Origin of the sequence: Streptomyces sp. NPDC050856 (assembly GCF_040653855.1) — a bacterium.
GTDB lineage: Bacteria > Actinomycetota > Actinomycetes > Streptomycetales > Streptomycetaceae > Streptomyces.
Genome location: NZ_JBFAGV010000036.1, coordinates 1 through 57,293, shown reverse-complemented (window position 1 = coordinate 57,293; position 57,293 = coordinate 1). Strand labels below are relative to the sequence as shown.

At 75.1% G+C, this 57,293-nt stretch carries 48 protein-coding genes and 2 pseudogenes (1 of these 50 running past the window's edge); 23 read left to right on the top strand and 27 right to left on the bottom strand.

Going from position 1 to position 57,293, the window contains the following annotated elements:
• The 4 genes from AB0H53_RS25570 to AB0H53_RS25555 all read left to right on the top strand — a co-directional run.
• Positions 1-1,042, top strand: the 3' portion of a protein-coding gene (locus AB0H53_RS25570) for a SpoIIE family protein phosphatase (RefSeq protein WP_362117787.1). Its footprint begins 1,727 nt before the window's first position; the window shows 1,042 of its 2,769 coding nt (coding positions 1,728-2,769); its start codon lies beyond the left edge, outside the window; the stop codon is at positions 1,040-1,042.
• Between the two features lie 41 nt (positions 1,043-1,083).
• Positions 1,084-1,830 carry a class I SAM-dependent methyltransferase gene (locus AB0H53_RS25565; protein ID WP_362117784.1) on the top strand — a complete coding sequence of 249 codons (747 nt, stop codon included), beginning with the start codon at positions 1,084-1,086 and terminating at the stop codon, positions 1,828-1,830.
• 61 nt (positions 1,831-1,891) lie between these two features.
• Positions 1,892-2,752 (top strand): hypothetical protein, encoded by an 861-nt coding sequence (locus AB0H53_RS25560; protein WP_362117781.1) that lies wholly within the window; start codon positions 1,892-1,894, stop codon positions 2,750-2,752.
• Between the two features lie 144 nt (positions 2,753-2,896).
• Positions 2,897-4,408, top strand: a complete 1,512-nt coding sequence (locus tag AB0H53_RS25555; protein ID WP_362117778.1) for a DUF6056 family protein — start codon at positions 2,897-2,899, stop codon at positions 4,406-4,408.
• Here the strand turns inward: AB0H53_RS25555 and AB0H53_RS25550 are convergent.
• The 3 genes from AB0H53_RS25550 to AB0H53_RS25540 all read right to left on the bottom strand — a co-directional run bounded on the left by AB0H53_RS25550 (position 4,383) and on the right by AB0H53_RS25540 (position 6,340).
• On the bottom strand, positions 4,383-4,820 hold the full coding sequence (locus AB0H53_RS25550; RefSeq protein WP_362117775.1) for a GtrA family protein: 438 nt from the start codon (positions 4,818-4,820) through the stop codon (positions 4,383-4,385). The genes AB0H53_RS25555 and AB0H53_RS25550 overlap by 26 nt on opposite strands.
• Positions 4,817-5,797: a glycosyltransferase family 2 protein gene (locus tag AB0H53_RS25545; RefSeq protein WP_362117772.1), complete on the bottom strand. Its 981-nt coding sequence runs from the start codon at positions 5,795-5,797 to the stop codon at positions 4,817-4,819. The genes AB0H53_RS25550 and AB0H53_RS25545 overlap by 4 nt, the downstream gene beginning before the upstream one ends.
• Before the next feature lie 354 nt (positions 5,798-6,151).
• Complete coding sequence (locus AB0H53_RS25540) at positions 6,152-6,340, bottom strand: DUF2795 domain-containing protein (RefSeq protein WP_362117769.1); 189 nt, start codon at positions 6,338-6,340, stop codon at positions 6,152-6,154.
• A 244-nt stretch (positions 6,341-6,584) separates the two neighbouring features.
• On the opposite strand from AB0H53_RS25540, the gene AB0H53_RS25535 reads away from it, so the two are divergent.
• Entirely contained in the window at positions 6,585-6,875 is a 291-nt protein-coding gene (locus AB0H53_RS25535; RefSeq protein ID WP_362117767.1) for a DUF5133 domain-containing protein, read from the top strand.
• A gap of 263 nt (positions 6,876-7,138) precedes the next feature.
• On the opposite strand, the gene AB0H53_RS25530 is transcribed toward AB0H53_RS25535, so the two are convergent.
• Positions 7,139-8,071, bottom strand: coding sequence for a MurR/RpiR family transcriptional regulator (locus tag AB0H53_RS25530; RefSeq protein WP_362117764.1), 933 nt, complete (start codon positions 8,069-8,071; stop codon positions 7,139-7,141).
• Positions 8,072-8,254: 183 nt separating this feature from the next.
• Here AB0H53_RS25530 and AB0H53_RS25525 point away from each other — a divergent pair, with 183 nt between their 5' ends.
• From AB0H53_RS25525 to AB0H53_RS25495, 7 genes are all read left to right on the top strand, one after another.
• Entirely contained in the window at positions 8,255-11,227 is a 2,973-nt protein-coding gene (locus tag AB0H53_RS25525; RefSeq protein ID WP_362117761.1) for a SpoIIE family protein phosphatase, read from the top strand.
• Positions 11,228-11,290: 63 nt separating this feature from the next.
• Positions 11,291-11,632, top strand: coding sequence for a hypothetical protein (locus AB0H53_RS25520; RefSeq protein WP_362117758.1), 342 nt, complete (start codon positions 11,291-11,293; stop codon positions 11,630-11,632).
• A 55-nt stretch (positions 11,633-11,687) separates the two neighbouring features.
• The gene (locus AB0H53_RS25515; RefSeq protein WP_362117755.1) at positions 11,688-14,360 is read left to right on the top strand and encodes a vWA domain-containing protein; all 2,673 of its coding nucleotides are present in this window, start codon (positions 11,688-11,690) and stop codon (positions 14,358-14,360) included.
• Positions 14,357-15,751: an extracellular solute-binding protein gene (locus AB0H53_RS25510; RefSeq protein ID WP_362117752.1), complete on the top strand. Its 1,395-nt coding sequence runs from the start codon at positions 14,357-14,359 to the stop codon at positions 15,749-15,751. Before AB0H53_RS25515 ends, AB0H53_RS25510 begins: the two co-directional genes overlap by 4 nt.
• A 75-nt stretch (positions 15,752-15,826) precedes the next feature.
• Positions 15,827-18,274 (top strand): SpoIIE family protein phosphatase, encoded by a 2,448-nt coding sequence (locus AB0H53_RS25505; protein WP_362117749.1) that lies wholly within the window; start codon positions 15,827-15,829, stop codon positions 18,272-18,274.
• Positions 18,275-18,336: 62 nt separating this feature from the next.
• Positions 18,337-18,675, top strand: a complete 339-nt coding sequence (locus AB0H53_RS25500) for a DUF3140 domain-containing protein (protein ID WP_362117746.1) — start codon at positions 18,337-18,339, stop codon at positions 18,673-18,675.
• A gap of 58 nt (positions 18,676-18,733) precedes the next feature.
• Positions 18,734-19,771 (top strand): DNA topoisomerase IB, encoded by a 1,038-nt coding sequence (locus AB0H53_RS25495; RefSeq protein WP_362117743.1) that lies wholly within the window; start codon positions 18,734-18,736, stop codon positions 19,769-19,771.
• Between the two features lie 127 nt (positions 19,772-19,898).
• On the opposite strand, the gene AB0H53_RS25490 is transcribed toward AB0H53_RS25495, so the two are convergent.
• The 17 genes from AB0H53_RS25490 to AB0H53_RS25410 form a co-directional block, all read right to left on the bottom strand.
• Positions 19,899-20,648 carry an SDR family oxidoreductase gene (locus AB0H53_RS25490; protein WP_362117740.1) on the bottom strand — a complete coding sequence of 250 codons (750 nt, stop codon included), beginning with the start codon at positions 20,646-20,648 and terminating at the stop codon, positions 19,899-19,901.
• A 427-nt stretch (positions 20,649-21,075) separates the two neighbouring features.
• A complete protein-coding gene (gene rfaE2 / locus AB0H53_RS25485) occupies positions 21,076-22,476 on the bottom strand; it encodes a D-glycero-beta-D-manno-heptose 1-phosphate adenylyltransferase (RefSeq protein ID WP_362117737.1) in 1,401 nt (466 codons plus the stop codon).
• Complete coding sequence (locus AB0H53_RS25480; protein WP_362117734.1) at positions 22,473-23,126, bottom strand: SIS domain-containing protein; 654 nt, start codon at positions 23,124-23,126, stop codon at positions 22,473-22,475. The genes rfaE2 and AB0H53_RS25480 overlap by 4 nt, the downstream gene beginning before the upstream one ends.
• A gap of 94 nt (positions 23,127-23,220) precedes the next feature.
• On the bottom strand, positions 23,221-24,504 hold the full coding sequence (locus tag AB0H53_RS25475) for a glycosyltransferase (RefSeq protein ID WP_362117731.1): 1,284 nt from the start codon (positions 24,502-24,504) through the stop codon (positions 23,221-23,223).
• Complete coding sequence (locus tag AB0H53_RS25470) at positions 24,501-25,466, bottom strand: glycosyltransferase (protein WP_362117728.1); 966 nt, start codon at positions 25,464-25,466, stop codon at positions 24,501-24,503. The genes AB0H53_RS25475 and AB0H53_RS25470 overlap by 4 nt, the downstream gene beginning before the upstream one ends.
• Positions 25,467-25,482: 16 nt before the next feature.
• Entirely contained in the window at positions 25,483-27,150 is a 1,668-nt protein-coding gene (locus AB0H53_RS25465) for a carbamoyltransferase C-terminal domain-containing protein (RefSeq protein WP_362117725.1), read from the bottom strand.
• A gap of 76 nt (positions 27,151-27,226) precedes the next feature.
• Positions 27,227-28,195 (bottom strand): UDP-glucuronic acid decarboxylase family protein, encoded by a 969-nt coding sequence (locus AB0H53_RS25460; protein WP_362117723.1) that lies wholly within the window; start codon positions 28,193-28,195, stop codon positions 27,227-27,229.
• A 537-nt stretch (positions 28,196-28,732) separates the two neighbouring features.
• The gene (locus tag AB0H53_RS25455) at positions 28,733-29,827 is read right to left on the bottom strand and encodes a glutamate--cysteine ligase (protein ID WP_362117720.1); all 1,095 of its coding nucleotides are present in this window, start codon (positions 29,825-29,827) and stop codon (positions 28,733-28,735) included.
• A gap of 110 nt (positions 29,828-29,937) precedes the next feature.
• Positions 29,938-30,834 (bottom strand): glycosyltransferase, encoded by an 897-nt coding sequence (locus tag AB0H53_RS25450; RefSeq protein WP_362117717.1) that lies wholly within the window; start codon positions 30,832-30,834, stop codon positions 29,938-29,940.
• A complete protein-coding gene (locus AB0H53_RS25445; protein ID WP_362117714.1) occupies positions 30,831-31,703 on the bottom strand; it encodes a glycosyltransferase in 873 nt (290 codons plus the stop codon). Before AB0H53_RS25445 ends, AB0H53_RS25450 begins: the two co-directional genes overlap by 4 nt.
• Positions 31,700-32,716: a glycosyltransferase family 9 protein gene (locus AB0H53_RS25440; RefSeq protein ID WP_362117711.1), complete on the bottom strand. Its 1,017-nt coding sequence runs from the start codon at positions 32,714-32,716 to the stop codon at positions 31,700-31,702. The genes AB0H53_RS25445 and AB0H53_RS25440 overlap by 4 nt, the downstream gene beginning before the upstream one ends.
• A complete protein-coding gene (locus tag AB0H53_RS25435) occupies positions 32,713-33,720 on the bottom strand; it encodes a glycosyltransferase family 9 protein (RefSeq protein ID WP_362117708.1) in 1,008 nt (335 codons plus the stop codon). The genes AB0H53_RS25440 and AB0H53_RS25435 overlap by 4 nt, the downstream gene beginning before the upstream one ends.
• Positions 33,717-34,256: an HAD family hydrolase gene (locus tag AB0H53_RS25430; RefSeq protein ID WP_362117705.1), complete on the bottom strand. Its 540-nt coding sequence runs from the start codon at positions 34,254-34,256 to the stop codon at positions 33,717-33,719. Before AB0H53_RS25430 ends, AB0H53_RS25435 begins: the two co-directional genes overlap by 4 nt.
• Positions 34,253-35,257: a glycosyltransferase gene (locus AB0H53_RS25425; protein ID WP_362117702.1), complete on the bottom strand. Its 1,005-nt coding sequence runs from the start codon at positions 35,255-35,257 to the stop codon at positions 34,253-34,255. Before AB0H53_RS25425 ends, AB0H53_RS25430 begins: the two co-directional genes overlap by 4 nt.
• A 94-nt stretch (positions 35,258-35,351) precedes the next feature.
• Complete coding sequence (locus tag AB0H53_RS25420; RefSeq protein WP_362117699.1) at positions 35,352-37,364, bottom strand: prolyl oligopeptidase family serine peptidase; 2,013 nt, start codon at positions 37,362-37,364, stop codon at positions 35,352-35,354.
• A 101-nt stretch (positions 37,365-37,465) separates the two neighbouring features.
• A complete protein-coding gene (locus AB0H53_RS25415) occupies positions 37,466-39,250 on the bottom strand; it encodes an N-acetylglutaminylglutamine amidotransferase (RefSeq protein WP_362117696.1) in 1,785 nt (594 codons plus the stop codon).
• A 621-nt stretch (positions 39,251-39,871) separates the two neighbouring features.
• Positions 39,872-40,459, bottom strand: coding sequence for a peptidoglycan recognition family protein (locus AB0H53_RS25410; RefSeq protein ID WP_362117693.1), 588 nt, complete (start codon positions 40,457-40,459; stop codon positions 39,872-39,874).
• 232 nt (positions 40,460-40,691) lie between these two features.
• On the opposite strand from AB0H53_RS25410, the gene AB0H53_RS25405 reads away from it, so the two are divergent.
• Positions 40,692-41,870, top strand: coding sequence for an alpha/beta fold hydrolase (locus AB0H53_RS25405; protein WP_362117690.1), 1,179 nt, complete (start codon positions 40,692-40,694; stop codon positions 41,868-41,870).
• Between the two features lie 193 nt (positions 41,871-42,063).
• Positions 42,064-42,192, top strand: a pseudogene (locus AB0H53_RS25400) (IS481 family transposase); the annotation flags it as partial.
• Here the strand turns inward: AB0H53_RS25400 and AB0H53_RS25395 are convergent.
• The 3 genes from AB0H53_RS25395 to AB0H53_RS25385 form a co-directional block, all read right to left on the bottom strand.
• Complete coding sequence (locus tag AB0H53_RS25395; RefSeq protein ID WP_362117687.1) at positions 42,189-42,890, bottom strand: DUF2071 domain-containing protein; 702 nt, start codon at positions 42,888-42,890, stop codon at positions 42,189-42,191. The pseudogene AB0H53_RS25400 and the gene AB0H53_RS25395 sit on opposite strands and share 4 nt — an antisense overlap.
• Positions 42,891-42,893: 3 nt before the next feature.
• Positions 42,894-43,061, bottom strand: a complete 168-nt coding sequence (locus tag AB0H53_RS25390) for a hypothetical protein (protein WP_362117684.1) — start codon at positions 43,059-43,061, stop codon at positions 42,894-42,896.
• Between the two features lie 79 nt (positions 43,062-43,140).
• A complete protein-coding gene (locus AB0H53_RS25385) occupies positions 43,141-44,409 on the bottom strand; it encodes an MFS transporter (protein ID WP_362117681.1) in 1,269 nt (422 codons plus the stop codon).
• Positions 44,410-45,006: 597 nt separating this feature from the next.
• Between AB0H53_RS25385 and AB0H53_RS25380 the strand changes: the two genes are divergently transcribed.
• Genes AB0H53_RS25380 through AB0H53_RS25365 form a run of 4 tightly spaced genes read left to right on the top strand, consistent with a single transcriptional unit; the run spans position 45,007 to position 49,675 of the window.
• Positions 45,007-46,518 carry an FGGY-family carbohydrate kinase gene (locus tag AB0H53_RS25380; RefSeq protein WP_362117678.1) on the top strand — a complete coding sequence of 504 codons (1,512 nt, stop codon included), beginning with the start codon at positions 45,007-45,009 and terminating at the stop codon, positions 46,516-46,518.
• Complete coding sequence (locus tag AB0H53_RS25375; protein ID WP_362117675.1) at positions 46,511-47,992, top strand: FGGY family carbohydrate kinase; 1,482 nt, start codon at positions 46,511-46,513, stop codon at positions 47,990-47,992. Before AB0H53_RS25380 ends, AB0H53_RS25375 begins: the two co-directional genes overlap by 8 nt.
• Positions 47,989-48,600, top strand: coding sequence for a histidine phosphatase family protein (locus tag AB0H53_RS25370; protein WP_362117672.1), 612 nt, complete (start codon positions 47,989-47,991; stop codon positions 48,598-48,600). The genes AB0H53_RS25375 and AB0H53_RS25370 overlap by 4 nt, the downstream gene beginning before the upstream one ends.
• 34 nt (positions 48,601-48,634) lie before the next feature.
• Positions 48,635-49,675, top strand: coding sequence for a 2-hydroxyacid dehydrogenase (locus AB0H53_RS25365; RefSeq protein WP_362117669.1), 1,041 nt, complete (start codon positions 48,635-48,637; stop codon positions 49,673-49,675).
• A 54-nt stretch (positions 49,676-49,729) separates the two neighbouring features.
• Here AB0H53_RS25365 and AB0H53_RS25360 read toward each other — a convergent pair whose 3' ends face one another.
• Complete coding sequence (locus AB0H53_RS25360) at positions 49,730-50,539, bottom strand: SDR family NAD(P)-dependent oxidoreductase (RefSeq protein WP_362117666.1); 810 nt, start codon at positions 50,537-50,539, stop codon at positions 49,730-49,732.
• Positions 50,540-50,635: 96 nt separating this feature from the next.
• Between AB0H53_RS25360 and AB0H53_RS25355 the strand changes: the two genes are divergently transcribed.
• From AB0H53_RS25355 to AB0H53_RS25340, 4 genes and pseudogenes are all read left to right on the top strand, one after another.
• Entirely contained in the window at positions 50,636-52,141 is a 1,506-nt protein-coding gene (locus AB0H53_RS25355) for an MFS transporter (RefSeq protein WP_362117663.1), read from the top strand.
• A gap of 256 nt (positions 52,142-52,397) precedes the next feature.
• Positions 52,398-52,811: an SRPBCC family protein gene (locus tag AB0H53_RS25350; protein ID WP_362117660.1), complete on the top strand. Its 414-nt coding sequence runs from the start codon at positions 52,398-52,400 to the stop codon at positions 52,809-52,811.
• A gap of 12 nt (positions 52,812-52,823) precedes the next feature.
• Complete coding sequence (locus AB0H53_RS25345; RefSeq protein WP_362117657.1) at positions 52,824-53,132, top strand: hypothetical protein; 309 nt, start codon at positions 52,824-52,826, stop codon at positions 53,130-53,132.
• Positions 53,133-53,171: 39 nt separating this feature from the next.
• A pseudogene (locus tag AB0H53_RS25340) lies at positions 53,172-53,483 on the top strand (ornithine decarboxylase); the annotation flags it as partial.
• 241 nt (positions 53,484-53,724) lie between these two features.
• Here AB0H53_RS25340 and AB0H53_RS25335 read toward each other — a convergent pair.
• The gene (locus tag AB0H53_RS25335; protein ID WP_362117654.1) at positions 53,725-54,927 is read right to left on the bottom strand and encodes a spore photoproduct lyase family protein; all 1,203 of its coding nucleotides are present in this window, start codon (positions 54,925-54,927) and stop codon (positions 53,725-53,727) included.
• A gap of 75 nt (positions 54,928-55,002) precedes the next feature.
• Positions 55,003-56,238: an aromatic acid exporter family protein gene (locus AB0H53_RS25330; protein ID WP_362117651.1), complete on the bottom strand. Its 1,236-nt coding sequence runs from the start codon at positions 56,236-56,238 to the stop codon at positions 55,003-55,005.
• A 125-nt stretch (positions 56,239-56,363) separates the two neighbouring features.
• Here AB0H53_RS25330 and AB0H53_RS25325 point away from each other — a divergent pair, with 125 nt between their 5' ends.
• Entirely contained in the window at positions 56,364-57,194 is an 831-nt protein-coding gene (locus tag AB0H53_RS25325) for an SDR family oxidoreductase (RefSeq protein WP_362117648.1), read from the top strand.
• The last annotated feature ends 99 nt before the right edge of the window (positions 57,195-57,293 follow it).

Genomic DNA, 57,293 nt, shown 5'->3' with positions numbered 1-57,293 from the left:
GGTCGGCGACGTGGTCGGCCACGGCCTGCACGCCGCCGCCACCATGGGCCGGCTGCGCACCGCGGTGCACAACTTCTCCACCCTCGACCTGCCCCCCGACGAGATCCTCGGCCGTCTCGACGACCTGGTCGGCCGCATCGACCAGGACGAGGGCGACCGCGACGAGGGTCCCGAGGACCCCGGCGGCATGGCCGCGGGCGCCGGGATGACCGGCGCCACCTGCCTGTACGCGGTCTACGACCCGGTCTCCCGCCGCTGCGTCATGGCCCGCGCCGGGCACCCGCTGCCCGCCCTGGTCCACCCCGGCGGCACGGTGGAGTTCCCCGACCTGCCGGCCGGACCGCCGCTCGGACTCGGCGGCATACCGTTCGAGACCGCCGAGATCGAGGTGGCCGAGGGCAGCCAGCTCGTCTTCTACACCGACGGCCTGATCGAGGACCGCACCCGTGACATCGACGTCGGCCTGGAGCTGCTGCGCGACGCCCTCTCCCATGCCGACCGCACCCCGGAGGACAGCTGCAAGGCGGTCCTGGAAGCGCTGCTGCCCGCCCACCCCAAGGACGACGTGGCGCTTCTGATCGCCCGCACCCGGGCCCTGGGCCGCGACCGGGTGGCCGACTGGGACGTGCCGTTCCACCCCGGCGCCGTCGCAGGCGTCCGCGCAGCCGCCGCCCGGAAACTGGAGGAATGGGGCCTGGGCGACCTGGCGTTCACCACCGAACTGATCCTCAGCGAACTCATCACCAACGCCATCCGCTACGGCGCGGCTCCCGTGCACGTACGCCTCCTCCACGACCGCGGCCTGACCTGCGAGGTCGCCGACAACAGCAGCACCTCGCCGCACCTGCGGTACGCGGCCACCACCGACGAGGGAGGCCGCGGGCTGTTCCTGGTCGCCCAGCTCTCCGAGCGCTGGGGCACCCGCTACACCGCCCACGGCAAGGTGATCTGGGCCGAGCAGCCGCTGCCCGGCGCGGCGGGACACCCCCGGGGCGCCGGTGAGGCGGTGCTCTTCGACGTCCTGGACGTCGAACCCATCTGATGCCGCCCCGGCGCCGGCCCCCGCCGATACGCTGGGACGCGATGTTCACACCCAACGGCCCGACCCCGCGCGAACTCGCCGTCCAGGCGCTGTCCTCCACCCGGCACGGGTACGACCTGCTCGCCCCGAAGTTCGACCGGACACCGTTCCGGACCCCGGACCGGGTCCTGGAAGCGGTGGCCGGCGCCGTCGCGCCGCTCGGTCCCTTCCGCGCCGGCCTGGACCTCTGCTGCGGCACCGGCGCCGCCACCGGCGTCCTGAGCCGGCTGTGCCGGGAGCGGGTGACCGGCGTCGACTTCAGCGAGGGCATGCTCGCCGTGGCCCGGGCGGCCCACTCCACCCCCGCCCCGGGGAGGGGCGCCGGCACCGGCCCGGACGTCCGGTTCGTCCAGGCCGACGCCCTCGCCCTGCCGTTCCGGGAGGCGTTCGACCTGGCGGTGAGCTTCGGCGCGTCCGGCCACTTCCTGCCCCGGGAGCGCCCCGCCCTGTTCGCCCAGGTGCGCGACGCCCTGCGCCCCGGTGGCCTGTTCGCCCTCCCCGTCGGCGCGCCGGCCCGCGTGGGCTCGGCGGCCTACTGGCGGCTGTGGGGCTTCGACGCGGTGATGCGGGTGCGCAACCTGCTGTGGCGGCCGCCCTTCGTCATGTACTACCGCACCTTCCGGCTCGGGGACGTGCTGGACGACCTGACCCGCACCGGCTTCACCGTCCGGCTGACGCCGCTGACCGCGCTGGGCACCGGGCCCGACGGCTCGCCCCGCTGCCGCCTGGTCCTGGCCCGCCGCGCCTGAGCGCCGGCCCGGCGGGTAGTTTCGGGCGCACCGCCGACACCCTCCGGTCACCAGGAGAGACGTGACTCCCACCGCGCCCGACCCGTCCCGCCCCCGGCCCCGCCTGCTGTACGTCACCGACCTCGCGTACCAGGCCGGCGGGCGCCGCTACTGCGACGAGGACATCCACCTGTCCGCGCGGCTGCGCGAGCACTTCGACATCGCCCTGTGCCACCCGGTGGACGCCGCCGCCCTGATGGACGCCTTCGACGCCGTCGTCGTCCGCAACAGCGGACCGGTGCTGCACTACCGGGCGGCCTACGAGGCCTTCCGCGCCCGCGCCCTGCGCGACGGCGTGCCCGTCTTCAACGAGCTGACCGGCAAGGCCGACATGGCGGGCAAGCAGTACCTCGTCGACCTCGCCGCCGCCGGGTACCCGGTCATCCCCACCGCCGGCCGCGCCGAGGACCTGCACCGCCTGCCGGACGCGCCCGAGTACGTGATCAAACCCAGGCTGGGCGCCGACTCCATCGGCATGGAGTTCGTCTCCCGCGCGGAGCTGGCCGGCCGCGCCCTGGGCGACGTCCTCGTCCAGCCCCGGGTCGACTTCCGCTACGAGGTGTCCTTCTACTTCGTCGACCGCGCCTTCCAGTACGCCCTGTACGCGCCCCGCACCGACCGGCGCTGGGAGCTGGAGCGCTACCGGCCGACCGCGGCCGATCTCGCCTTCGCCCAGCGCTTCGTCGACTGGAACGGCGTCGACCACGGCATCCAGCGGGTGGACGCCTGCCGCGCCCCCGACGGCGGCCTGCTCCTGGTCGAACTGGAGGACCTCAACCCGTACCTCTCCCTCGACCTGCTGGACGACGGCGACCGCGACTCCTTCGTCGCGGCTGTGACGGCGTCCCTGCACCGCCTTCTCGGCGCAAGCCGGCCCGCCTGAAGTTGCGGGCCGCCGGTCCGGCGCGTCGAGTGGGAGGGAAGCCCGCCGATGCGCCGAAGTCCCGCGGCGCGGCGCGAAACGGCACCGGACGAAAACACCTCTTCGGTGTCGGACCTGTAGTTTCCCGAGAGGCAGTGAAGAGATATGGCCGTCGGCTCATCGAGCGCCACCATGCCGCGCGACCCGGAGGAGGGACCGGACGAGGGAGGTCCGGCCGGCGCCGGCGCGTCCGGCTGGTCGTGGACGACCGTCTGGACCACGGCCCTGGCCCTGCTGCCGCTCGGTCTGCTGGCCGCCGCGTCCTACCTGGGCAGGTACGTCCGGCCCAGCGCCGACGAGTGGTGCTTCCTGCCGGTGGTCCGCGACAGCGGCGTCCCCGGGCTGATCGGCAAGTTCTACGTCACCGACAACGGGCGCCTGGGCAACGGCGTCCTCGTCGGGCTGTACGCGCAGTTCCCGGTGGCCGGCCACCAGTGGTACGCCCCGGTCTCCGCCCTGCTCATGCTGGGCCTGCTGTGGGCGCTGGTGGCGCACCTGCTGCGCGCGGCCGGCCGGAGCGTGCCGCGCGGAGTGCCGCTGCTGGTGGCGGCCATGGTCACGGTGCTGTTCCTCCTCGCCACCACCAACACGTACAAGACGTTCTTCTGGCCCGCCGCCTCCGTCTCGCACACCCTCGCCCCGGTGCTGGCGGCCGCGGCGGCCCTGCCCCTGCTGCGGGCCCGGGGCCGGCGGGGCCGGATCACCGCGCTGGCCGTCGTGCTGGTGGCCGGGGCCTTCATGGGCACGCTCTCCGAGGAGGCCTCGGTGGTCGCGCTGGTCGTGCTGGCCGCCGCGGTCCTGCTCGCCCGCCGGGTGTTCACCGAGCGGGTGCGGCGCTTCGCCCTGGTCTGGTCGCTGACCGGCATGGCCGGTGTCGCCATCGGCACGATCGTGCTGGTCACCTCACCCGGTTCGCGCAACCGCCGGGAGCGGTTCGGCGCCGAGACCACCTCCATGATCGCCCCCGAGTCGCTGATCGCCTCGTTCCGCGCCTACCTGCGCATCATGGAGACCGTCGTGACCACCTGGGAGTACGTCGGCGCGGTCGCCGCCGGCGTGCTGCTGGGCCTGCTGGCGCGGCGCCGGCCCGGGGGCACGGAGCCGGCCCTGCTGCCGTGCCGGCCGCTGCTGCTGACCGCCTCCGGTGCGCTCGCCCTCCTCGTCTCCGGCTACCTGTGCACCGTCATCACCTACCCCGTCTTCCAGGAACGGGTGGTGACCGCCGGCCGGACGTGGAACGACTACCTCCTGCTGTACGTCCTGCTGCTGGTCGCCGCCGGGGCCTTCCTGGGCCGTGCGGTCCGCCTGCGCGACCGGCGCACCGGCCCGCTCGGGGCGCTGGCCGGCGCGGTGTGCGCGGTGACCGTCCTGGGCCTGGTCGCGCCGCTGTACGACCTGGGGCACGACATGCGGGTACGGGCGCAGCGGTGGGACCGTCAGGACCAGTGGCTGCGCGAGCGGGCCGCCGGAGGGGCGAGGGTGCTGCCGTACACGCCGGTGTCGGTGAGCGGGATGCTGGAGCCCTTCAGCGACGGCGGGCGCCGGATCTGGCCCGCCCAGTGCGTGGCCGACTACTACCACCTGGACCGGGTCACTCCCGGGACGCGCCTTCCCTGACCGGCCCCTCGGGCGGCCGCCGCCGCTCGGTGGCGGCCGCACCGGAGACGATGGCCCACCGGGCCAGCAGGAACGAGACCGGTGTGACGAGGATCCCGGCGGCGAGCGCCGCGAGGTTCTCGTCCATGCCCAGCCGGCTCACCGCCAGGTGCAGCAGGATCCCGCTGCCCACGACGTTCACCGCGCCCGACAGCGGGTAGCGGGCGTAGGCCCGCCAGGTCGGCCGGGTGCGCAGCGTGAGGCGGGAGTTGAGCAGGAAGGACCCGGTGACGCTGACCGCGTAGCCGATGACGTGCGCGGCCAGGTAGGGCAGCCAGATGTTCAGCGAGGCGTACACCGCGTAGTAGACGGCCGTGTTGGCCAGGCCGATCAGGGCGAAGGACGCGAACTGCCGCAGAACGGCGGCCCTCATCGCTCCCGCCGCGCGGGACCGGCGGACTCCAGTGGCGCCCGGGGGGCGCCGGCCGCGCCGCGGTCGGTCTCCCGGACCACGTAGTGCGGCCGCCGCTTGGACTCGTGGTAGATGCGTCCGACGTACTCCCCGATGATGCCGAGCGTGGCCAGTTGCACGCCGCTGAGCGCGACGACGGCCGTGATCAGCGTCGCGTATCCGGGCGTCTCGACCCCGTTCAGCACGGCGTTGGCGACGATCCAGAGGGCGTAGCCGAGCGCCGACAGGAAGAGCCACAGGCCGGTGTGGATCGCCAGGCGCAGCGGGCGGCTGTTGAAGGAGAGCAGTCCGTCGATGCCGTAGTTGAGCAGCCGTCTGCCGCCCCACTTGGACTGCCCGGCGGCCCGCTGGACGTTCTCGTAGGTGAAGCTCACCGTGTCGAACCCGATCCAGGAGAACAGTCCCTTGGAGAAGCGGTTGCTCTCCGGCAACGACAGGACGGAGTCGACCGCCCGCCGTGACAGGAGCCGGAAGTCGCCCGCTCCGTCGACTATCTCCACGTCCATGAAGTGGCGTACGAGCCGGTAGTACGCCTGGCTGAACGCCCGGCGCACCATCCCCTCGCCGGAGCGGTCCCGCCGGGCGACGACCTGGTCGTAGCCGTGCCGGTGCAGCTCCAACATGCGCGGCACCAGCTCGGGGGGATGCTGGAGGTCGGCGTCCATCAGCACGACCACCGCGCCCCTGGCCATGCGCATGCCTGCCAGCAGCGCGGACTCCTTGCCGAAGTTGCGGCTGAAGGAGGTGTAACGCACCCGCGCGTCGGACGCCGCGAACTGCCTGAGCCGGTCCACGGTCAGGTCGTCGCTGCCGTCGTCGACGTAGCAGATCTCGAAGCTCTCGCCCGTCGCACCGAGGACGCCGACCAGCGCGCGGTGGAAGGCGTCGATCACCGCACTCTCGTTGAAACACGGGACCACGATCGACATATGGACCATTGGCGACTCACTCCATGCACGGCACGCGGGCGACGGACCCCCCGTTCCCGGCCCGCCGCTGGGAGAAGAGGGCCACGGGGCCCGCGGGGTTGCCTGCACCGGGAAAGGGCTGCCTCCTGACCCCAGTGGAGCCCGGCGGCGGACCCGCGACAGCCCCAGGCCGTCCAGACGGGTGAACCGGCGCCCCAGGAGCGGGGCCCCGCGCACCGCGCCCGCGGCCCGGGCCTGAGGCGTACCTCGCCCCACGGCCCGCGCCGCCGTACGCGCCCGCGCCGCCACGCGTGACGGCGCCGGCCGCGGTCCGCGCGGCCGGCGCCGGTCGCCGGAGCCCGGTGGTGGCCGGTGCGGCCCCGGTTACTCCTTGCCGACCTCCTTGCTCACGGCGGCCGGCGTGTCGTAGTCCTTCTCGGGCAGGGCGTTCAGCGCCTCCATGATCTCGTCGTCGGCGCCGTTCCCCTGGGCGTGGTCGACGATGTCCTGCTTGGAGGCGGGGTAGTTGACGCCGCCGAGGGCCTTCTGCATGGCGATGGGGTTCACAGTCATGCGCCGACCGGTACCCGGCCGCCGGATCCGGCTACCGGGTCGCCCGGGGACGTCACGGCAATGGAGCAACCGCCCGCCGTGTCCACGCTGAGCGGATCCATCACGGTTGCACCACAATGTCGGGTGAGGGGCCGGGAGCGCGAGCACATCCCTGTGCGGGGCGTCCCGGCCGCCGGCGCCGGCCGGCCCCGGGGAAGTCCGCTCCGGCTCCCGGCGCGCGCACACCGTCTCTTCGCTTCGTGGCGTGGGAAAGGCAGGTACGTCGATGCTGTTGGCGCATCCCGCGGTGCTTCGTGAACTGGTGACCCGGTACGAGTCCCTCAGCGCCGCCCAGGGGCCGGCCGCCGGTCCCGAGCTGCAACGCCGGCTCGACGACGTCTCGTACACGCTGTGCGTGACCACCGGAACGCGTCAGGTGGAACATGCGCTCGCCGCGGCGCGCGCCAGGCTGGCGGTCGCCGCTCCGGCCCCCGTCCCCGCCACGGCCGCCTTCAGGACCGCCCCCACCGCCGCGGTCTTCGCCGCCGGAGCCTGAACGTCCGGCGGAAGGCTTTTTGGCGGCCCCGGCCCAGGGGTTGACCGGGGCCGCCACGGACACGTCCGAAGGGGTGCGGAAGTGCCCGGTCGGAACACCACGGGGCGGCGCGAGGAGGAGTGCGTCGTCACTGAGTGTTCGGCGGACGGGCGCCGTGACGCCCGGATGCCAGCAGTAAATATATTTACTGCTGAGTAAGCAAGGGAATGAAAATTTTCATGCGTCCCGGGGGCCGGAAACCGCCCCTGTGCGCGGGGTGGGGGTCAGTCCTCCAGGAAGAAGTCGTGCTGCTCGGCGGCCTGCTCGTACCCCTCCAGGCGCATCTGGGTGCGCTCGGGGTTGGCGTCCGCCATGGCCTGGAGCACCGAGGCGGAGAGCACCCCGGGCGCCGCGTACGAGTCGAACACCAGCCGCGAACCGGTGCCGGCGGTGAGCGTCACATCGGCCTCCTCCACCAGCGGGCCGAAGGTGAGGTCCGTGATCAGCGCCACGCGCAGCCCCGTCCGGCGGGCCGCCCGCAGCGCGGCCAGGGTCTCGTTGGCGTGCCGTGGCATCGCGAACGCCAGCACCCACGTACCGCCCGCCTCGCGCGACTGCAGCAGCGCGTCGTAGGCGACGCTGCCGCCGCGCGTCACCAGCCGTACGTCGGGGTGGATCCGCCGGGCCGCGTACGCGAAGTACTCGGCCAGCGACACCGAGATGCGCAGTCCCAGCACTGTCAAGGGCACAGATCCGGCCAGCTCCCGGCCGATGTCCAGGACCTGGCCCGGGTCGGCCAGCAGCCGACGGAGCTGCTCCAGATTCTCGATCTCCGCGTCGATCGCCGCCTGGAGCTCGTTGCGGCGGATCTCCTCACGCGTCTCCGGCGTGCCGGCGACCGCGCTGAGCGCGATGGGCTGCAGAGCCTCCCGCAGCGCCGGGAACCCGCTGTACCCCAGGGACGTCGCGAAACGGGTCACCGAGGGCTGACTCACCCCGACGCGCTCGGCCAGCTCCGTGATGGACAGGAACGCCGCCTCGGTGAGGTGGTCGATGACGTACTGCGCGATGCGGCGCTGCGCGGGGGACAGACGGTGGCCGCCGAAGAGGGCGAGCACCCTGTCGACCGGGACCGGGGCGGTGGCCTCCGCGTCCCCGGACCGCCGTCCCGGCGTGATCGCGGCCGCCTGCGCGCGTGCCTGCTGCCCTGATGGCACCGGCGTGCCTCCTTCTCGTCCCGCTCCCCGCTCAACATAGCCCACCGGCCACGGTGGACCGGCGGCTCCACCGATGTGCGCGACCCCGCCGCCGGGGAGCATCCTGGCTGTGTGCCCCGGCGCCCCGCCCGCCGTGCGCCGCACACCGCGCCGGGCGCATCCGCCGACCGAGGCTGGAACGTGATGCCGGACAGACCGCACCCCGACGGCCGCCCCCCGGACCGCCTGACCCTGGTGCTCGCCCAGGCCGCGGTGAGCGCGATCGAGGCCACCGGCGGGTACGCCGGCGGCGTCTACCTGCGCTCCCGGACGCCCGGGCTGCTCCGGCTGGGCGTGCTCGCCGGGCTGCCCGTCCGGCTCTTCCGGCCCTGGTGGCGCATGCACATCAACCGCCCCTTCCCGGTGGCCGAGGCGTACCGCTCCGGCCGGGCGGTCCACCTGGCCGACCCGGAGGAGGCCATGCGGCGCTTCCCGCAGCTCATGGCGGGCCTGCCGTTCCCCTTCGGGTCCCTGTACGCGCCGGTCACCGCCGGGCGGGAGAGGTTCGGCGTGCTGGTGGTGCTGCGTGCGGCCACCGCCGGCGGTGCCGTCGCCACGGACGACCGCCGCCGCCTGGCGGACGCCGCCCACCGGCTCGGCGCGGCCCTGGCGGAGCTCGCCGCGGGCGGCACCCGCGTGGAGTGGGAGCGCGAACCGGCCCCCGTCCAACTGCCCGCCGCCGGCGCCCCGCCGCTCCGGGTCGGCCACTTCGGCTGGGACGTCGACACCGGCGTCGTCACCACCGACGAACAGTTCCGGGCCATCCTCGGCCCCGCCCCGGCACCCCGCCTCGCCGACCCGGCACGCCCGGGGCGGGGCACGGCGCCCGAGCGCCCGAGCGCCGAGCCGGGCGCGCCGTCCGGGCGGGCGGCCCCGGACCCGCCCGACCGGCCGGAGGGACCCCGTGGGCCGGCCGGCCCCGGCGCACCCGAGGGCCCCGGCGGCTCCTCCCCACCCGCGACGCCGGCCGGACCGGGCGGGCCGGGCGGGCCGGGGGCGCCGCACGAGCCGGAGGTGCCGGATGTGCCGAGTGGGCTGGATGTGCCGAGTGGGCTGGATGTGCCGCAGGCGCCGCAGGAGCCGGGCGGGCCGGATCTGCTCGCCGGGCCCGGTAGACCGCACGAGTCGGGCGGGCCGGAGCCGCCGCGCCGGCCGGACAGGCCGGGGGCGCCGCACGGCCTCGGCGGGCGGGACGCGCCGGACCAGCCGGCCCGGCCGGGCGGGCCCGGCGCGGGCGCGTCCCCCGCCGCGCCGGACGGGGAGTCCGCGACGACCACCATGGACGACCTCATGTCGCTGCTGTCCCCGGCGGACGCCCACGGGTTGTGGACGGTGGCCCGCCAGGTGGCCCGCGCCGAGCGGCCGGTGACCCGGGCGATCTGGCTGCGCGGCCGGGACGGGTGGCCCTGCCTCCTCGAACTGTCCGGGCACCGTCGCGGCCCGCCGGACGACGGCGCGCCCCATCACCTGACCGGTGTCGTCGCCGATCCCGGTACCGGCCCGGTGGCCGCGGCCGCGGCCGACCGGCTCCCGCACGGGCTGTTCTCGATCGACCGGCTCGGGCGGATCACCTTCGTCAGCCACGGCGCCGAGGCCCTGCTGGGCCACGCCCGCTCCCGTCTCGTCGGCCGCGTCCTGTGGGAGGCCCTGCCCTGGTTCGGGCACCCCGCCCACGAGGACCAGTTCCGGGCCGGGATGCTCTCCGACGAGCCGGTGCGCTTCATGGCGCACCGCCCGCCCGGCACATGGCTGTCGGTCTCCCTCCACCCGGGGCACGACGGGCTGACGGTCGAGCTGTCCGAGGCGGAACAGCCCGCGTACGCGCCCGAGTCCCTGGTCGCGCCCGGTGCCGGGCTGGGCTCCCCGGCCGACCGGGCGGCCGTCCTCTACCGCCCGGTCGCCCTGGCCATCGCGCTCACCGAGGCGGTCACCGCGCGCCAGGTCTCCGCCGTGGTGACGGACGAGCTGCTGCCCGCCTTCGGCGGCCGGCAACTGGCCATCTACCTGCTCAGTGAGCGGCATCTCCACCTGGCCTGGGAGACCGGCTTCCCGCAGGGCTTCCTGGACCGTTTCGACGGCGTCGGCCTCGACGCCCGGCTGCCCGGCGTGGAGACCCTCACCTCCGGCCGCCCCATCTTCTTCGAGTCGATGCAGCGGCTGGCCGCCGCCTACCCCGGCATTCCGCTCGACACCCATGTCGGCGCACGGGCCTTCCTGCCGCTGATCGCCTCCGGCCGGCCGGTCGGCTCCTGCATCCTCGGCTTCGACCAGCCGCGCGGCTTCAGCCCCGAGGAGCGCACGGTCCTCACCGCCCTCGCCGGACTCATCGCCCAGGCCCTGGAGCGGGCCCAGCGCTACGACTCCGAGGCCGCCCTCGCCCGCGGCCTCCAGGACGCGCTGCTCCCGCACCGGCTGCCCCGGCTGCGGCACGTCGACACCGTCGGCCGCTACCTGCCGGGCACCCTCGGCATGGAGGTCGGCGGCGACTGGTACGACGTCGTGGAGACGCCGCGCGGCCTGGCCCTGGTCATCGGCGACGTACAGGGACACGGGGTCGCCGCCGCCGCGACCATGGGCCAACTGCGCAGCGCCGTGCGCGCGTTCGCGCTCGCCGGACTGGAGCCGCAGGAGGTGATGAGCGGCACCAACCGGCTGCTCATCGACCTCGACCCCGGCCAGTTCGCCAGCTGCTGCTACATCGTGCTCGATCCGGTCTCCGGCACCACCCGGGCCGTACGGGCCGGGCACCCCCAGCCCCTGCTGCGCCACCCCGGCGGCCGGACCGAGGTGCTGGACCTGGCGGGCGGCGTCGTGCTGGGGGTCGACCCGCAGGCCGGCTATCCCGTCACCGCGCTGCGCCTTGAACCCGGCGGCATCCTGGCCCTGTTCACCGACGGGCTGGTCGAACAGCCCGGCACCGACATCGACCTGGGCATCGAGCGGCTGCGCGGCACCCTCGCCGAGGTCGGCACGGTCTCCCTCGCCGAAACGGCCGACCGGCTGATCCGGGAGGCCGGCCAGGCCGCCGACCGGCCCGACGACATCGCCCTCCTGCTCGCCGCCCGCTGGGCGGGCGACCGCCAACCGGAAGGGCCCCCGTACGGAACCCGATCGTGACGACAGCGGACCATTCGGCCAAGGTCCGTGCCATGATGGGGAGTTATGGCAGTTGGGGAGGGTGTGACCAGACAGGAGATCCGCGTCACGCCGGTCCGGGAGACGTCACGAGGCGACATCGACGCTCTGCAGACCTGGCTCACGCGTGAGCGGATCGTACGCGACGGACTCGGCACGGGGGAGTTGCGGGTCGAACAGCGGCCCAAGCCCGACACGGGCGGCAGCCCCATGGGGCTGGGCAACGAGATCGTGCTCGTGCTCCTGGAGGGCGCCGCGGGGTACGCCATCGGCGAGCTCATCGAGCAGACCAGGAGCGCGGTACGGGAGTGGCAGGAGAACCGCCGGTCGCTGGGGGAGGACCGGCCACCGGACTTCGACGTCACCTCGGACGACGACGCGAGGTAGCCCGGTGGCGCGCTTCGACCCTCGGGGGAAGGTCAATCACGCTCTCCTCGTCACCGTGCCGGAGTACACCTCCGGCCAGCCGCCGGACCCCTCCGGCGTACTGGGCGACATCGCGGCGGTCCGGCACAACAGCGCGGAGCTGGCGCAGGCGCTCGGCGCCGGTGGGGTGTTCGGCCCCGGCGACATCAGCACCACCAGCCCGTCCGGCTCGGAGGCGTTCTTCCGCGACCTCATGCGGGCCCGCGACCGCGCCGAAGGACTGCTGCTGTTCTACTTCGCCGGCCACGGCCTGGTCTCCAGCTTCAACGAACCGGACGAACTGTGGCTGGCCATGCCCGGTACGACCATCCTGCCGGGCAGCCCGCCGGCGTTCCTGGGGGCCGTCCGGTGGAGCGACATGCTGCCCGTCCTGTGCCGGGCCAAGGCGCGGCAGGTCGTGGTCGTCCTCGACTGCTGCTACGCCGGGAACGCCTCGGCGGCGTGGAACCGGCTGCCCGCCGCCGACCGGCAGCGCCTCTCGCTGCTCGCCTGCGTCCAGGCCAACGACCGGATCGACGCGGGGGACGGGGAGACCCCGACCCCCTTCACCGCCCAGTTGGTGCGCCTGCTGGAGGAGGGCGTGGACGAGGACGGCGGCGAGGTCCGCTTCTCCACCCTCGCGGACGCCCTGCGCGTCCGCATGTCCCGGCACACCACGCTGCGCCAGGAACCGAACACCTGGGTGCCGCACAGCTGCCCGGCCGACGGCGCCGATGTCGTCCTGGCCGTGGCGCCCCGGCCCGGCGCCGCGCCGGGGGCCGCCGCCCCGGGACCCGGTTCGGACGTCACCCCCGAGGACCCGCCGGCCGGTCGGGGGGCCACGGCCGATCCGGGCCGGGCCGCCGGTCCCGGCCCGTCCGGCGCTCCCGGCCGGGCCGACGATCCGGGACCGACCGCTGATCCGGAGCGGGCCGACGATCCGGACCGGGCCGCTGATCCAGGCCGGGCCGCCGGTCCGGTACCGCTTCCCGGGGGTCCGCGGCGCCTGGCCGGGGCCGTGGCGCTGGCGCTGATCCTGGCCGTGCTGGTCTGGGCCGGGTGGCGGGAGCTGGCCGGCCCCGCCGACCTCGCGGTGTGCGCGCCGCCGCTGGAGCTGCGGCTGCTGACCGATCCGGACGCCGAGCCCACCGTGCGCAGGGCCGCCGACGCCTACCTGGCCTCCGGCGCCAACCGGACGCGCGGCTGCCGGCACACCGGGATCACCGTCCACAGCGCCAAGGCCACCGACACCGTGGCCGCCTTCCGGCACGCCTCCCGGTTCTGGCAGGACCCCGACTCGGGCACCAATCCGCAGCGCGACGTGGGCCCCCAACCGGACATCTGGATCCCCGGCTCGACCGCCACCGTCGAGCGCGCCCTGTCCTACGACGGTGGCGGCTCGGCGGCACGGCTGCGCTCCCACCCGGCGTTCGTCCACTCGCCGATGGTGCTGGCCGTCCCGGCGCACCTGGCCGAGGCGAAGGAGGCCGACCGCACCGGACAGCCCCTCGCCCGCTTCCTCGACGCGCTCCGCGAACGGGACCCCGCGGCGGCCGTGGCCCGGACCGACCCCGAGTACACCGACTCGGCACTGCTGGCCACGGTGGGCCTGTACGCCGGGCGGCCCGGCGCCGCCTCCGCCACCGAGCGGCGGCTGGCTCCCGGACGGCCCGCGCGCGACGGCCGGGCCCTGCTGTGCGAACTGCCCGAGGACGCCGCCGCCGACACCCGGACCGCCGCGCTCGTACCGGAACACCTGCTGAGGACGGGCGTGGGCTGCGCGCGGCAGACCCGCATGGCCCGGGTGGCCCACTACCCCCGGGACGTGCCCCGCCTCGCCCTGCCCTTCGTCCACGTCGCCTGGGTCGGCGCCGACCGCGACAGGGACGCCAGGACCCAGGCGGTCGAGCGGTTCCGGGCCTGGCTGACCGGACCGGACGGGCTGGCGGTGTTCACCGCGGACGGCTACCGCGCCGGACCGGGCGACGGCGGCGCCCCGGCCACCGCGCCGTCCCCCGGCGGCTCACCGCCCGCCGCGGGGGCGCTCGCCGACCCCGGTACGCTCCCGGCGACCGCGCACGCGCCGACGGTGACCGACGCGCTGGACGGCTACCGCAGGGCCAACGGACCCGGCCGGGTGCTCTTCCTGCTGGACAGCTCCGGATCCATGAGGAACCTGTGGCACGGCCCCAGCGGCGCCCCGGGAATCGTCCAGCAGGCCCTCGACGGGCTCGGCGGCCAGGACCGGTACGGCGTGTGGGCGGTGGCCGCTCCGCCCGGCGCCGCCCTCCCGTACACCCCGCTCCTGCCCCTGGGCACCCACCCGCGGCGCGACGAGGCCAGAAGGACCGTCGGCACGGCCCGCGTCCTGGACCACGAGGCCGACCCGTACCGGGCGCTGCGCGCCGCGCTGGACGCGCTGCGGCCGGCGGCCGGTGACGACGACGGGCCCCGGCTGATCGTCCTGGTCACGGACGACGAGGACAACGGCCACCTCACCGCCGACGGCCGGCTGCCCGAACTGACCTCCGCCCTGAGCCGGGCCGGCATCCCGGTCGTCGTGGCGTCCCTGGACGTCGGCTGCGCCCGGGGCGGCCCGGACGTGCGGATCGCGGCGGCCAGCGGCGGCCGTTGCCTGGACAGCTCCGACGAACTGGTCGCCGGGCTGCGCGACGAGGTCGCCAGGGCCGGCACGGGGGAGACGGCATGAGGCCCCGTCCCCTCGCCCTCCTCCTGGCGGCCCTCCTGCTCGCGCTCGCCGCCTGCACGGACGGCGGCGGGAACCGGCCGGCGCCGCAGCCCGCGGCCGCCGACCCGGGCAGGCCGCTGGTGGTGGCCAGCGGCCGGGACGTCACCGGCAAGGGCGGCATCCGCGAGAAGCTCATCGACGCCTGGAACGCCCAGCCGGGCAACCCGCACAAGGCCCGCCTGGTGGAACTCCCGGCCTCCGCCGACCAGCAGCGCAGCCAGCTCCTGGGCGCCCTGCAGTCCGGCGGCGCCCACTACGACGTGGTCAACCTCGACATCACCTGGACCGCCGAGTTCGCCGAGGCGGGCCTCGTCCAGCCGCTGGACGCCGGCCTGGTCGACGCCGACGTCATCGACTCCGTCGCCCGCACCGCGCGGTGGAAGGAAAAGGTCTACTCCGTCCCCTTCAACACCGACGTCGGCCTGCTGTACTACCGCCGCGACCACCTGGAGCGGGCCGGGGTGCAGGACACCGAACTGGACGCGAGGACCACCTGGGCGGACGTGCACGAGCTCATCAGGACCGTGGAGCGGACCGCGCCACCGGGCTACGAGGCCGGGTGGACCTCCCAGCTCGCCCCCTACGAGGGTCTGACCGTCAACGGTGTCGAGGCGTTCGTCTCGGCCACCGGCCGCGCCCTGACCGACGAGCGGGGGCGCTTCACCGCCTCCGCGGCCGACCTGGAGAACGGGCTGGAGGAACTGCGCGCGCGCACCGACCGGTCCTATCTCCTGACCGGCGCCACCGCCTCGGACGAGGACACCTCGCTGGCCGACTTCACCGACGGCAGGACCACCTTCCTGCGCCACTGGCCGTACGCCTACCGCACCCTGCACCAGTCCCTCGCCCCGGGCCGGCTGGGTGTCGCCCCGCTGCCCGGCACGGCCGTGCTGGGCGGGCAGAACCTCGCCGTCACGGCATCCGCCACCGGTGAGCGCGCCGCGGCGGCCCGCGACCTCATCGCCTTCCTCACCGACCGGCGCAGCGAGCGCTGCCTGCTCGACGCGGGCTACGCCGCCACCCGGACCTCCGCGTACACGGACGACACGGTCTCCTGCCGCCTCGCGGGCGTACCCGCCCCCACGGCCACCGGGCCCGGGTCCGCCGGCCCGGCGGAGAGCACCGACCGGATGCCGCGGGAGGCCGGGCGCCCCCTCTACGCGCGCGCCACCCTGCTGCCCGCGCTCCGCGACGACGTGGTCGAACGCCCCCGCACCCCGCACTACGGCGCCTTCACCCAGACGTTCACCACCCACCTCGGCCGGCTGTTCGGCGACGACCCGCCCTCCGACGAGGAACTGGCGGCCGACCTGCACGAGGCCCTGGGACAGGCCCTGCCGCACCGGCCCTGACGCCCCGCACGGGTTTTTGCGGTTGTGCGCCCCGGGTGCCTGGCCGAGCATGAGGAGACGGACGAGGCAGGTGCCATGAGCGCGGTGAACGCAGCCGAGGGTGCCGACTTCCGAGGCCCCCTCGATGTCACGAGAGCGGCGACGGCCGTGCTGGACGCCGACGGCGTGGTCGTCGGATGGGGCCCGGCCGCCCAGGCGCTGCTGGGATACCCGCCGCACGAGGCGCTCGGACGGCCCATCGGCAGCTTCGTCGTGGACCGCGCCGGCGCGTACCAGATGGCCACCCACCTGCCCGGGGCCGCGGAGGCGCGCCGCCAGGTCCTCCACGCCCGCCACCGGGACGGCCGGATCATCCGGCTCACCACGGCGACGCTCCGCCTCTCGCACGCGGGCCCCACCGGCCCGGCCCGGCTGCTGGCGGCGGCCGACGCGGAGGACACCGAGCGCTGGGAGGCCCTGCAGTCCATGCTCCGGGGGCTCGCCACCCAGTCCCCCGTGGGCCTCGCCATCTACGACACCGGCCTGCGGGTCGTGTGGACCAACCACGCGCTCTACCGGGAGATGGGCACCTCCCAGTACGCCGGCCTGGGCCCCGACGACATGATCGCCGGCGGGCAGGTCCTCTCACCCGGCTACCCGCCCACGCTGGAGGAGACCATGCGGCGGGTCCTGCACACCGGGGAGCCGGTCATCGAGCTGCACTACCGCGGTCGCCCGCCGGCCGACCCGGAGCGCGACCACGTCTGGTCCTGCTCCTACTACCGGCTCCAGGCCGCCGACGGCAGCACACTGGGCGTGTGCGAGGAGACCGTCGACATCACCGAGCGCTACCTCGCGCAGCAGCGGCTCGACCTGCTGGTACGGGCCGGCCGCCGGCTGGGCACCAGCCTGGACATGGCCCGCACCGCGGAGGAACTGTCGGCGGTCACCGTCCCCCAGTTCGCCGACACGGTCACCGTCGACTTCCTCGACGCGGTGCTGGAGGGCGGCCAGCCCACCCCCGGGACGGCACCGGCCCGGCGGATGGTCCGGGTGTGGCCGGGACCGGCCGGTGGACCCGCGGCCCGCCCGTCCGGCGCCGACCGCCCGTCCGGCACGCCCGCCGATGGCCGCGACCCCGGCGAGGCGCTGCCGAGGGAGCCGGTCGACCACCCGCCGGACTCGCCCCAGGCACGCTGCCTGGCGACCGGCCGCCCCGTCCTGGAGTGCCCACCGGACGCGGGACCCGGACGGTCCCTGCTGGTGGTGCCCCTGCGCACCGACGGCGCCTCGCTGGGCGTGGTCACCTTCACCCGCGAACGCCACCCCGACCCGTTCGGCGTCGCCGACCTGCCCGTCGCCGACGAACTGGTCGCCCGGGCCGCCGTCTGCATCGACAACGCCCGCCGCTACACCCGCGAGCACACCGCCGCCCTCACGCTCCAGCGCAGCCTGCTGCCCCGCAACCTGCCCCAGCTGTCCGGCGTCGGCCTGGCGTACCGCTACCTGCCCGCCGACAGCGGCGCCGGCGTGGGCGGCGACTGGTTCGACGTCATCGCCCTGTCGGGCTCCCGCGTCGGCCTGGTCGTCGGCGACGTGGTGGGCCACGGGGTACGCGCCGCCGCCACCATGGGACGGCTGCGCACCAGCCTGCGCGTCCTGGCCCGCCTCGACCTCGCCCCCGACGAACTCCTCACCCGGCTGGACGAGGTGGTCACCCAGGAAGCCCACGAACAGGAGACCGTGCAGGCCGGGAACGACGACGCCGCACTGGGCGTCACCTGCCTGTACGCCGTGTACGACCCGGTCACCGGCCGGTGCAGCATGGCGCGCGCCGGCCACCCGCTGCCCGCCGTCGTCGACCCGGACGGGGGCACCGTCACTTACCCCGACCTCCCCGCCGGACCACCCCTGGGCCTGGGCGGCCTGCCCTTCGAGGGCATCGACCTGACCCTGCCGGAGGGCAGCCTGATCGCCCTGTTCACCGACGGGCTCATCCAGGGCCGCGGCCGGGACCGGGACAGCGGACTCGACGCGCTGCGCACCGTACTGGCCGACCACGGCCGCCCCCTGGAGGAGCTGTGCGACCGGGCCGTGGCCACCCTGCTGCCCGGGCCCGCGGAGGACGACGCCGCACTGCTGCTGGTACGCACCTGCCGGCTGGAGAGCCACCAGGTGGCCGCCTGGGAGCTGGCCGACAGTCCCGAAGCCGCCGCCCGCGCCCGGGCGCTGGCCACCGGCCAGGTCGAGGCATGGGGCCTGGACGGCGAAGTCGCCTTCACCACCGAACTCGTGGTCAGCGAACTCGTCACCAACGCCGTCCGGTACGCCGCCGGCCCCATCCAGCTACGGCTCATCCGCGACCGCACCCTGATCTGCGAGGTGTCCGACTCCGGCCACACCTCACCGCACCTGCGCCGCGCGGGCAGCGAGGACGAGGGCGGCCGGGGCCTGTTCCTCGTCGCCCAGCTCACCCAGCAGTGGGGCACCCGCTACACCCCCACCGGCAAGACCATCTGGGCGGAGCAGACCCTGCCGTCGTGACGTTTGCCACCGCCGGGGATCGGCAACCCGGTCGGGGAATCCCACACACCGGGAGGCACGTCATGGCAGCGTCCGCACACGTCGACGACGGCCTGTGGAACGAGTTCCACACCGTGGTCAACATGACCTCCCGCGAGCTCCGGGAGTGGCTGAACGTCCAGGCGGCGGGCGAGCGGACCGAGGAGGTCCCCGACCGCGCGGGCCCGCCCACCGGACGCCGCGTGCTGGAGATCCTCGGCAAGCGCCGCACCGACCTCACCGAGGACGACGTACGGGCGATGGAGCACGTCTGCGAGATCGTCCGCTCCCAGCGGGGCCCGTCGCTCGAACCGAAGGCCGGCGGCGCCGACTGGCGCCACGGCCTGATGAACATCGGACACGACCCGCTCAAACCCGCATGACCGCTCCCCGGCGGTGCCGGAGCCGGCGGTAGCCCGACGGCCGTCCCAGGAGGACTCGTTGCGCCTTTCCCACAGCCGACCCACCGACCCCGGCTACCTGCGCAAACGCCACGGACGTGGATTCCGCTACCTCGACGCGCACGGCCGGCCACTGCGCGACCCGGCGGAACTCGCCCGGATCAAAGCCCTCGTCATCCCGCCCGCGTGGCGGGATGTCTGGATCTGCGCCAAGGCGGGCGGACACCTCCAGGCGGTCGGCACCGACGCCGCCGGGCGCCGCCAGTACCTCTACCACCCCCGGTTCCGGGCCGAACAGGAGCAGGCCAAGCACGACCACGTCCTGGACGTCGCCGAACGCCTGCCCGCCGTGCGCGAAGCCGTCGAAGGACACCTCGGCGACCGGGGCCTGACCCGGCAGCGAGTGCTGGCCACCGCCGTACGCCTGCTGGACCTGGGCTTCTTCCGGATCGGCAGCGACCGCTACACCGACCTCAACAGCACCTACGGCCTCACCACCCTGCTGCGCGACCACTCCCGCGTCCGGCGCGGCGAGGTCGTCTTCACCTATCCCGCCAAGCACGGCAAGCAGCAGATCCAGGCGGTGGTGGACCCCGCCACCTGCCGCAGCCTCACCTCGCTGCGGCGCCGGCGCGGGGGAGGGGACCGGCTGCTCGCCTACTGGGAGGGCCGCGCCTGGCACGACCTGTCCAGCGCCGACGTCAACACCTACCTCAAGGAACTCGCCGGGCTGGAGATCACCGCCAAGGACTTCCGGACCTGGCACGCCACCGTCCTGGCCGCCGTGGCACTCGCCGTGTCCCGGGGCGCGGCCCGCAGCGAGACCGCCCGCCGCCGCGCCATCGCCCGGGCGGCCAAGGAGGTCTCCGGGTACCTCGGCAACACACCGGCCGTCTGCCGCGCCTCCTACATCAACCCCAGGGTCGTCGAGCTGTACGAGGAGGGCGTCACCGTCTCCGCCGCGCTGCCCGCACTGGGCGAGGAAGGCGGCTACGGCACCCCCGCCACCCAAGGGCCGGCCGAACGTGCCGTGCTGCACATGCTGCGGACCGGACGCCCGCCCGGCCCCGAGGCGTGAACGGCCACCGCGTGAACGGCCACCGCGCGGACGGCTGTTCCGTGGACGGCAGCTCTGCGGGTGGCCGCATTCCGGGCGGCCGCACCCCGGCGGGCCCCGGCGGCAGCCGGCCGCGGCGGTCCGGCGGTCACGGCCAGGACGGCTCCCTGCGGGGCACCACCACCAGCTCCGACGCCACACTCCCCTCCGGTACCGACAACGCGTACAGCACGGCGTCGGCCACGACGTCCGGACTCTGCAGCAGCGAGACATCGGCGTCCGGGAACCGCTCCAGGACGAACGGCGTCTCCATGCCACCGGCGATGATCCCGGTGACGCCGATGCCCGGGCAGTCCCGCTGTGCCTCCTTGAAGAGCGTGTGCGTGAAGGCCCGCAGTCCCGACTTGCCCGCCGAGTAGGGGCCCGCCTCCGTCCAGGTGCGGTTCGACGCCGTGGACAGGATGTTGACGATGTGACCGCCGCCCCGCGCGACCATCCGGCGGTACGTCTCCAGGCACAGGTACATCGGCCCCAGCAGGTTGGTGGTCACCACCCGGGTCACCTCGTCGGCCGTCAGATGCTCGACCGGCTTGGACACGTCCACGGCCGCGTTGTTCACCAGCACGTCCAGCGGCCGGCCCTCCCCGTCCAGCTCCCGGAACACCTCCGCGACCGCCCCGGCGTCCCGCACGTCCAGCTCCACGAAGCGGGCCTCACCGCCACCGCCGTCGCGCAGCTCCTCGCACAACTCGCGTGCCTGCTCCTTGCGGACATCCGCCACCAGCACGGACGCCCCGGCCCCGGCCAGCCGCCGCACGATCGACGCGCCCAGCCCACGCGCCCCACCGGTCACCAGCGCCTGCCTGCCGTGAAGGTCCACCTGCACTCCGCCGCCCATGCCTCCGCCTTCCAGCCGTCCAGGACCTCGTCGGGTCACCCGCTGCTCCCACTGTGGCCCGCACCCCCACAGTCGGCACCTTTTCTCCGGGCGCGCCCCTCCTTCCGGGCCCGGTTCACCTCCGGGGCGCCATGAGCGTGCGCCGACGGTCCATCGTGCTCGGGTCGCTCGTTCCTCACGACCCCGCGCGCGTTCTCCCTTTCGGCACCCGCGCGCCCCTTCGGCTCACTCGCCCCTCCTTCCCGGCTCGGTTCACCTCCGGGGCGCCATGAGCGTGCGCCGACGGTCCATCGTGCTCGGGTCGCTCGTTCCTCACGACCCTGCGCGCGTTCTCCCTTTCGGCACCCGCGCGCCCCTTCGGCCCACTCGCCGGGCCCCGGCGCTCCCGGGGGCAGCCGAGCAGCCTGGCCGCCCCGGTGTGTCGCGCTCATCTGCCCGGGGGGCGTACCGGAGTGGCGGCTTCGGCCGCGCGGCGGGCGAGCAGGGTGGTGGAGCGGCCGTCCAGGTAGGGGAGGACCACCGCCTGACCGCCCCAGGTGCGCAGGACGTCCGCCTCGGGGAGCTCCTCGGCGGAGTAGTCACCGCCCTTGACCCACACATCGGGCCGCAGCCGGTTCAGCAACTCCACCGGGGTGTCCCCGTCGAAGACCGCGACCGCGTCGACGCTGCCCAGCCCGGCGAGGACGCGTACCCGGTCCACCAGCGGATTGAGCGGCCGGCCGGGGCCCTTGAGGCGGCCCACCGACTCGTCGGAGTTGACGCACACGATCAGGCAGTCCCCGATCCGCCGGGCGCTCTCCAGCAGGCCGACATGGCCCGCGTGCAGCAGGTCGAAGCAGCCGCCGGTCGCCACCACCGTGCCGCCCCGGGCGCGTACGCGCTGACCCAGGGCGAACGGATCCGCCTCCGGGGCCTCCTGGCTGCCCGTCAGGGACGGGGTGCGCCACAGCGACCGGTTGCCCGCCCCGCCCGCCGCCACGAACGCGGCCGCCTCCGCCACGGCCCGCTGCACCGCCTCCTCCGGCAGGGCGCCGTCCGCCAGCGCCGCGGCCGTCGCGGCGGCGAAGCAGTCACCGGCGCCGCACGCGTCGCCCTCCGCCCGGTAGGGGGCCGGGACCAGCATGGGCGTACCACCGCCGGGCCGGGCCAGCAGCACCCCGCGCTCGCCGAGGGTCACCGCGACGGCCGCCGCCCGCCAGCGTTCGGCCAGGTCGGCGCCCCGCTCGGCGAACGCGCGCAGGGAGTCGCCGTCGCGGCGGCACATCGCGCACGTCTCGGCCGCGTTCGGCGTGACGATCCGGGTGCCGGGCACCGGCGCGTCGCCCTTGAGGTGCGGGTCCCACACCACCGGGACCTTGGGCGCCACGGCGGCCAGGTGCTCACGCACCGCTCCCGCGGTGTGCCGCCCGTAGTCCGCGACCAGCACGGCGTGCGCCCGCGCCAGCGTCTCGCGCACCGCCGCGTCCGGCTCGCCCGGGTCACCGCCGCCGCGGTCGATGCGCACCAGGGGACGGCCACTGGCCAGTACCCGGGTCTTCACCGGCAGGGTGCCGTTGAGCGGCAGTTCCACCAGGCGGACCCGGCCGCGCAGGGAGCGCCGTACGGCTTCGCTGGCCGGGTCGTCACCCAGGGCGGTCACCAGGATCACCTCCCGGCCGCCCCGGGTGGCCAGCGCGGCGGCCAGCCCGGCGCCGCCGGGACGGCGCTGGTCGCCGGTGACGTCCACGACCGGGGCGGGGGCGTCCGGGGCCAGCCGGGTGGAGACACCTTCGATGTCCTCGTCGAGCAGGACGTCACCGACGACGACCAGGGGTTTGAGTGCGCTCATGACATCCTCCGGTGGGCCGCGACGGGCGCCGCCGCGCCCGCGGCGCGCGAGGGCCGCCCGGCGGCCGCCGCCGCGTCGAAGCACTCGCACAGCAGGTGCACGGCGACCAGATGGGTCTCCTGGACGGCCGCCGTGGTGTCGGCGTCGACGCACAGCGCCTCGTCGGCCGCCTCGGCCAGCGGATTGGGCGCCGGGCCGGTCAGGGCCCACACCCGCAGCCCGGCCGCCCGCGCGGTCACCGCCGCCGCGATCAGATTGGCGCTGCGGCCCGAGGTGGACAGCAGGGCCAGGACGTCCCCGGGCCGGCCGTGGGCCGAGACCTGACGGGCGTAGACCTGGTCGAATCCGTAGTCGTTGGCGATGGCGGTCACGCTGGAGGTCTCCGCGTGCAGGGAGATGGCCGCGTAGGCGGGCCGCTCCCGTTGGTAGCGGCCCACCAGTTCGGCCGTCAGGTGCTGGGCCTGGGCGGCGCTGCCGCCGTTGCCGGCGGCGAGCAGCCGGCCGCCGGCCGGGAGCACCGCCGCCAGCTCGCCGCCCCACTGGGCGACGAGGTCCAGGTGCTGCCGGCGGAACCGGCCGAGCGCGTCCTGCAACGACTGGCAGTGCCGCTGAGCGGCCTCGAGGGCGAGGGAAGCAAGGGGATCGGTCATGGGCGTTCGGGCTCGGCCGCTTCCCGGGGGACCGGGGGCCGGGCCCGCACCTCCTTCGGACGTCGGGGCCGCGTGGGCGGTCGGTCGGGGCGGGTCACACCACTTCCGGCACGGTGGACCGGGCGGCCAGCACCGCGCCGTACACCTCCTCGGTGGCCGCGGCGACCTTGGGCCAGCCGTACCGGGCCAGCACCCGGCCGCGGCCGGCCGTGCCGCAGGCCGCCCGCTGCGCCGGATCGGCGAGCAGCTCCCCGACCGCGCGGGCGAGCGCGTCGGGGTCGCGGGGCGGCACCAGCCGGCCGGTGACGGGGTCGGCCACGGTGTCCAGCTGGCCGCCCACCGCGCTGGCGACGACCGGCCTGCCGCAGGCCATGGCCTCCAGCGGCACGATGCCGAACGGCTCGTAGTCCGCCGGGCACAGCACCACGTCGGCGCTCCGCAGCAGGGGCGCGACGTCCTCGGGGCGCACCCCGCCGATGAACCGGACCCGGTCGGCGACTCCGGCGAGCCGGGCGACCCCGCGCAGCCGGTGCACCTCGGGATCGTCGTCGAGCCGGTCGGGCGCGGGACCCCCCACGACGAGCAGTTCCGTCCCCGGCAGCCGGGTGAGCGCCGTGATGGAGACCGCGGCGCCCTTGCGGGGGACCAGACGGCCCAGCTGGATCAGCCGGTAGCGCTCACCGCCCCGGTCGGCGGCCGGCCCGTCCGGGCGGAACTGCTCGGTGTCGACGCCGCACGGCACGACGCTGACCTTGTCGGCGGGTATGCGCATCCGGCCCAGTTCGAAGACCTCGTCGTGGCAGGTGGCGATGACCCGGTCGCAGCCCATCCCGACCTCCCGCTCGCGGGCGACGCGCTCCGGGGGGCTGGTGTCGGCCTGCTTCTGGTGCCGCCGCTTGACGGTGCCCAGCGCGTGGTACGTGTGCAGCAGCGGCAGCCGCAGTTCGCGGGTGGCCACCAGCGCGGCCAGGCCGGACATCCAGAAGTGCGAGTGCACCACGTCGGGTGGACGGGCCCGCCACTCCCGCAGCAGGTATTGCCCGAAGGCGGACATGTGCGGCAGCAGTTCGTCCTTGGGCACGGCCCGCGCGGGACCGGCCGGAACGTGGTGCACCTCGACGCCCGGCCGCAGCGGCACCCGGTCCGGCAGGTCCCGCGAGTCGCGCCGGGTGTAGACGGTGACCCGGTGGCCGCGGTCCGCCAGGGCCCCGGCCAGGCGGGCCACATGGACGTTCTGGCCGCCCGCGTCGACCCCGCCCAGGACGGCGAGCGGGCTCGCGTGCTCCGAGACGAGCGCGATCGACAGGGCGCGGCCACCGGGGCCCGCGCCGCCGCCTGCCGGGGGACCGGCCGTGTCGATGGGGTCGGGGGATGTCATGACCGCACCTCCGTCAGCACGCGTTCCCAGTCGGCCAGGAAGCGCTTCAGCCCGTACCGTTCCAGGGCCGCCTGCCGGGCCCGGGCGCCGTCCTCGGCCGCCGCCCCGGGCTCCTCCAGGTAGTGCCGGGCGGCCCGCGCCAGCACCTCCGGCCGGGTGGAGAGCGTCCCGGCGCCGGGTGGCACCGCCTCGATCGCCTCCGTGGTGGCCAGCGCCACCACCGGCATGCCCAGGTGCATGGCCTCCAGCAGGGACAGTCCCAGCGACGTCCAGCGCACCGGATGCAGGTACAGCCGGCGCTCGGCCATCGCCGCGTGCAGCTCCCGCTGCGGCAGGTCGGCGGTGCGGCACCGCTCGTCGGACAGGCCCAGACGCGCGGCCAGCCCCTCGGCGCGCATCCCGAACACATCGAGCGGCGCCGCCTCGGACAGCGCGGGCAGCAGGTCCGTACCGGTGTACCGGCCCCGCCGGACGGGCTCGTTGACGACGACCGCGGCACGCGGGACCCGGCCGGTGTACTGGTGGCCGGGGTCGACGATGCCGTGCTCGATCACCTCGGTCCGGGTCGATCCGCTGTCCCAGAAAAGCCGGTTGAAGTGGGTGACGTGGACCAGCGTCACATCGGCGCGGTCCGCGCACGGGTGCCGGGTGTCCGGGACGTTCCCGTCGGGGGCGTTGTGCTCCAGGTAGACGGCCGGCACGTCCCGGCCGGGGCGGCGCCCGCCCAGCCACCTGGCGGCCAGCTCCCACTCGTGCGGGCGCTGGAGGACCACCAGGTCCACCGGCTCCGCACGCAGCCGCTCGGGCGTCACCTCCCGCACCGAGTCGGGCCAGCAGAAGGTGCGGGCCCGGCCCAGACCGTCCGGGCCGCGGTCGGGGGTGACCGGGACGAGGTAGGTGTGGGGGCCCTGGACGAACGCCGTCGTCCAGGAACCGTGCACGTGCCACAGCAGGATGTTCATGTCCCTGGGCCTTCCGTCAGCGAGCCGCGTCGTCGGTGTCGTCGGAGCGGAAGAAGTCGCCGCGCCGCACCGCGTACGGGCCGATGGCCAGCAGGTCGACGGGTGAGGAGCCGAAGCACTCCAGGGCGTCGCGCGGATCGTCCACCATGGGCCGGCCGGCCGTGTTGAGGCTGGTGTTGACCACCACCGGCAGCCCGGTCAGCCGCTCGAACTCGGTCAGCATCCGGGCCACCAGCGGCTCGGCCGCCGGGTCCACGGTCTGGATGCGGGCGGTGCCGTCCACGTGCACCACGGCGGGGATCCGCTCGCGCCACTCGGGCGCCACGTCGTGCACGAACAGCATGTACGGGCTGGGCAGCGGGCCGTCGAAGATCCCGGCGGCCCGGTCGGCGAGCACCATCGGCGCCACCGGCCGGAACTGCTCGCGGCCCTTGACGTCGTTGAGCCGCTCCAGATTGCCCGCGTGACCCGGGTGGGCCAGCAGCGAGCGGTGCCCCAGCGCCCGCGGCCCGAACTCCGAACGCCCCTGGAACCAGGCCACGATCGCGTTGTCAGCGAGCGCCCGGGCCACGGTCGCGGCGATGTCGGCGGGGCGGTCGAAGGGCACGGCGGCCGTCTTCAGCCAGGCTCCCAGCTCGGAGTCGGACCAGTCCCGGCCCAGATCCGCGCCATGCATCGGCTCCGGATCGTCGCCGTCGCCCGCGGCGAGCAGCAGGGCGCCGCCCAGTGCCGTGCCGGCGTCGCCGGCCGCCGGCTGCACCCACACCCGTGAGAACGGGCCCTCCCGGGCGATCCGGGCGTTGGCCACGCAGTTGAGCGCGACGCCCCCGGCCAGGGTGAGCACGCTGTCGTGGGTCTGGCCGTGCAGCCAGCGCACCAGGTCCAGCAGCGTCTCCTCCAGTACGGCCTGGGCACTGGCGGCCACGTCCGCGTGGTCCTGCGTCCACGCCTCGTCCTCGCCCCGCGGCGGGCACAGCTCGTGCCAGGGCACGCCCGTGGCGCGGAACCCGCCGTCGCCGGTGGGGTACACGTACCGGCGCAGCTCCGCCAGCATCCGCGGTCTGCCGTGCGAGGCCAGCGCCATCACCTTGAACTCGTCGGAGGAGCGCAGGAAGCCCAGGTGCCCGGTCAGCTCCTCGTAGACCAGGCCCAGCGAGTGCGGCAGGTCCTGCGCGTACAGCGCCTCGAGCCGGTCGCGGACCCGGCGTGCCGCCAGGTGCGAGGCCCGCTCGCCGCGCCCGTCGAGGACCAGTACCGAGGAGTCACCGGCCCCCGGCGCGGCGAAGGCGCTGGAGGCGGCGTGCGCCATGTGGTGCGGCACGAACCGGACGATGGCCGGATCGAGGCCGGGCAGCGCGGTCCGCAGGAAGCCCGGTGCCTCCCGCGCGTACGTCAGGCGCAGGTGGTCCCAGGGGTCGTCCAGGCCCATCTCGGCGGCCGGCCGGGCCAGTCCGGGATCGAAGGAGTACGCCACGGCGTCCAGGTCCTGCGGGCGCATGCCCGCCCGCTTCAGGCACCAGGCCGCGGCCTTCTCGGGCAGTTCCCAGGCGGAGAACGGCAGCGGTCGCTTCCCGTGCTTGCGCCGGGAGAACCGCTCCTCCTCCGCGGCGGCGACGGTCCGGCCGTCGATGACCAGCGCGGCGGCGGGGTCGTGGAAGAGAGCGTTGATTCCGAGGATGCGCATCGCGTCCCAGGCCTTTCGGCGAGTCGGGAGGGCCGGGTCCGTGGGTGGGGCCCCGGCCGGGTGAGGGGCGACGGTGTCAGGAGCCGTCGTCGAGGTGGCCGCGGAACCAGGCGATCGTGCGCCGCAGGCCCTCCTCGGCGGCCACCCGCGGCTCCCATCCGAGCTTGTCGCGGGCCAGGGTGATGTCGGGGCAGCGTACGGCCGGGTCGTCCGTGGGCCGTTCGATGAAGCGGATCTCGGAACGCGAACCGGTGAGGGCGATGACCAGCCGCGCCAGGTCCAGCATGGTGACCTCGGCCGGGTTGCCGATGTTCACCGGGCCGCGCAGCCCGCTCGCCGCCGCGGCGAGGACGCCGCGCACGGTGTCGTCCACGTAGCACAGCGACCGGGTCTGGCGGCCGTCGCCGGTCACCGTGAGCGGTTCGCCGGCCAGCGCCTGGCGTACGAAGGTGGGCACCGCCCGGCCGTCGTGGCCGCGCATGCGCGGACCGTAGGTGTTGAACAGCCGGACGATGCCGGTGTCGGTGCCGTGGGCGTCGGCCTGCGCCGTGGTCAGCGCCTCGCCGAACCGCTTGGCCTCGTCGTAGACGCTGCGCGGGCCGACCGGGTTCACATTGCCCCAGTACCGCTCGTTCTGCGGGTGCTGCTGGGGGTCGCCGTACACCTCGGAGGTCGAGGCGAGCAGGAAGCGGGCCCCGGAGCCGTGCGCCAGCGCGAGGGCGTGGCGGGTGCCGAGGCTGCCGGCCTCCAGGGTGTGCAGCGGCAGGCGCAGGTAGTCGGCGGGGGAGGCGGGGGAGGCGAAGTGCAGCACCAGGTCGGGCGGCCGTCGCACCGCGAACGGTTCGGAGACGTTCGCCTCGACCAGGGTGAACCCGGGGCGGTCGAGCAGCGCGGATATGTTCGCCCGCTGCCCGGTGCTGAAGTCGTCGACGCAGGTGACCTCGGTGCCGGCGTCCAGCAGGGCGGTGCACAGGTGTGAACCGACGAAGCCGGCGCCGCCGGTGACCACGGCGTGTTGCCAGCCGCGCGAGACGGGTGTGTTCATGCGATCTCCTCCGGACGTGTGCGGAGCGCGATGTCCCGCACCTCGGGTTCGGTGTGAACGCGAGTCCCCCTGTGCACCTGCGACCAGGCTCGGCCGAACGGGGGCGCGTGGCGCGGTGGTCTGGGCCATTCGGGTTGCGCACACAGGGTGAGCGGCGTCCGGAGGGGTGGGGTGGCGGGTCCCGGCCGGCCGCCGGGTGGGGGTGGCCCCGGGCCCGGCCGGAGCGGCCGGTGACCGGCCGGCGGCCCCCCGCTCGGGCCGGCGGCGGCCGGGGAGACTTCCGGGGAGCGGCCCGCCCCGGGGCCGGCCTGGGGCGGCCGGTGATCGGCCGGGACGGGCGGGCTCCGCGTGCGGCGACCACCGCGCCGGCTGTGCCGGCTGCGGCGGACGGTCCGCGGCGGGAGCGCCCGTGACGGGCCGGGCCGGGCGCTCCGGACCGCGGGGCGGTGGCGCGGCGGCCGGCCGCACCCCGCGGACCGCCGCCGGTTCCGGCGACCCGTGGCCCCCGTCGTGCGCCCGGCCGAAGGCCCCCACCCCCTACGGGGCGACCGTCTCCGTCACCAGGAGGTCGGTCAGCGCCGGCAGGCCGCCCTCGGCCAGCGCCCGGCGCTGCCGGTCGGCCGTCGTGCCGTCCTGGAGCAGCCGGTGCAGCAGCGAGGTCACCTCGCGGGTGTCCCCGGCCTCGTCCAGGGCCGGGGTGATGATGTCGATCAGCATGCACAGGACGTCACCGGCGCTGCGGGCCTTGCCCTCCGGGTCCACCAGCAGGCCGCTCAGGCCGTGGCGGGCGGCGTGCCAGTTCGCCGCCTGGAGCAGCTCGGGGGAGCACGAGGGGGCCGGGACGCCGGCCTTCTCGTCGCGGATCGCGGTGGCCACCAGGCCGCGGACGATGCCCGCGAACATCACCGCGGTGTCCGCCCGGAGCTGGACGTCGGCGCAGCGCACCTCGACCGTCGGGTACCGCTCGGACAGGCGGGCCTGCCAGTAGAGCTGCCCGGTGTCGGTGATGACGCCCGACTCCAGCAGCGTCCGCACCCGCTTCTCGTGGTCGGCCAGGCCGTCGAAGGCTGGCGGCGGGCCGCTGACCGGCCAGCGGCCGAAGATCACGGTGCGCCAGCTGGCGAAACCGGTGTCCTTGCCGTCCCACAGGGGCGAGTTCGCCGACATGGCCACCAGGGCCGGCAGCCAGACCCGGATCCGGTTCAGGACGGCGACGCCCATCTCCCGGTCCGGTACCGCCGCGTGCACGTGCATCCCGTTGACGAGCTGCTCGGCGACGAGCTGCGGGGCCTGGGAGCGCATGGCGATGTAGCGGGCCTGCTCGGTGACCGGGACCGGGATCGCTTCCCGGTACGGGGCGGTCGCGCAGGCCACGATCCGGCAGCCGTTCTTCTCCGCCGCGTCCCCCAGCGCGTGGCGCAGCCGCAGCAGATGACCGCCGACCTCCTCCAGGTCGGTGCAGACCGGGGTGGCGACCTCGACCTGGGCCTGGAGCAGCTCGGACTGCACTTCCCTGCCGTCCACGATCGGCTCCAGGCCGGCCGCCGCGCGCACCTGCTCGCCGAGCGGGACCGGCAGGCAGGAGGCCGGGTCCACCAGCAGGTACTCCTCCTCGACCCCAATGGTGATCATGTCGCGGCGGGTACCCTCGAACAGCCGGATGAACCGGCACAAAAGGCATGACTCGCGGCATGCGTCATGGTGTCTCTCCGCTCGGTCCGTGGCCGGCGCGCCGGCCGGGCTCAGCCCACGTAGCGGCGGGCCGTGGAGTGGTTCTGCGCGTGGGTCAGCCGCCGCAGCCGCTCCTCCACTGCGGGTGGTACCACTCTTCTTTCCCGCACCACCCACGGCAGTCCGGCGAGCGCCAGCGCGAACGCCCGCACCGACGCGCGGTCGCGCGGCACGGTACGGGCCAGGAAGAGCGTCCTGCGCAGCGCGGGCACCAGCGGCCGGCGCAGCCAGCAGAACCACAGGGTGTTGCGGAGCCCGTGGATCCGGCGCAGCGTGGCGTCCCGGGCCACCGACGGCGCGTGGTGGACGGTCAGCTCCGGCACGTACGCCAGCCACCAGCCGCTGGTGGCCAGGTCCGTGGCCAGCAGTTCCTCCTCGCCGCCCAGCCACAGGCGCTCGCTGAAGCCGCCCGCCCGGAGGAACGCGTCGGCGCGCAGCACGGTGGCGGCGGCCAGAAAGGAGCCCAGTGCCGGGCCGGGCAGCCAGTCGGGCCCCTCGATGGGCGAGTCGCGCAGCTCGGCCACGATCGGGTCCTCCCGGCCACCGGGCTCGACGAGGATCCGCGCGGTCACCGCCACCAGCCGCTCGTGCCGGTCCAGCAGGTCCGCCGCACGGGCCAGGGACCCGGGTTCCCACCAGGAGTCGTCGTCGCAGAAGGCGACGTACGGCGTGCCGGCCCGGCGCACGGCGATGTTGCGCCCCACGGCGCCCAGGTTGCGTCCCGGGGTCAGCAGCGTGACCCCGGGATGCCGCCGGCGGACGGCCTCGGCGGTGCCGTCGCTCGACGCGTTGTCGGTGACGATCACCGGGGGCCGCTCGGGCAGCCCGGCCAGCCGGTCCAGCGTGTGCAGCAGTTCGTCCCGCCGGTTGTGGGTGATCACCACGACGGTGGTGCGGGGGTCGGTCACGGCGCGGTTCCTTCCAGGTCCAGACGGCGTGCCGCCGCCTCCACCGCGGCGGGCAGCGGCCGGCGGACGCGCAGCGCGGCCGGGAACCGCTCGGCCAGTTCGCGCAGCGCCGTACGGGCCTCCGGGTCGCGCCGCGCGTCGAGGGCCAGCGCCCGGGTGTGCCGCAGCGCCACGGCCGCCGGGCGGCGCAGCCACGCCGTCAGCACGGCGTTGCGGCGCTGCGTGGCGGGCCGCCCCGGCCGCACCCCGCCGGTCGGGCGGTGCACCGCGACCACCTCGGGGCAGTGGCACACCCCCCAGCCCCGGGTGACCAGGTCGTAGGCGAGCAGCGTCTCCTCGCCGCCCAGGAAGAGGATCGGGTGGTAGCCGCCCGCCTCCAGGTACGCCTCGCGCCGAGCCACCGCCGCGCACGCCAGGAAGCCCAGGACCTGGGGCCCGGGCAGGTCGGGCGCGCGCCCCAGCGGCGAGGCCGCGAGGAGGTCGTTGAGGGGGTCGGGTCCGCCGTCGGGCCCCACCCGGACGCCGGCCGCGAGCAGCCCGAGCCGGGGGTGGGCGTCGAGCAGCCGTTCGGCGGTGGCCAGGGCACCCGGTTCCCACCACGAGTCGTCGTCGCTGAACGCCACGTACGGCGTCCTGGCGTGGCGCACCCCGAGGGTGCGGCCCGGCGCGCCCAGGTTGCGGCCGGGCGCCAGCACCGTGACCCGGGGGTGACGGCGGGCGACGGCCCCGGGGGTGCCGTCGGTCGAGGCGTTGTCGACCACGATCACCGGGGGCCGCTCGGGCAGCCCGGCCAGCCGGTCGAGCGTGCTCAGCAGTTGTTCCCGGCGGTTGTGCGTGATCACCACGACGGTGGTGCGCGGTTCTGTCACGGCCGGGCCACCTCCGGGTGGTCGAGCAGGGCTTTCAGGACGTCCTCGGGCTGGATGCGCAGCAGCCGGGGGTCGGGCTCCCGCCCGTGCGGGTCGCCCGGCGGGCCGGGGTGCCACAGCGCCACGTGCCGGGTGCCCGGCGGTGGCCCCCACAGGTCGGGCGGAACCGGTCCGAACAGGGTGACGGAGGGGGTCCCGTACGCCACCGCCAGGTGCGCGATGCCGGTGTCGCCGCTGATCACGGCGGCGGCGCCGGCGAACAGCGCGGCCAGCTCGCCGAACGGCAGTCCGCCGGCCAGGACGTCCACGCGGTCCAGTCCGGCCGGCCCGGCCACCCGGGCCAGCAGTCCGTCCTCGCCGGGGCCCCCGGTGAGGACCACCCGGTACCCGTGCCCGCGCAGTTCGCCGGCCACGGCCGCGTACCGCTCGGCGGGCCACCGCCGCGCCCCGGAGTCGGCTCCCGGGTGCACCACGACGGCGCCGGGCGCGGGGCAGGGGGCGCCGGGCGGTGCCAGCCGCAGGTCGGCGGGGTCGGCCGGGATGCCGTACCACTCCAGGAACCGGCACCAGCGGGCCCGCTCGTGCTCGTCGGCCCGCCACACCGGGCCCTGGATCTCCGGAGTGCCGGGGTGCGCGAACGCCAGCAGCCGGCCGGGCCGCAGCCCCTGGAGCAGCCGGTGGCTGGGCGGTCCGTTGCCGTGCAGGTCCACGGCCACCTCGGGCGGCGGCCCGGTCCACGCCAGGGCGGGCGGTACGGCCCGGCCGGGCGCCCTGGCGGGCAGCAGGGTGTCGACGGCGCCACTGGCCGAGGCGGCCCCGGCGAGCTCCCGGGGGGCGGCGAGCACGATCTCGTAGCCGCCGAAGGCCCGCCGCAGCGCCCGCAGCGCGGGCACGCCCGCCAGCAGGTCCCCGAGCCCCAGGGCCCGGAGCACCAGGACCCGCGGGCGGCCGGCCCCTACGGGCGCGGCACGTGGCCCGTCCGGCGCCGCGCCGGCCGGGCGCCGCCCGGTCACGGGGCGCCCTCCAGCAGTTTCTCCACCGCGGCCAGCACGTCCTCCGCCGTCACCCCGTTCAGGCAGGGGTGCCCCGGCACCGGGCACTCGCGGGCGCGGCTGTCCGCGCAGGGCGCCACCTGGTCGCCCAGCAGGACGTGCGGCACGCCGTACGGGCCCCAGCGCTCGGCGGGCACCACCGGCGAGAACAGCGAGACGATCGGAGTGCCGACGGCCGCCGCCAGGTGCGCCGGGCCGGTGTTGCCCGCCACCACCGCGCCCGCTCCCGCCAGGACGGCGGCCAGTTGCGGCGGCGCCGTGCGCCCGCCCAGGTCCAGCCCGCGGCCGCCCGCGACGAACCCGGTCAGCTCCCGCTCGTCGGGGCCACCGGTCACCACGACCCGGTGGCCGGCGCCGGTCAGCACCCGGACCGCCTGGGCGCACCGCTCCGCGCTCCACCGGCGGGCGGCGACGCTCGCGCCGGGATGCACCACGACGTACGGGCCGGGGCCGGTCAGCTCGGCCGCGCCCGGCGGGTGCCGCACCCGCAGCCGCCCGTCGTCACCCGGCGGGCGGGGGAAGCCCGCCGCCCCGGCGAGGTCGAGCGCCGCCTCGGCCTCATGGACGCGCGGCGCGCGCCGGTGGCGTACGTCGAGCAGCGAACCGGGCGCGTCCACGCTGTCCGCGGCGATGCGGGGGACACCCGCCATGCGCAGCAGCAGCGCGGCGGGCAGCGGGCTCTGGTGGAACGAGGTGAGGACGAGCGCCGTGTCGGCCCGGGCGGCGGCGAGACGGGTCACCAGGCGGTCGATGTCGCCGCGGTCGACCGGCGGCGGGGTGAAGCCCACCCACGGTGCCTCCCACACCAGCACCTCGTCCACGCCCGGCAGCAGCCGGGCGGCCGGTGCCCCGCGCGGCCCGCACAGCAGCGCCACCCGTTCGGCCCGGTGGGCGACCGCCCGTACGGCGGGACCGGCCAGCAGCACGTCCCCGAAGCTGTCCAGGCGGACGACGAGGGCCCTCACGACGGCGTCCCCCGGCGGTCGCCGCGCAGTACCAGCCGTACCGCGCTGAGCAGGTCCGGGCACACCCGCGGCGCGGCCGCCACCTCCTCGGGCAGTGTCCGCGCCGTCGGCACCAGTACCCCCCGGGCGCCGGCCGCCGACGCCGCCCCCATGTCCGCGCCGATGTCGCCGATCACCACGCACTCCTCGGGCCGCGCGCCCAGCCGGCGGGCGGCCTCCAGCACCAGCCCGGGCGACGGCTTGCGGCAGCCGCAGCCGTCGCCGGGCAGGTGGGGACAGTGCAGCCAGGCGTCCAGCGGGCCGAGCAGGGCCTCGACGCGGGCGTTGACCGCCCGCAGGTCCGCCTCGCTCAGCAGACCGCGTCCGATGCCCGACTGGTTGGAGACCACGCCGACCGGGATCCGGCGCGCCCGCAGCAGCCGCAGCGCCTCGCGCGCGCCCGGCATGAGCCGGACCCGTTCCGGGTCGCCGTTGTAGGGGACGTCCTCGACGAGCGTGTCGTCACGGTCGAACAGCACCGCCGCCGGACGTCTCATACGCCACCGCCGTCCCAGCCGGCCGCCGCCCGGTGCCGCCACCGCCCGGACAGCCGGTACCAGGTGGCGACGGCCGGGATCAGCGCGCTCGTGGCCGCCATCGTCAGGATCTCGTCCACGGTCCGGGGCCCGGGCGCGATCCGCGCCCGGGCGAACTCCACCGTGCCCAGCGCCCAGCCGGCCGCCGCCAGCGCCGCGGCCCGCCGCCGCCCGGCCAGGGCCAGCCCGGCCGCGCCGAGCCCGGCCGCGGTGACCGCCGCGTGCCGGCGGATCCGGCCGCGCGGCGCAGCGGCCCGCTCCCACCAGTCCGGACCGTGCAGCCGGACCATCAGGGCGTCGTCCGCGTTGCCCTTCTGCGCCCGCAGCGAGACCCACCGGTCGGCCGGCCGCACCGGGTGCCGGGTGCGCCGTTCGCCGCGCCGGACGCGCCAGCCCGCGTCGACGACCCGGAGGGCCAGGTCGGCGTCCTCGCGGAAGGCCCGGGTGAAGCGTTCGTCGAAACCACCGACCGCGGTGAGGACCTCGGTGCGGTACGCCATGTCGGCGGTCGCCCACCGGGCGTCCCGCAGGCCGGCCGTGTTGCGCTCCCAGTCGGTGGGCCGGCGGTCGGCGGGCAACGGCACCTCCAGGACGCCCTGTACGCCACCCACGTCGGGTGACGCCTCGGCCAGGTCCCGGACCAGTTGCTCGCGCCAGTGCGCGCCCACCCGTACATCGTCGTCCAGCAGCACCGTCCACGGCTCGTCCACGGCCCGCAGCCCGGTGTTGCGGGCGGCGGCGGGGCCGCGCCCGCCGCTGCGCAGCACCAGCGCCCGGTCGGCGAGCGGGCCCAGCGCGTCCAGTGGCAGTCCGCCGTCCGGGGAGCCGGGGCGGTCGTCCACCAGCACGACCCGGCTCGGCTCCGGGCCGCGGCTGGCGGCGAGCGCGGCCAGGCAGTCCGCGAGGCAGTCGCGGCCCACGGTCGGGATGACCACGGCGTACGAGGCGAGCGGGGGGATCATGCGTCTGCGCCTCCACGTTCTGTCGCTTCCGCGGCGACGTACGTACGGTCCCCCTCTCGTCACTTTATGCACAGGTGACCGGCTCCGCACCGGGTCAGGCCGTCAGGTGGGCCTCCAGCCAGTCCGCGGCGGCGCGGCGGAACAACCGCCGGTTGTCCGCCCGCAGGAACTCGTGCCCCTCGTCGCGCAGCGTCAGCATCCGGGCGGGCAGGCCGCGCTCCCGGGCCGCGCGCACCACCTGCTCGGACTCGCCCGGCGGCACGTTGGTGTCGTGCTCACCGTGGACCGCCAGCAGCGGTACGCGCAGCGCGTCGACCCGGCTCATGGGGGACAGGGCGCGCAGCAGCTCCCGGTCGCGTTCCGGATGGCCGTACTTGTGGGCCGCCGACTCGGCGATCCACGGCTCGGTGCCGGCGAAGAAGGTCGCGAAGTCCGACATGCCGCACACCGCGACACCGGTACGGAACAGGTCCGGGTGCCAGACGAGTGACGCCAGCGTCAGATAGCCGCCGTAGGAGCGCCCCATCACGGCCAGCCGCGCCGGGTCGGCCCGCCCGGTCAGGATGGCGTGCGCCGCGCAGTCGGCCACGTCGTCGATCGCGGCGAACCGCCCCGTACCCAGGTCGGCGTCCATGAACGACCGTCCCCAGCCGGAGGAGCCGCGCACGTCGGGCGCGAACACGTCCAGGCCGCGGCCCAGCAACTCGTGGTACAGCGGGTCGAACACCGGCCGTTCCTGCTCCTCGGGACCGCCGTGCAGGTGGATCACGCACGGCGCGGGATGCCCGGGGTCGCGGCCCGGTGCCCGGTAGTACCAGCCGCCCAGCGCCAGCCCGTCGCGGGCCCTGGGCCGCAGCGGCACCGGACGCACCGGCGGCCGGCCGGGCGGCACGGCGTCCTCGTCGCGCGAGGACCACGCGGTGCGGGTGGCCGGGGCGTCGCCGGGCAGCCACCACACCCCGGGGCGCCGCTGGGAGCCCGACAGGGCCAGCACCATCCCGCCCGGCCCGGCCCGGGTGATCCGGGTGACCACCTCGTGCGGCAGTTCCACCTCCCCGGCCACCCCGCCGCCCGGAAAGGGCAGCGTGGCGAGCTCGCTCGCCCCCCGCACGTTCCACGACAGCACCGCGCGGCGGCCGTCCTCGACGAACGCCAGCAGTTCGAGGTCGCTGCCCTCGCGCTCCGCCACCACGGTCAGACCGGTGCCCGCGCCCTCGTCGTCCAGCCCGGCCGCCAGCAGACCGGCGAACTCGCGCTCCTGGTCGCTGCGCAGCCACAGGGTGCGGCCGTCCGGCGAGAACCGGCCGATCCACGGATCGCCGTCGGCGACCCGCACGGTGAATCGGGCGCGCGGATCCCCGGTGCGCACCACCACCGCCTCGCGCCGTCCGCGCGGTCCGCGCCGCAGCAGGGCCAGCCGCCCGTCCTCGCTGAGGTCGCACACCCGCAGGGTCGCGGCGTCCGTCTCGGTGGCGAGCAGCACGGGCGAACCCGTTGCGTCCGGGTCGACCAGGTAGGCGGCCAGCCGGTCACCGGTGTCCCCGGAGCCCCCGTCGAGCAGGGTGGGGCGCCCGTCCCGCTCCGCCCAGCCGGCGGGCAGGTCACCGAGGCCCGTCTCGTCCGGGGCGGGCCCGGCCGGGGGAGGCGGTTCGGCGACCGTCACCGCCACCGCCGAGCCGTCGCGCGCCCAGCAGCCCAGATAGGCCGAACTGCCCGCCCCGGCACCGGCCAGCAGCCGGCGGCCGGTGCCGTCGGGGCGCACGCAGAGCACCCGGGTGTGCTCGCCGCCCCCCGGGGCGACGGTGTAGGCGATCCAGCGGCCGTCGGGCGACCAGGCCACCTCGGTGACCGGGTCGGGTTCGGAGTCCAGCAGGTGCAGGCCGCCGCCACCGGGATCCCCGCTGACGGGCCCGGTCCACAGCTGCGGCACGCCGGTGCGGTCGCAGATGAAGGCGACGTGCTCGCCCGTCGGGTCCACCGACGGGTACCAGCACCCGTGGGAGACCAGCGGCTGCGGGGTGTCCCGCACGCCCGCCGTGTCGGCGAGCGGAACCGGTACGGGCGCCGCCCCGGCCGTACCGGTGGGCGGCACGGGTAGGGCGGCCATCCCCACCGGGTCGGCCGCCGGCGGCGGTACGGGCGGCGCCGGGGCGGGACTGCCACCGGTCGGGGTGGCGGTCGCGGTGGCCGTCGCACCCACCGGGACGGTCAGTTGATTCCGTGCGTCTGCAGCCATATCTCCAGCAACGCGATGTGCCACAGGGCGTTCGCCCCGCGGTTGGTGCGGTGGGCGTCGGGGGCGGCGAGGAGTTCGGCGACGTAGTCGTCGCGGAAGACGCCGCGTGCCTTGGCCTCGGGCGCGTACAGGGCCTCGCGGACACGTTCCAGCACCGGGCCCGCCATGTGGCGGATGGCCGGTACGGGGAAGTAGCCCTTGGGCCGGTCCACGACCTCCCGGGGCAGTACTGCCCGTCCCGCGTCCTTCAGCACGCCCTTGCCGCCCTGCGCCAGCTTCAGCTCGGGCGGACAGGCCGCGGCCAGCTCCACCAGCTCGTGGTCCAGGAACGGCGTACGGGCCTCCAGGCCCCAGTCCATGGTCATGTTGTCGACCCGCTTGACCGGGTCGTCCACGAGCATCACATGGGTGTCCAGGCGCAGCGCCGCGTCCAGCGCCGTCTCGGCACCGGGCACCGCCATGTGCTCGCGCACGAACCGGCCGGACACGTCGTCCTCGGTGAGCAGGTGCGGCTGGAGGATCCGGCCGAGGTCGGCGTGCGGCCGGTCGAAGTACACCTTGGCGTACTGCTCCGGCTCGGCCTCCCGCTCGACGGCGGCCAGGTCCGGATACCAGCGGTAGCCGGCGAACACCTCGTCCGCGCCCTGACCGCTCTGGACGACGCTGACCTCCTTGGAGACCAGTTCCGACAGCAGGTGGAAGGCGACCACGTCATGGCTGACCATCGGTTCGCTCATGGCCGCGACGGCCCCGTCCAGCGCGGTCGACACCCGGTCGGAGGGGACCAGGAGCTGGTGGTGGTCGGTGCCGTAGCGCTGGGCGATCAGGTCGGAGTACCGGAACTCGTCGCCCTCCTCGCCGCCCTCCGACTCGAAGCCCACGCTGAAGGTGGCCAGGTCCCGCTGCCCCTCCTCGGCCAGCAGCGACACGATCAGGCTGGAGTCCAGGCCACCGGAGAGCAGCACGCCCACCGGGACGTCGGCCACCATGCGGCGGCGCACCGCCGTGCGCAGCGAGTCCAGCACCGCGTCCCGCCAGTCGGCCGCGTCCATGCCCGCGTGCTCGGGGCGCCGGGTGTAGGAGGGCTGCCAGTAGCAGCGGTCCTGGTAGTTGCCGTCCGGCTCCACCACCCGCACCGTGGCCGGGGGCAGCTTGCGCACCCCGGACAGGACGGTGCGCGGCGCGGCCACCGTGGCGTGCCAGCTGAGGTACTGGTGCAGCGCGGCCGGGTCCAGCGAGGTGTCCACGTCGCCGCCCGCCAGCAGGGCCGGCAGCGTCGAGGCGAACCGGAGCCTGCCGGGGGTCTGCGACAGGTACAGCGGCTTGATGCCCAGCCGGTCGCGGGCCAGCACCAGCCGGCCGGTGTCGTGCTCGACGACGGCGAAGGCGAACATGCCCATGAAGTGGTCGACACAGTCCGTGCCCCACTCCTGGTAGGCCTTGAGCAGCACCTCGGTGTCCGAGGTGGAGAAGAAGGTGTGGCCCAGGCCCCGCAGCTCGTCCCGGAGCTGGCGGTAGTTGTAGACGCAGCCGTTGAACACGCCGGTCAGCCTGGCCTCGGTGTCGGTCATCGGCTGGGCGCCGCGCTCCGACAGATCGATGATCTTCAGCCGGCGGTGGCCGAGTGCCACCGGCCCCTGGGACCACACTCCGCGGCCGTCCGGCCCACGGGCCGCCAGCCGGTCCGTCATCCGCTCGACGGCGGCGATGTCGGGCCGCCCGCCGTCGAACCGGATCTCTCCGCTCAGCCCGCACATACCGCACCGCCGATCCGCGTCGTACGGTCCGGACTCAGCGGCAGGGCCGCGGCCCCGGGATCCTCCTCAAGCCCTGCGTCGGGCGCTATGGAAACTGTCACGACCACTCCTCGAAGACGCCGGAGCGGGGAATCTGCCCGCCGCCCGGTCGGGCCGCTCCGGGCGGCCCGCTCTGCGGCCCCGGGTTCCCCGTTGATCGTGGAGTAAGCCCATCGGCGGCGAGAAACCGCCGGTCGGTGCGCCGGGGCCACGGTCGGGGACCAGGTGCGCGGGCCGTGCGCCGCGCCCCGCGCGGGCCGGATGCCGCGCGCGGGCTCAAGCCCCCTCTCCCCGCGGCCTCGCCCCCAGCCGGGAGGGATGTCCCGGTCCGTGCGGCAGGGGAGAAGCACCGAGCGGCAGCGCTGACGGAGAAGCGGGCGGGTGCCGCGGGCAGTGGCACACCCGATGCGCCGTTGTCGCACGCCCAGTGTGCTCCCGGCGGCACCGGGGCGGGTTCCGGCTGGTGCACGGCGCGGTGGCATACCGGCGGTGCGCGCCGGCAGGGGCCCGGGCGGGCGGCGGGGCGTGGAGTGGCCGGTTCGTCCGCCCGGGCGGCCAGGACCACGGGCGGGGCGGTGGGCCTCAGTAGTGGCCGACCAGCCGCATGTAGCGGGTCCAGTCCCACAGCGGGCCCGGGTCGGTGTGGGTGGCGCCGGGGACCTCGTGGTGGCCGATGACGCGTTCGCGCGTGCGGGGTATGCCGTAGCGGTCGCAGATCGCGGCGGTGAGCATGGCCGAGCGCCGGTACAGCACGTCGGTGAACCACTCCGGCCGGTCCACCCAGCCCTCGTGCTCGATGCCGATGCTGCGGGTGTTGTACGTCCAGTCGCCGGCGTGCCAGGCGATGTCCCGCTCGCGGACGAACTGGCCGATGTAGCCGTCACCGGAGGCCACCATGTAGTGGGCGGACACCCGGCGGGCGGGGTCCTGGAAGATCCGCATGGCGTCCTGGAAGGTCTCCTGGGTGACGTGGATGACGACGTACTGGACGGGATGGCTCGCGGGGCGGTCGGCCGCCGTGTAGTTGGCGGGGCTGGCCGGTATCCAGTGCGTCACCGGGTAGGCGGCGCCGGCGGCGGCCCGGCCGGTCAGCGCGGCGAGACCGGCGGTGGCCGTGGCGAGGGCGGCGCCGCGAAGCAGCCGCCGGCGGGTGGGTCCGGCACGGTCCATGGAGACTCCCTCGTCGGAAGGCCGGTGGAACGGGGCAGAAAGTCGGGTACATGACAACCATCGCGGCGGAGCCGTCCACTGCCAAGGGGGCCGGCGCCGGGAAACGCGCCACCCACGACGACGGACACCGCCCGGCTGTACTGACCGGGGACATGGGTCGAGCTCACACTCAGGTCGCGGTTCGGAGATCCTCGCTTGACCTGAACCGAGGTCCAGGTCCGAGGCTTGCGCCATGAGTGAGCGAGAAGAGCGGTTCGGTATCGGAGAGGTCGCCGCGCGTGCGGGTCTTGAACCCGACACACTGCGGTACTTCGAGCGACAGGGGATCTTGCCTGCCCCTCGGCGTGACACTGCTGGGCGCCGACAGTACGTCGCCGCCGATGTCGACTTGATCCGCATGCTGGTCCACTTGCGCGAGACAGGAATGCCCCTGGCCGACATCGCGCGGTTCACCGGCGCCGACACCGAAGTCACCGACCCGTCGCGGTTGCGGCTGGAGCTGCTCACCGCGCATCGCCAGCGCGTCGAGGACCGCCGTGAGGCGCTGGACCGTGCCCTTGAGGTGATCACCCGCAAGATCGCGGACTACACCGATCAAGTGACCGACTCACCGGACGTTCTTGAGCGACCCGACACGACGATCGCCTACAGCGTCCAGGGGACGGGACCACTCCTCTTCCTCGTCGGCGCGCCGGCGGGGCGAGCCGGGTTCGCAGCTCTCGCAGACGAGCTGGCGGGACAGTTCACCGTCGTCACCCATGATCCTCGCGGCATCGGGGCCAGTCGCATGACGCGCGGAATGGCCGCACCAACGCCTGAAGTCCTCGCTGAAGACCTCGCCGCGCTGGTCGACACCTTCACCGGCGCGCCGGCGACCTTCGTCGGCACGAGCGGCGGGGCCGTGACCCTTCTCCAACTGGCCAAGCGGCATCCCGACCTCGTCGGATCGGCCGTACTGCACGAGCCGCCCCTGATCACCCTCCTGGACGATGCCGCCCTCGCCGACCGCGCCGCGTCGGCGTTCGCTGTCGCGACGACTGACCCTCAGCGAGCCGTGCAGGAGTTCTTCGATCTCAGCGGCGCCGCCCACCACACAGGCCCGGACCAGGCGCCGCCCACGCATATCGCCCTGCCGGAGCTACCGCCTGAAGAACTCGACAAGAACCGCTACTTCCTCGGCCGGATGGCCGGCCCCAGCGTCTTCTACGAGCCCGACATCCAGGTCCTGCGTCGAGCCCGGCTGACCGTGTGCGCCGGCTCGCTGAGCCATCACCAGATGGCGCGTCGGGCGGCCGATGCCCTGGCCGTTCTGCTGCGCCTGCCTTTGATCGAGATGCCCGGCAACCACGTGGGCGCGAGCGCGGTCCCGGTTGAGTTCGCTCGCGCTCTCCTGCCGCTGCTCGGCCGCTGAGCGCACGTCTGCACAAGACCATGCGGTCGCCCTGTGTTCGAACGAGTACTCGACCCTCCTGGGCCCCCCGGTCCAGGAGGGCCCCTGCCAGGTCGCACCCGAACGCTGCCCCGCCCCGCGCCACGGACTCGAGGTGGCCCTTCCCGTCGTCGAGGGCGGGTGGTCGATCAGCGAGGTCGCCGCCCGGTCCCAGTCTGAGGCCGAGCGCCGCGACACCCTCGTCGCGTGGCTGCACCAGTACCACCAGCACCGGCCGCGTACCGCACGCGGCAACCAGCCCCCCTGCTCACGATCGATCAACGTCTCCGGCCAGTGCGCCTAGCCCGGCCGCGGCAGGCCCAGCCGGACGTCCCGTACGCCCGGCGAGTAGCGCACCAGCGGCGGCTCCGCGCACGGGGGCAGGCCCGCCGCCACGCGCAAATTCTCCTCCAGGGACTCGACCGCGGCCTCCCGCAGGGGCCAGGGCTCGTGCTCGGCCGGGATCTCCCACACCACGCCCAGCCGGCGGGTGTACGCCCGCCACCGGTCGGTCAGCCACACGTCCAGCTCCGGCCGGGGAGCCAGCCGCTCACCGGGGCGCACCACCAGACGGTAGGAGGCCCCGCCGCCGTACCGGGCGCCGCTGTACACCACGCGCCCGCCCTCCCGCGCCACCCGCAGCCGACCGAGCCGGTAGGGGGCGCCGGCCGCGACGGCCCCCAGCATCAGCGGCTGGGTGACCTCCAGCGAGAAGAACCACAGCCCGTCCCGGCCGTCGGGGCGCCGCACGTAGGTACGCAGGTTGGTCTCGGCGAAGCCGGGCAGTCCCGGCAGCGCGGGGACCGGGTGGGGCCGCACCGCGGTCATCCGGAACGGGGTGAGGCTCACCCAGGCCGCTCCCCGGTACTCGTCCGCGACGAACCCGGGGGGCAGCAGCCGCTGCACCTGTTCGGGAGGGTAGGGCCAGTGGACGAAGCACTGGGTGAGCCAGCGGCAGCGCAGCGCCGCCGGGCGCACCCGCCGCGCCCCCCGCCCGGCCACGGCTCAGGCCTCGTCCGGGCCGCGCTCGCCCTCCGCCTGGGAGGGGGTCGTCCGGGGCACCTCGGAGCCGCCGGTGCCCGGGTCCCCGCCCGGCCGCTCGGGCTGCTCCTCGTCGGGCTCCCGCTCGCCCTCCGCCTGGGAGGGAGTGTTCTCGTACAGGCCGTCGCTCATCGTGGTGCCTCCGGAAAATCGTTTCCGCCGGTCCGAGGCGCCGGGCCGGCAGCGGGCGGGTACCCCTCAGGCCCGGGCACTACCCGGCGGGCCGCCGGAGGAACACCGTCAGCACGGCGCCGGCCAGGTACAGCAGCGCGAAGACCCACATCACCCCGGCCACCCCCAGCGGTCCCAGGAGCAACCCCACCAGGGCCGGGCCGATGAAGGCGCTGGCGCCGGCGCCCAGATTGAGGGCCGACATGGCCTGGCCCTTGTGCGCCGGGGCCAGCGAGGGCACCAGCGCGGACAGCGGGACGTAACCGGCCAGCGTCGCCCCGAACAGGCTCACCAGGACCGTGGCGAGAACCTGGTCGTGGCCCGCCCACACCGTGCCGTAGTGGAGCAGCAGCGTGGTCACCGCGCAGCCCACGCCGCCGCACCAGGCGACGGTGCGCTGCCAGCCGATCCGGTCCCCGACCACGCCGAAGACCAGGTTGAAGAAGATGTTGGTGGCGAACATCGCGGAGAGCAGGCGCAGCCACTCACTGAGCGTGAACCCCAGGGTCTCGGTGAAGAAGACGGGCAGGAAGACCAGGAAGCCGAACTGCGGCGCGGTGTTGATGGCCCGCACGACCGCCCCCGCGCCGACGCGCGGCTCGCGCCAGACGATGGCGAGCGACCCCGCCAGCGTGGCGAGCGGCCGTTCACCGGCGGGTGCCAGGCGTCCGCGGCCGGTGGGCTCGCGCACCAGCAGCAGCGCGATCACGCCGCCCGCCATGACGAGACCGAGCGCGAGCCACAGCGTGCCGTACGCGCCGACACGCGGCACCGCCAGGCTGGCGACCAGCGACCCCAGCGTCGGCAGCCCGCCGGTGAAGGCGAACCAGAACCACCCCACCGCCGAACCCAGCCGGCGCTCGGGAGTCACCGCCGTGACCCAGACCAGGAATCCGTAGGCGAAGAGCGGATAGCCGAGGCCCCGCAGCCCGTAGCCGGCCAGCAGCAGGGCGAAGTCACCCGTGGGGACGGCGATGACCAGGAAGACCACCTGGAACACCACCCAGACGCCCAGGCCCAGCGCCATCACCCGGCGCGGCCCCCACAGCTCCGACAGCGCCCCGGAGAGCCAGGCGGCCGCACTCGCCGTGACGCCGTAGACGCTGAACAGCAGCGCCACCCGTTCCTCCGACAGTCCCTCGCCCAGCAGGTACGGCGACAGGTAGCCCGCTTCGACCCCGTCACCGATCATGAAAATGAGCACGCCGAGGAACCCCCAGGCGAGCGGCCCGGGGATGCCGGCGCGGTCCGGCCAGTGCCTCCGGGACGCCTCTCCCGCGGAGGACGAAGGGTCCATGACGACGGGCACGGGAACCACCTTTTCCAGGTACGGGTCGGGGAGGGCGCGCAGGAGCCCGGTGCGCCGAGGCGTCACGATGGGACGCCGGGCGACAGGCGTCAACGACCGCGCCGAAAACCCCGCGAGGCGCCCCGGCAGGGGAATGAATCGCCGGCCACCGGTCTCCGTCCCGCCCCGGTGGCCGGCCGTCCGCACCGGGCCCCGGCGCGCCGTCACCACACCGGCGCCGAACTCCCCGGCCGGCGCCGGGGTCCGCACGGACCTCGGGCCGTCACCGGGCCGCGCAGTCCCCGACGCTGCTCCCGCCGGGCGTCCATCCGGGTGATGCCGCCCTCCTCTCCGGGCCGACGCCACCGGCGGGGGTGGACAGGGCACGCCGCGGGCGGGAATGTGTGGTGCGAACCTCACGTGGACCCGACAGGCCCGGGCCGGCCGCCGCCGGCGCCGGCCGCGGCCCCGGCGCGACCCCGTACGGGCCTCGGGCGGTGCCACGCGGACGTCCCGGCGTCCGTTGCCGCTCCGCCCCGCCGGCGCGTCCCGCTGCCGTCCGCCGGCCGGCCGTACGGCTCCGTCCCGCGGCCACTGCGAAGGGCAGGTACTCCGGTCATGCCGGTTCTCACCATCGATGTCGGCACGTCGATGATCAAATCCGTCGTCCACGACGACCAGGGCCGGGAACTGGCGCTCTGCCGTACCGGCACCGACGTCCTCAGGCCCCGCCCCGGCTGGGCGGAGCAGGACATGGACGCGGTCTGGAACGGGGTGGTCCGCACCGCGCGCGGCGTCCTGTCGCGGCTCGGCCCCGGCCACGACCCGGTGTGGCTGGTGAGCTTCACCGCGCAGGGCGACGGCTGCTGGCTGGTCGACGCGGACGGCCGTCCCACCGGTCCGGCGGTCCTGTGGTCCGACGGGCGCGCCGCCGAGCTGCTGACCCGCTGGGCCGATGACGGCGTCCTGACGGACGCCTACCGCCGCAACGGCTCCCTCACCTGCGCGGGCATGCCCAACGCGGTGCTCGGCTGGCTCGCCGCCCACGACCCCGGGCGCCTGGAGCGCTCGGCCACGGCCCTGACGGCGGCCGGCTGGCTGTTCCTGCGACTCACCGGGACGACCGCCGTCGACCGGTCCGACGCGTCGGCCCCCTTCCTGGACCACGCCACCGGCGACTACGACCCCGGGCTCCTGGACCTGTTCGGGCTGGGCTGGGCGCACGGCCTGCTGCCCAGGGTCCTGGGCGAGCACGAGCGCGTCGCCGGGATCACCCCGGGCGCCGCCGGGGAACTGGGCCTGCCCGCCGGCCTGCCCGTGGTCATGGCGCCCTACGACATCGCCTCCACCGCGCGCGGCGCCGGCGTCGTCGACCCCGGCCAGGCGTGCGCCATCCTCGGCACCACCCTGTGCACGGAGATCGTGGCCCGGCGGGTGGACACCACCGGCGAGCCGTGCGGCGTCACCATCGCCTACGGGGCCCGCGACCGCGTGCTGCGCGCCTTCGCGACCCTCTCCGGCACCGAGGTGCTGGACTGGGCCGCGCGCACCCTGGGTGTGGCGGGACCCGCCGCCCTGGGCGCACTCGCGTCCGCCGCCCCGCCGGGCGCCGGGGGCCTGGCGTTCCTGCCCTACCTGTCACCCGCCGGGGAACGCGCGCCCTTCCTCGACCCCCGCGCCCGCGGCACCTTCTGGGGCCTGTCCCTGGACCACACGCCCGGCCACCTCGCCCGGGCCGTCTTCGAGGGCCTGTCCATGGTCGTGCGCGACTGCCTGCGGGCCTCCGGGACCGACGTCCACGAACTGCGCCTGTGCGGCGGCGGCTCCGCCAGCGACCAGTGGTGCCGGCTGATCGCGGACGTCACCGGGGTGCCCACCGCCCGCAGCGCCGACACCGAACCGGGCGCCAAGGGCGCCTTCCTGACCGGCCTGGTGGCCAGCGGCGCGGAGAGCGACCTGCGTGCCGCCGCCGAGAAGTACGTCCGGATGGGCTCCACCTGGGAACCCGACCCCGGGCGCGGCGCCCGCTACGACGAGCTGTACGCGTCCTTCCTCACCTGGCGCGGCGCCGCCCGCTCCCTCGGCTGGGCGCCCGCCGCCCCCTCCGTACCGGCGGCGGCCCGTGTCTGACGCCCCCGCTCCCGAGGCCGTCCACATCGGCCTCGACCTCGGCACCCAGAGCGCCCGCGCGGTCGCCGTGGACGGCACCGGCCGCCTGCTGGGCGCCGCGGCCCGCCCGCTGACGGGCCGGCGCGACGGCGTACGCCACGAGCAGGACCCCGAGGAGTGGTGGTCCGCCCTCGCCGGCGCCTGCCGGGAAGCCCTCGCGGGCATCGCGCCCGGGCGGATCCGCGGCCTGGCGCTCGACGCCACCTCGGGCACCGTCCTGCTCGCCGACCGGCACGGCACACCCCGCACACCCGGCCTCATGTACGACGACGGGCGCGCCCGCGCGTACACCGGGCGGGTCAACGAGGCGGGGGCGGAGGTGTGGCGGGAGCTGGGCTACCGCTCCATGCAGCCCTCATGGGCGCTGCCGAAACTGCTCTGGCTGCTGGACCACGCGCCCGTGGACGGCGCCCGCCTGCTGCACCAGGCCGACCTGATCACCTGGCGGCTGGCCGGGCGGCAACTGCCGAGCGACGCGAGCCACGCCCTCAAGACCGGCTACCACCTGATCGAGGAGCGCTGGCCGGAGGAGGAGCTGGCCGCGCTCGGCGTCCCGCCGGGCCTGCTGCCCGACGTCGTACGGCCGGGCACCGTCATCGGCACGGTCTGCGCCGGTGCGGCCCGCGCCACCGGCATCCCCGCCGGTACACCGATCGTCGCCGGCATGACGGACGGCTGCGCCGCGCAGATCGGCGCCGGCGCCCTCACCCCCGGCGCCTGGAACTCCGTCCTCGGCACCACCCTCGTCCTCAAGGGCGCCAGCCCCCACCTGGTACGCGACCCCGCGGGAGTGGTCTACTGCCACCGCGGCCCCGGTGGCTCCTGGCTGCCCGGCGGGGCGTCCAGCAGCGGCGCCGGAGTGATCGCCCGGCGCTTCCCCGGAGCGGACCTGGACGACCTCACCCGCCGGGCCGCCGCCTCCGGACCGACCGCCGTGGCCTACGCGCCGGCCGGGGGCGGCGAGCGCTTCCCGTTCCGCGCCCCCGACGCCGTCCCCTTCGTGCTCGGCGACCCCGGGGGCGACGCCGGGCACTTCCACGCCTGCCTGCTGGGCGTGGCCTGTGTGGAACGGCTCTGCTTCGACCATCTGGACCACATCGGCGCACCCGTCGGCGGTCCCCTCACCCTCACCGGCGGCGGCTCCCGCAACGGACACTGGTCACAGCTCCGCGCCGACGTCCTGGGCCGTACCGTGCGGCTGCCCGAACAGGCCGAGGGCGCCGTCGGCATGGCGGTCCTCGCCGCGACCGCGTCGGGCACCACGCTGGAGCGGGCCGCGGCGGCCATGGTGCGGGTACGCCGGGAGCTGGTCCCCGACCCCGCGCGCACGGCCCGGCTGATCCCCCGCTACCTCGACTTCGTCGACGAACTGACCCGGCGCGGCTGGCTGGACGCGGCCGTGGCGGCGCACGCGCACGGAAGGGCCGAGCGGTGACCGACTTCGTCCTGGTCCGCCACGGCGAGACCGAGTGGCACGCCGACAACCGCTACGCGGGGCGCACCGACGTGCCGCTGACCGCGCTCGGGCGCCGGCAGGCGGCCTCCCTCGGCGCCTGGGCAGCCGGGCAGCGGCTGGACGCGGTGCTGTGCTCGCCGCTGTCCCGGGCCCGGCTCACCGCCGAACCAGCCGCCACCGCCCTGGGCCTGGTCCCGCGTGTGGACGAACGACTCCAGGAGGTCGACTTCGGGCGCGGCGAGGGGCTGACCCGGAGCGAGATGGCCGAGGAGTTCCCCGACGAGCTGGCCGCCTTCCTCCGCGACCCGGTGACCCACCACCTGCCCCGCGGGGAGGACCCCGCGGCGGCGGCCCGGCGGGCCACCCGCTGCCTGACGGAGTTCGTCGACGAACTTCCCGGCGGGCGGGTCCTCGTCGTCGCCCACTCCACCCTCGTCCGCCTGGCGCTGTGCGAGCTGCTGGGCATCCCACTCGCCCGCTACCGCCAGGTCTTCCCGGCCCTGGAGAACGGCGCCCTGACCGAACTGCGGCTGCTTCCCGGCGGGCGGGCGTCCCTGCTGCGCCTCAACGTGCCCGTGACCCCGTGAGCCGCCCTCCCCGCCCACCGACTGGAGCATCCCCGTGACCACCACCGTGCTCGCCGCCGGCGACCACTTCGTCCTGCCCCGCCTGCTCACCCGGGAACTGCGCGCCGCCGTCCCGGGGACGGCCCTGGAGGTGACCGAGATCCGGCTGCCGTGGCCGCACACGCCCTTCGGACCGGTCGCCGAGGTCGACGAGGCCAGCGGCGGCGAGGACGAGCTGATCGAGGCGCTGCGCGGGGCACGGATCTGCGTCACCCAGCTGGCCCCGCTCACCGAACGGGTCCTGGCCGCCTGCCCCGGCCTGGAGCTGTTCTGCGTCAGCCGGGGCGGACCGGTCAACGCCAACCTGGACGCGGCCACCCGGCACGGTGTCGCCGTCAGCTACGCGCCCGGCCGCAACGCCACCGCCACCGCCGAACACACCCTGGCCCTGCTCCTGGCCGCCGCGCGCGGCATCGGCGACGTCCACACCGACCTCAGACGGGGCACTTGGCGGGGCGACCACTACGACTACGACACCTGCGGTATCGAGATCGCGGGCAGCACCGTCGGCCTGGTCGGCTTCGGCGCGATCGGTTCCCGGGTGGCCCGCCTCCTGGCGGCCATGGGCGCCCGCGTCCTGGTCCACGACCCGTACGTGGGGCCCGGGGCCGCGGCGGGGATCGCCGAACCGGTCTGTCTGGAGGAGCTGCTCGCGAGCGCCCGGATCGTCTCGCTGCACGCGCGGGTGACCGAGGAGACCACGGGCATGATCGGCCGCGCGCAGATCGCCGCGATGCCCCGGGGCTCGGTTCTGGTCAACTGCGCGCGCGGCGCCCTGGTGGACTACGAGGCGGTGTGCGACGCGCTGGACTCCGGGCACCTGGCCGGGGCCGGGTTCGACGTGTTCCCCGCCGAGCCGGTGCCGGCCGGCGCCCGCCTGCTGTCCACCCCGGGGGTCGTACTCACTCCGCACATCGCGGGCGCCAGCCAGGAGGTGGCCAACAGGGCCGCCCGGATCGTGGCGGCCGAGGCGGGCCGGTTCCTGCGCGGTGAGCCGCTCGCCCACTGCGCCAATCCCGAGGTGCTCGCCCGGTAGCGGCACGGCGGCCCGCCGCCGGCGGCGCCGATCGCGTTGACCCGGCCGGCGTTGTCAGTGGGCCGGCCGGTCGGCGCCGTCCGGGTGGGGCTCGGCCAGCCGCCGGTGCGCGGCGGCCTTCAGCCGGTCGGGCAGCACCTTGTTCGCCACGCCCTGGACCTTGGTGCGCACCGATCCCGCCACGACCTTCTCCCGGCCCCGCATCATGGCTTCGAACGCCTCCCCGGCCACCTGGGCGGGATCGTCCTTCCTCATCCTGCCGAGCCGGGTGTCCGCCATGTCCGCGCGGTGGAAGAAGTTCGTGTCGGTGGGGCCCGGCAGCAGCGAGGTCACGGTCACCCCGGAGTCCTTGAGCTCATCCCGCAGCCCCTGGGCGAAGGACTGGAGGAACGCCTTCGAGGCGTTGTACACGGCCTGGTGGGAACCGGGCACCGCCGCCGCGACGGAGGAGGTGATCAGCATCCGGCCCTCGGCCAGCTCGACCATCCCGGGCAGCAGCCGCTTGGCCAGGTGCACCGTCGAGGCGATGTTCAGGTCGATCACCCGGGCCTCGTCGGCGAGGTCGGTGTCCAGGAACGCCCCGCCCTGGCCGATCCCCGCGTTCAGCGCGGCGGCGGCCACCGGCCTGCGGGTCGCGGAGACGGCGGCGTACAGCTTCTCCACCCCGTCGTAGGTGGCCAGGTCCACCCGGACCTCCCGCACCGCGGCGCCCCGGCCGCGCAGCTCCTCGGCGACGGCGGCCAGGCCCTCGTCCTCCGCGCACACCAGCAGGTCGAACCCCTCGTCGGCGAACCGCCTGGCGAGTTCCCGGCCGATACCGCTGGACGCGCCGGTCACCACCGCCATTGGCTTCACTGTGTTCATCGTCGCCGAGTACCCCTCCGGCCGGCGCGCAGACCCGGTTTCGCCGGATTGATCATGGGGTACCTGGAAGCGGTTACTACGCCTCGGAGGTGACGCATGAGCGAGCTCGGGCAGTCGACGACCGGGACCATCACCACGAAGGTCCCCGCCAGATTGGACCGGCTGCCGTGGTCGCGGTGGCACTGGATGATCGTGATCGGCCTGGGCACCGTCTGGATCCTCGACGGCCTCGAAGTGACCATCGTCGGCAACATGGCCAGCCGCCTCTCCGAGGAGGGCAGCGGGCTCGCCATCAGCAGTGCCCAGGTCACCGGCGTGGCCGCCGCGCTGTACGTCGCCGGCGCCTGCTGCGGCGCCCTGTTCTTCGGCTGGCTCACCGACCGCTACGGCCGCAAGAAGCTCTTCCTGATCACCCTGGCGGTCTACCTCGTCGCGACCGCGCTGACCGCCCTGTCGTACTCGTCCTGGTGGTTCTTCCTCTTCCGCTTCCTCACCGGCTTCGGCATCGGCGGCGAGTACGCGGCGATCAACTCCGCCATCGACGAGCTGATCCCCAGCAAGTACCGGGGCCGGGTCGACCTGATCATCAACGGCAGCTTCTGGCTCGGCGCCGTGGGCGGTTCCCTGCTGTCCGTGGTGCTCCTCGACACCGACATCCTCCCCAAGGACATCGGCTGGCGGGTCTCCTTCGGCCTCGGCGTGGTCCTCGGCCTGGTCATCCTGCTGGTCCGCCGCCACGTCCCCGAGAGCCCCCGCTGGATGTTCATCCACGGCCGTGCCGAAGGGGCCGAGCGGCTCGTCTCCGACGTCGAGCGGCAGGTGCGCGAGGAGACCGGCCGGCCGCTGCCCGAGCCGGCCGCCGCCATCACCATCAAGCAGCGCCACAGCGTCGGTTTCGTGGAGATCGGCCGTACGCTCTTCCGCGCCTACCCCCGGCGGGCGGTGCTGGGCCTGGCCCTGTTCATCGGGCAGGCCTTCCTCTACAACGCCATCACCTTCGGCTTCGGCGCGATCCTGGTGAAGTTCTACGACGTGCCCAGCGGCTCGACGGGCTACTTCTTCGCCGTCATCGCGTTCGGCAACTTCCTCGGTCCGCTGCTGCTCGGCCGGTTCTTCGACACCTGGGGCCGCCGCCCGATGATCGCGGGCACGTACATCCTCTCCGGCCTGCTGCTGTACGTCACCGCCTGGATGTTCGGCAACGGCTGGCTCACCGAGACGACGCTCACGGCCTCCTGGTGCGTGGTCCTCTTCTTCGCCTCGGCCGGTGCCAGCTCGGCGTACCTGACGGTGAGCGAGATCTTCCCGATGGAGACCCGGGCCATGGCGATCGCGTTCTTCTACGCCATCGGCACCGCGGCCGGCGGCATCTCCGGCCCGCTGATCTTCGCCCGGCTCACCGAGAGCGGGGTCGTCGCCGAAACCGTCCTCGCGTTCTGCATCGGCGCCACGCTGATGGTGCTGGGCGGCCTGGTGGCGGTGTTCTTCGCGGTCGCCGCGGAACGCAAGTCGCTGGAGGACATCGCGACACCCCTGTCGGCCCAGGCCGTGACCGCCCCGGCGAGCGAACCCACCGCCGATGCCGTGCCTCCGGCGCGCTGACCGGGGGCACGGCGGCTGACTGGCTTCCGCACCGAAGAGTGGTTTATCGTTCATTCAGTTGGTGGTGACCTGGCGTTCACCGCCCCCACGACCGCCCCGGCTGGTTCCCCCGTCCAGCCGGGGCTTCTCCTTGCCCCGGCCCGGGGCGGCCGCCGCCCCGGGCGAACGGGTGGGATTGGGGCGCCCCGCGGCTTCAGGGCCGGAAGGGCGGGCATGCGTGTGGTCGAACGATTCCGAGCCGAGGAACGGTACCGTGATGACCGAGTACGAGCGTTCACGCACCATGCCCGCACTGCCGGAGCACGTCTTCGACCAGGCCGCCAACGTCGGCCAGCTCGACACCTGGCTCCCCGAGGAGCTGCACGTCCACCCCGGGGACCTGCCCGCCGTCACCGTGCACGAGGACCGCACCGACGAGGACACCTCCGCGCTGCTGCGCGCCCGGCCCGACCAGATGCGGCTCGAATGGGGCACCCGTGAGCAGGGCGGCTACACCGGCTGGCTCCAGGTCGCCGGAATCGGCAGCGGGGCCAGCGAGGTGACGGTGCACCTGTCGTTCTTCGACGACAGCCACGACCCCGGCGAGCAGGCCGTGGGACAGGCGCTCGACACCAGCCTCGAACGGCTGGAGCGGCAGGTCCGGCTGCGCGTCGACAACGCCGCCGGCTGACCGGGCCGCGCCATGCCACGCGCCAAGCAGTACGCCGTCGCCGCCTCCGGGCAGTGGACCGACGAGGAGGAGGGCCGGCGCCGGCTGCCCGCCGGGGAGGTCCACGCCTGGGAGCGGGGCATGAACCAGACCGTGTGCGGACTGTCCCTCAGCCGTTCCCAGCTCGTGCGCTTCCCGCACGTCCCCTGGTCCGACACCTTCCCCGAGTCCGGGGGAGCGGCCGACCGCGTCCAGCGGCAGTGCCCGCGCTGCGGCTCCGTCGCCGGCCGCCGGGGCGGCGACGCCCGCCCCCGGTGGCAGCGCACCCACCCCCGGCCGTAGGGCCGATCCGGCGGGCCGCGCCGGGAGCCGGCCGCCCGGGTGCGGCCCGTGGCCGGCCCCACCCGCGGCGCGGATCCGCGCGTCCGGGAGGTCCTGGGTGACGCCGTCTTCCGCTCCGACGTGCCGGCCACCAGCGGACTGGACGACCGCAAGTCCTCCCAGGGCATCGTGGAGCACGCCCAGAAGCTCATGGCCGACGCCGTCGGCGCGGAGCACACCTTCTTCTCCACCTGCGGCAGCTCCCTGTCCGTGAAGGCGGCGACGCTGTCGGCCGCCGGCCCGCACGAGAAGCTGCTCGTCGGCCGCGACGCCCACAGGGCCGCAGTGTCCGGCCTGGTACTGGCCGGGATCGGAAGTGCTCGTAGTCCCGCCCCACCTCGGCCACCTCCACCGTCGTGCCGGTGGCCAGGGCGACGCCCTCGGCGCGGGCGCGCACCCCGTCCGCCAGTGCCTCCCTCGAAGGCCGGTACCGGGTCGCCGAGCAGTGCCAGGCTCACCTCCCACAGCCGGTCGGCGCGGGCGCCGAGCTCCTTCCACGTCGGCGCCCCGCGATGCGCCGGACGGTGCGGCGGCAGGGCTCCAGGGCGGAGTCTCAGAACGCGTACCGCACCCGCAGCCAGGGCGCGTGCGCGGAGATCAGCTCCGTCATCCGAGCCACGGCCCGCCGCTTGACGTCGTTGCGGTAGCGGACGTTCAGGGCGCCGTTCTGGGACCGCTTGGCCTGCTGGAGGTCCGGCCGCCACAACACCTCCTCCGCGCGCGGGTGCCAGCCGAGGTTGACCTCGTGCAGGTCCCGGTTGTGGGTGAGGGTGATGACCTCGGCGGCGGCCTGCGCCTTGACGGCGGGGGGAAGGACGTCGTCCAGCTCCCGCAGCAGCCGCGTCCAGTCGGCCTCCCAGCCGGGGCGCAGTACGACGGGGGAGAGGTTGAAGTGGACCTCGTACCCGGCGGCGAGGAAGTCGCCGGCCGCCGCGATCCGCTCGGCGACGGGGCTGGTGCGGATGTCGAGCAGGCGGGAGTCGGCGGCGGGCATCACCGAGAACCGGACGCGGGTGCCGCCGCGCGGATCGAGGTCGAGCAGGGCGGGGTTCACGAACTTGGTGGCGAAGGACACCTTGGCCGTGGGCCGGTCACGGAACGCGCGGATGAGGTCGGCGGTGTTGTCGCAGATCAGCGCGTCGACGGAGCAGTCGCCGTTCTCGCCGATGTCGTAGACCCACCGGTCGGGGTCGCACTGGTTGGCCTCCGGCTTGGGGCCCAGTTCCACGATGTGGCGGTCCAGGGCGCCGATGATGTCCTCGACGTTGGTGAACAGCGTGATCGGGTTGGCGTACCCCTTGCGGCGGGGCACGTAGCAGTAGGCGCAGGACATGGCGCAGCCGTTGGACGCGCCGGGGGCGATCCAGTCGGCCGACCGGCCGTTGGGGCGCACCGTGAGGGACTTGCGCACGCCGAGCACCAGCGTGTGGCGCTTGACGCGCACCCAGCGGTCGACGTTGCCCTCGTTGCCGTGCAGGTGGGGGATGTTCCAGTGGGAGGCGACCTCCACCAGCCGGGCCTGCGGGAAACGGGCGATGATCTGCCGCCCCCGGGGGGAGACGGCGGCCGCCGGCTCGGCGTGGATCTCCGTCACGTCGATCATCCGGGCCGCCGCCGCGTCCGCCGTCCCGCCGGTGTGCCCGGGCGGCGCGGACACGGGGGGCGGCGCGGGGTCGGGACCCGCCCCGCCGAGCAGGTCCGCCAGGCCGAACAGGGTGTCCGGCTCCTCGGGCGGCGGCGTGGACGGGCGGTGCATCGTTTCTCCAGATACGGGGGGATTGCTCCTGCCAGCATGCCACTGCCGGGCGGCCGGCGGCGTGCCCGCCGTTGCTCAGGCCTCCACACCCGGCCGGCGCTCGGCGCCGTTCCCGCGCAGCCGGCGGCCCAGGGCGGTCAGCCGAGGATGGCGCTCGCGCAGCTCCGCGGAGTGGCGGTCGAGTTCCTGGGTGAGGCGCTCGGTGCGCTTGTCGATGTCCAGCTCGTCCAGGATCCGGTCGATCTCGGCCAGCAGCGCTCCGTAGAGCTGCCACTGCCGGGGGTGCTCCTGCACGTCCTCCAGCAGCAGGTCGGCGACCCGGTCGCGGGTCCGCCGGCTGGCGGCGAGGGCCTCGGTCAGCCGGTCCTCGGCCTCCTCGGCGTTGGCCGCCACCTGGGTGGTGATCAGCCGGGCGAAGCTCTCGATGGCGGTGGCCATCTGGCCGAACAGCTCCTCGAGTTGGGTCGCCACGTCCGGGGGGAACAGCGATTCCTCGGTACGGAACCTCGACAGGTCGGTCAGTGTGCGGGACAGCACCCGCAGTACCACGGCGCAGATCTCCAGCGTGTCCAGCCCGGTGCGCAGCACGATCCGGGACAGCAGCCCCTCGCGCACCCGGGGGTTGAGCATGAGGCTCTCCTCGGCCTGCCGCAGCGAGGCGTCCACCTCCACGATGTCGTGGTCCAGCCGACGGGCCTCGTGCAGCCGGGCGGCGGCGTGCGGGAAGGCGATGTGGCCCTTGCCGATCTCCTCGCCCATGGTCCGGAACATCCGGCCCATGCCGCGCGCCAGCCCGTCGATGGACGCGCCGGCCGTCTGCACCCAGACCGGCGGCGCGAACAACAGGTTGAACAGCAGGCCCACGCCGGCGCCGATCAGGGTCTCCAGCACCCGGTGCCAGGCCACCGAGGCGGCCTGGGAGACGCCCAGGACCAGCATGGCGCTGATCGCCACCTCGGGCACGAACTCGCTCACCCGCACATAGCGGCCGATGATCAGCGAGGTGAAGATGGTCAGGCCCAGGCTCCACCAGGTCAGCCCCACCAGGGCGCTGAAACCGATGGCGATGAGGACCCCGACGACGACGGAGTTGACGCGTCGCACACCGGTGGTGAGGGTCGCGTAGAGGGTCACCTGCACCACGAGCAGGGCGGTGAGGGGGGCGGTCAGGGGGGCTGGCTGGTCCGGTAGGAAGAGCAGGGCGACGACATAGGAGATGACGGCTGCGGCGGTCGAGCGAATCGTCTGCGCAGCGACAGGTTCGGTCGTTCGGCGCACCAGTTTGATCACAGGAGCTGATACTTCTGGCATCTCATTCCACTGCCCGATCATGAGCAACTCAGCACCCCCGTGTCCGACGAACCCCTCGGACGCCCGCGTTTGCGGCCCCGGTGACGTGGTACCGCCAACACCCTGACCACCGTCGAGGAGGACCGATGAACCTTCCCCAGCCCCCCGCGCCCTCCGGGGCTCCCCGTGTCACCCCGGTCGCCGTCGTCACCGGCGCCGACTCGGGCATCGGCCGGGCCACCGCCGTGAAGCTGGCCGAACAGGGCATGGACGTCGGCATCACCTGGCACACCGACGAGGAGGGCGCCCACCGGACCGCCGAGGAGGTCCGGTCGCACGGCCGCCGGGCCGCGGTGGCCCGCATGGACCTGACCCGGCTGCCGGAGGCGGCCGACGCGGTCGAGCACCTGGTGCGGGAGCTGGGCCGGATCGACGTGCTGGTGAACAACGCCGGCACCGGTACGGCCACGCCCTTCCTGGACATGGCGTACGAGACCGTGCGCGAGGTGCTCGACGTCGACCTGGCCGGACCGTTCCTGTGCGGCCAGCTCGCCGCCCGCCGCATGATCCGGCAGGGCGACGGCGGCCGGATCGTCAATGTGACGTCGGTGCACGAGCACCAGCCCCGGGTGGGCGCCGCGCCCTACTGCGCGGCCAAGGGCGGCCTGGGGCTGCTCACCCAGGTGATGGCGCTGGAGCTGGCCGAGCACGGGATCACGGTCAACGCCGTCGCGCCCGGTGAGATCGCCACCCCGATGACCGGCCAGGAGGACGAGGACGTGACGGAGAAGTCCCGGCCGGGCGTGCCGCTGGGGCGCCCGGGCGACGCGCGCGAGGTCGCGGCCGTCATCGCCTTCCTGGCGGGGAAGGACGCCTCCTACGTCACCGGCGCCTCATGGGTGGTGGACGGCGGGATGCTGCGGATGGGCCCGCAGGCGGGTTCGCACCTGGAGAGCGACGCCTGGCGCCGGCCCTGAGGACGCGCGACGGGGCCCCGGCCCGGGGACCCGGCGGGGGCCCCGCGCGCCGGGCCGGCGGGGCGCGGGTGTGGGAGGGGGGTTCGGAAATCACACCAC

What these genes read in the sequence shown, in the direction of transcription:
- AB0H53_RS25325 (WP_362117648.1), top strand. Translation starts at nt 56,364, where the DNA reads ATGAACCTTCCCCAGCCCCCCGCGCCCTCCGGGGCTCCCCGTGTCACC.
- AB0H53_RS25415 (WP_362117696.1), bottom strand. Translation starts at nt 39,250, where the DNA reads ATGTGCGGGCTGAGCGGAGAGATCCGGTTCGACGGCGGGCGGCCCGAC.
- AB0H53_RS25545 (WP_362117772.1), bottom strand. Translation starts at nt 5,797, where the DNA reads ATGGTCCATATGTCGATCGTGGTCCCGTGTTTCAACGAGAGTGCGGTG.
- AB0H53_RS25540 (WP_362117769.1), bottom strand. Translation starts at nt 6,340, where the DNA reads ATGACTGTGAACCCCATCGCCATGCAGAAGGCCCTCGGCGGCGTCAAC.
- AB0H53_RS25510 (WP_362117752.1), top strand. Translation starts at nt 14,357, where the DNA reads ATGAGGCCCCGTCCCCTCGCCCTCCTCCTGGCGGCCCTCCTGCTCGCG.
- AB0H53_RS25355 (WP_362117663.1), top strand. Translation starts at nt 50,636, where the DNA reads ATGAGCGAGCTCGGGCAGTCGACGACCGGGACCATCACCACGAAGGTC.
- AB0H53_RS25360 (WP_362117666.1), bottom strand. Translation starts at nt 50,539, where the DNA reads ATGAACACAGTGAAGCCAATGGCGGTGGTGACCGGCGCGTCCAGCGGT.
- AB0H53_RS25460 (WP_362117723.1), bottom strand. Translation starts at nt 28,195, where the DNA reads ATGAACACACCCGTCTCGCGCGGCTGGCAACACGCCGTGGTCACCGGC.
- AB0H53_RS25345 (WP_362117657.1), top strand. Translation starts at nt 52,824, where the DNA reads ATGCCACGCGCCAAGCAGTACGCCGTCGCCGCCTCCGGGCAGTGGACC.
- AB0H53_RS25470 (WP_362117728.1), bottom strand. Translation starts at nt 25,466, where the DNA reads ATGAACATCCTGCTGTGGCACGTGCACGGTTCCTGGACGACGGCGTTC.
- AB0H53_RS25505 (WP_362117749.1), top strand. Translation starts at nt 15,827, where the DNA reads ATGAGCGCGGTGAACGCAGCCGAGGGTGCCGACTTCCGAGGCCCCCTC.
- AB0H53_RS25455 (WP_362117720.1), bottom strand. Translation starts at nt 29,827, where the DNA reads ATGATCACCATTGGGGTCGAGGAGGAGTACCTGCTGGTGGACCCGGCC.
- AB0H53_RS25330 (WP_362117651.1), bottom strand. Translation starts at nt 56,238, where the DNA reads ATGCCAGAAGTATCAGCTCCTGTGATCAAACTGGTGCGCCGAACGACC.
- AB0H53_RS25380 (WP_362117678.1), top strand. Translation starts at nt 45,007, where the DNA reads ATGCCGGTTCTCACCATCGATGTCGGCACGTCGATGATCAAATCCGTC.
- AB0H53_RS25490 (WP_362117740.1), bottom strand. Translation starts at nt 20,648, where the DNA reads ATGGGCGGCGGAGTGCAGGTGGACCTTCACGGCAGGCAGGCGCTGGTG.
- AB0H53_RS25405 (WP_362117690.1), top strand. Translation starts at nt 40,692, where the DNA reads ATGAGTGAGCGAGAAGAGCGGTTCGGTATCGGAGAGGTCGCCGCGCGT.
- AB0H53_RS25555 (WP_362117778.1), top strand. Translation starts at nt 2,897, where the DNA reads ATGGCCGTCGGCTCATCGAGCGCCACCATGCCGCGCGACCCGGAGGAG.
- AB0H53_RS25550 (WP_362117775.1), bottom strand. Translation starts at nt 4,820, where the DNA reads ATGAGGGCCGCCGTTCTGCGGCAGTTCGCGTCCTTCGCCCTGATCGGC.
- AB0H53_RS25480 (WP_362117734.1), bottom strand. Translation starts at nt 23,126, where the DNA reads ATGACCGATCCCCTTGCTTCCCTCGCCCTCGAGGCCGCTCAGCGGCAC.
- AB0H53_RS25390 (WP_362117684.1), bottom strand. Translation starts at nt 43,061, where the DNA reads ATGAGCGACGGCCTGTACGAGAACACTCCCTCCCAGGCGGAGGGCGAG.
- AB0H53_RS25475 (WP_362117731.1), bottom strand. Translation starts at nt 24,504, where the DNA reads ATGACATCCCCCGACCCCATCGACACGGCCGGTCCCCCGGCAGGCGGC.
- AB0H53_RS25350 (WP_362117660.1), top strand. Translation starts at nt 52,398, where the DNA reads ATGACCGAGTACGAGCGTTCACGCACCATGCCCGCACTGCCGGAGCAC.
- AB0H53_RS25420 (WP_362117699.1), bottom strand. Translation starts at nt 37,364, where the DNA reads ATGGCCGCCCTACCCGTGCCGCCCACCGGTACGGCCGGGGCGGCGCCC.
- AB0H53_RS25425 (WP_362117702.1), bottom strand. Translation starts at nt 35,257, where the DNA reads ATGATCCCCCCGCTCGCCTCGTACGCCGTGGTCATCCCGACCGTGGGC.
- AB0H53_RS25410 (WP_362117693.1), bottom strand. Translation starts at nt 40,459, where the DNA reads ATGGACCGTGCCGGACCCACCCGCCGGCGGCTGCTTCGCGGCGCCGCC.
- AB0H53_RS25465 (WP_362117725.1), bottom strand. Translation starts at nt 27,150, where the DNA reads ATGCGCATCCTCGGAATCAACGCTCTCTTCCACGACCCCGCCGCCGCG.
- AB0H53_RS25565 (WP_362117784.1), top strand. Translation starts at nt 1,084, where the DNA reads ATGTTCACACCCAACGGCCCGACCCCGCGCGAACTCGCCGTCCAGGCG.
- rfaE2 (WP_362117737.1), bottom strand. Translation starts at nt 22,476, where the DNA reads ATGAGCGCACTCAAACCCCTGGTCGTCGTCGGTGACGTCCTGCTCGAC.
- AB0H53_RS25430 (WP_362117705.1), bottom strand. Translation starts at nt 34,256, where the DNA reads ATGAGACGTCCGGCGGCGGTGCTGTTCGACCGTGACGACACGCTCGTC.
- AB0H53_RS25525 (WP_362117761.1), top strand. Translation starts at nt 8,255, where the DNA reads ATGCCGGACAGACCGCACCCCGACGGCCGCCCCCCGGACCGCCTGACC.
- AB0H53_RS25335 (WP_362117654.1), bottom strand. Translation starts at nt 54,927, where the DNA reads ATGCACCGCCCGTCCACGCCGCCGCCCGAGGAGCCGGACACCCTGTTC.
- AB0H53_RS25500 (WP_362117746.1), top strand. Translation starts at nt 18,337, where the DNA reads ATGGCAGCGTCCGCACACGTCGACGACGGCCTGTGGAACGAGTTCCAC.